The organism is Micromonospora sp. RB23 (assembly GCF_053585025.1).
In genome coordinates this window covers 2,971,922-3,029,592 of sequence record NZ_CM132111.1, presented here as the reverse complement: position 1 = coordinate 3,029,592, position 57,671 = coordinate 2,971,922, and the positions used below count along the sequence as shown (strand labels likewise).

The 57,671-nt window shown below is 70.7% G+C and carries 49 protein-coding genes and 2 riboswitches (2 of these 51 running past the window's edge); of the genes, 17 read left to right on the top strand and 32 right to left on the bottom strand.

Annotated elements, in window-relative coordinates; genetic code table 11:
- A protein-coding gene (locus tag ACTFTM_RS13800) for an LLM class flavin-dependent oxidoreductase (protein WP_449566166.1) crosses the window boundary here: on the bottom strand, positions 1 to 178 show its 5' portion. 1,415 nt of this gene lie to the left of the window's left edge; the window shows 178 of its 1,593 coding nt (coding positions 1–178); the start codon lies at positions 176 to 178; its stop codon lies beyond the left edge, outside the window.
- 113 nt (positions 179 to 291) lie between these two features.
- Here ACTFTM_RS13800 and ACTFTM_RS13795 point away from each other — a divergent pair, with 113 nt between their 5' ends.
- A complete protein-coding gene (locus tag ACTFTM_RS13795; protein ID WP_449566165.1) occupies positions 292 to 816 on the top strand; it encodes a MarR family winged helix-turn-helix transcriptional regulator in 525 nt (174 codons plus the stop codon).
- 72 nt (positions 817 to 888) lie between these two features.
- Here the strand turns inward: ACTFTM_RS13795 and ACTFTM_RS13790 are convergent, their stop codons facing one another.
- From ACTFTM_RS13790 to ACTFTM_RS13780, 3 genes are all read right to left on the bottom strand, one after another.
- Entirely contained in the window at positions 889 to 2,397 is a 1,509-nt protein-coding gene (locus ACTFTM_RS13790; RefSeq protein ID WP_449566164.1) for a phosphoesterase, read from the bottom strand.
- A gap of 171 nt (positions 2,398 to 2,568) precedes the next feature.
- Entirely contained in the window at positions 2,569 to 4,521 is a 1,953-nt protein-coding gene (locus ACTFTM_RS13785; protein WP_449566163.1) for a Xaa-Pro dipeptidyl-peptidase, read from the bottom strand.
- Positions 4,522 to 4,605: 84 nt separating this feature from the next.
- Positions 4,606 to 5,268 (bottom strand): hypothetical protein, encoded by a 663-nt coding sequence (locus ACTFTM_RS13780; protein ID WP_449566162.1) that lies wholly within the window; start codon positions 5,266 to 5,268, stop codon positions 4,606 to 4,608.
- Between the two features lie 384 nt (positions 5,269 to 5,652).
- On the opposite strand from ACTFTM_RS13780, the gene ACTFTM_RS13775 reads away from it, so the two are divergent.
- Positions 5,653 to 6,615 carry a helix-turn-helix transcriptional regulator gene (locus tag ACTFTM_RS13775; RefSeq protein ID WP_449566161.1) on the top strand — a complete coding sequence of 321 codons (963 nt, stop codon included), beginning with the start codon at positions 5,653 to 5,655 and terminating at the stop codon, positions 6,613 to 6,615.
- Positions 6,616 to 6,664: 49 nt separating this feature from the next.
- Positions 6,665 to 7,297, top strand: a complete 633-nt coding sequence (locus tag ACTFTM_RS13770) for a DUF6624 domain-containing protein (RefSeq protein WP_449566160.1) — start codon at positions 6,665 to 6,667, stop codon at positions 7,295 to 7,297.
- An 18-nt stretch (positions 7,298 to 7,315) separates the two neighbouring features.
- Here ACTFTM_RS13770 and ACTFTM_RS13765 read toward each other — a convergent pair whose 3' ends face one another.
- The gene (locus tag ACTFTM_RS13765; protein WP_449566159.1) at positions 7,316 to 7,711 is read right to left on the bottom strand and encodes a winged helix-turn-helix transcriptional regulator; all 396 of its coding nucleotides are present in this window, start codon (positions 7,709 to 7,711) and stop codon (positions 7,316 to 7,318) included.
- An 87-nt stretch (positions 7,712 to 7,798) separates the two neighbouring features.
- Here ACTFTM_RS13765 and ACTFTM_RS13760 point away from each other — a divergent pair, with 87 nt between their 5' ends.
- A complete protein-coding gene (locus ACTFTM_RS13760; protein ID WP_449566158.1) occupies positions 7,799 to 8,656 on the top strand; it encodes an SDR family oxidoreductase in 858 nt (285 codons plus the stop codon).
- A gap of 65 nt (positions 8,657 to 8,721) precedes the next feature.
- On the opposite strand, the gene ACTFTM_RS13755 is transcribed toward ACTFTM_RS13760, so the two are convergent.
- On the bottom strand, positions 8,722 to 9,414 hold the full coding sequence (locus tag ACTFTM_RS13755) for a TetR/AcrR family transcriptional regulator (RefSeq protein WP_449566157.1): 693 nt from the start codon (positions 9,412 to 9,414) through the stop codon (positions 8,722 to 8,724).
- A gap of 158 nt (positions 9,415 to 9,572) precedes the next feature.
- Between ACTFTM_RS13755 and ACTFTM_RS13750 the strand changes: the two genes are divergently transcribed.
- Together ACTFTM_RS13750 and ACTFTM_RS13745 are read left to right on the top strand one after the other, a co-directional pair.
- Positions 9,573 to 10,520 (top strand): ion transporter, encoded by a 948-nt coding sequence (locus tag ACTFTM_RS13750; protein WP_449566156.1) that lies wholly within the window; start codon positions 9,573 to 9,575, stop codon positions 10,518 to 10,520.
- Between the two features lie 35 nt (positions 10,521 to 10,555).
- On the top strand, positions 10,556 to 10,909 hold the full coding sequence (locus ACTFTM_RS13745) for a TraR/DksA family transcriptional regulator (protein WP_449566155.1): 354 nt from the start codon (positions 10,556 to 10,558) through the stop codon (positions 10,907 to 10,909).
- 78 nt (positions 10,910 to 10,987) lie between these two features.
- On the opposite strand, the gene ACTFTM_RS13740 is transcribed toward ACTFTM_RS13745, so the two are convergent.
- Complete coding sequence (locus ACTFTM_RS13740) at positions 10,988 to 11,482, bottom strand: N-acetyltransferase family protein (RefSeq protein WP_449566154.1); 495 nt, start codon at positions 11,480 to 11,482, stop codon at positions 10,988 to 10,990.
- A gap of 423 nt (positions 11,483 to 11,905) precedes the next feature.
- On the opposite strand from ACTFTM_RS13740, the gene ACTFTM_RS13735 reads away from it, so the two are divergent.
- Positions 11,906 to 13,300, top strand: coding sequence for an enolase C-terminal domain-like protein (locus tag ACTFTM_RS13735; protein ID WP_449566153.1), 1,395 nt, complete (start codon positions 11,906 to 11,908; stop codon positions 13,298 to 13,300).
- An 8-nt stretch (positions 13,301 to 13,308) separates the two neighbouring features.
- A complete protein-coding gene (locus ACTFTM_RS13730; RefSeq protein WP_266241432.1) occupies positions 13,309 to 14,004 on the top strand; it encodes a FadR/GntR family transcriptional regulator in 696 nt (231 codons plus the stop codon).
- A gap of 104 nt (positions 14,005 to 14,108) precedes the next feature.
- On the opposite strand, the gene ACTFTM_RS13725 is transcribed toward ACTFTM_RS13730, so the two are convergent.
- Genes ACTFTM_RS13725 through ACTFTM_RS13715 form a run of 3 tightly spaced genes read right to left on the bottom strand, consistent with a single transcriptional unit; the run spans position 14,109 to position 17,021 of the window.
- Positions 14,109 to 14,921, bottom strand: a complete 813-nt coding sequence (locus tag ACTFTM_RS13725; protein WP_449566152.1) for an ATP-binding cassette domain-containing protein — start codon at positions 14,919 to 14,921, stop codon at positions 14,109 to 14,111.
- Positions 14,921 to 15,973: a substrate-binding domain-containing protein gene (locus ACTFTM_RS13720; RefSeq protein WP_449566151.1), complete on the bottom strand. Its 1,053-nt coding sequence runs from the start codon at positions 15,971 to 15,973 to the stop codon at positions 14,921 to 14,923. The genes ACTFTM_RS13725 and ACTFTM_RS13720 overlap by 1 nt, the downstream gene beginning before the upstream one ends.
- Positions 15,974 to 16,013: 40 nt before the next feature.
- Positions 16,014 to 17,021, bottom strand: a complete 1,008-nt coding sequence (locus tag ACTFTM_RS13715; protein ID WP_449566150.1) for an ABC transporter permease — start codon at positions 17,019 to 17,021, stop codon at positions 16,014 to 16,016.
- A 695-nt stretch (positions 17,022 to 17,716) separates the two neighbouring features.
- On the opposite strand from ACTFTM_RS13715, the gene ACTFTM_RS13710 reads away from it, so the two are divergent.
- Positions 17,717 to 19,144: an endo-1,4-beta-xylanase gene (locus ACTFTM_RS13710; RefSeq protein WP_449566149.1), complete on the top strand. Its 1,428-nt coding sequence runs from the start codon at positions 17,717 to 17,719 to the stop codon at positions 19,142 to 19,144.
- Between the two features lie 75 nt (positions 19,145 to 19,219).
- On the opposite strand, the gene ACTFTM_RS13705 is transcribed toward ACTFTM_RS13710, so the two are convergent.
- The 4 genes from ACTFTM_RS13705 to ACTFTM_RS13690 are packed head-to-tail and all read right to left on the bottom strand — an operon-like array spanning position 19,220 to position 23,522.
- Positions 19,220 to 20,374: a serine hydrolase domain-containing protein gene (locus tag ACTFTM_RS13705; RefSeq protein WP_449566148.1), complete on the bottom strand. Its 1,155-nt coding sequence runs from the start codon at positions 20,372 to 20,374 to the stop codon at positions 19,220 to 19,222.
- Between the two features lie 3 nt (positions 20,375 to 20,377).
- Positions 20,378 to 21,202 carry a carbohydrate ABC transporter permease gene (locus ACTFTM_RS13700; protein ID WP_449566147.1) on the bottom strand — a complete coding sequence of 275 codons (825 nt, stop codon included), beginning with the start codon at positions 21,200 to 21,202 and terminating at the stop codon, positions 20,378 to 20,380.
- On the bottom strand, positions 21,199 to 22,170 hold the full coding sequence (locus ACTFTM_RS13695; protein WP_449566146.1) for a carbohydrate ABC transporter permease: 972 nt from the start codon (positions 22,168 to 22,170) through the stop codon (positions 21,199 to 21,201). The genes ACTFTM_RS13700 and ACTFTM_RS13695 overlap by 4 nt, the downstream gene beginning before the upstream one ends.
- Entirely contained in the window at positions 22,167 to 23,522 is a 1,356-nt protein-coding gene (locus ACTFTM_RS13690; protein ID WP_449566145.1) for an ABC transporter substrate-binding protein, read from the bottom strand. The genes ACTFTM_RS13695 and ACTFTM_RS13690 overlap by 4 nt, the downstream gene beginning before the upstream one ends.
- A gap of 361 nt (positions 23,523 to 23,883) precedes the next feature.
- Here ACTFTM_RS13690 and ACTFTM_RS13685 point away from each other — a divergent pair, with 361 nt between their 5' ends.
- Positions 23,884 to 24,909 carry a LacI family DNA-binding transcriptional regulator gene (locus tag ACTFTM_RS13685; RefSeq protein ID WP_449566144.1) on the top strand — a complete coding sequence of 342 codons (1,026 nt, stop codon included), beginning with the start codon at positions 23,884 to 23,886 and terminating at the stop codon, positions 24,907 to 24,909.
- A 42-nt stretch (positions 24,910 to 24,951) separates the two neighbouring features.
- On the top strand, positions 24,952 to 25,911 hold the full coding sequence (locus tag ACTFTM_RS13680; protein ID WP_449566143.1) for a family 43 glycosylhydrolase: 960 nt from the start codon (positions 24,952 to 24,954) through the stop codon (positions 25,909 to 25,911).
- Positions 25,912 to 26,017: 106 nt separating this feature from the next.
- On the opposite strand, the gene ACTFTM_RS13675 is transcribed toward ACTFTM_RS13680, so the two are convergent.
- The 7 genes from ACTFTM_RS13675 to ACTFTM_RS13645 all read right to left on the bottom strand — a co-directional run bounded on the left by ACTFTM_RS13675 (position 26,018) and on the right by ACTFTM_RS13645 (position 36,187).
- Entirely contained in the window at positions 26,018 to 27,697 is a 1,680-nt protein-coding gene (locus tag ACTFTM_RS13675) for a glycoside hydrolase family 27 protein (RefSeq protein ID WP_449566142.1), read from the bottom strand.
- Positions 27,698 to 28,018: 321 nt separating this feature from the next.
- Positions 28,019 to 30,415, bottom strand: coding sequence for a ricin-type beta-trefoil lectin domain protein (locus ACTFTM_RS13670; RefSeq protein ID WP_449566141.1), 2,397 nt, complete (start codon positions 30,413 to 30,415; stop codon positions 28,019 to 28,021).
- A gap of 70 nt (positions 30,416 to 30,485) precedes the next feature.
- A complete protein-coding gene (locus tag ACTFTM_RS13665; RefSeq protein WP_449566140.1) occupies positions 30,486 to 31,337 on the bottom strand; it encodes a sugar phosphate isomerase/epimerase family protein in 852 nt (283 codons plus the stop codon).
- Between the two features lie 6 nt (positions 31,338 to 31,343).
- Positions 31,344 to 32,531, bottom strand: coding sequence for a substrate-binding domain-containing protein (locus ACTFTM_RS13660; protein ID WP_449566139.1), 1,188 nt, complete (start codon positions 32,529 to 32,531; stop codon positions 31,344 to 31,346).
- A gap of 10 nt (positions 32,532 to 32,541) precedes the next feature.
- On the bottom strand, positions 32,542 to 33,519 hold the full coding sequence (locus ACTFTM_RS13655) for an ABC transporter permease (protein WP_449566138.1): 978 nt from the start codon (positions 33,517 to 33,519) through the stop codon (positions 32,542 to 32,544).
- A 2-nt stretch (positions 33,520 to 33,521) separates the two neighbouring features.
- Complete coding sequence (locus tag ACTFTM_RS13650; RefSeq protein ID WP_449566137.1) at positions 33,522 to 34,496, bottom strand: ABC transporter permease; 975 nt, start codon at positions 34,494 to 34,496, stop codon at positions 33,522 to 33,524.
- 182 nt (positions 34,497 to 34,678) lie between these two features.
- Entirely contained in the window at positions 34,679 to 36,187 is a 1,509-nt protein-coding gene (locus ACTFTM_RS13645; protein WP_449566136.1) for a sugar ABC transporter ATP-binding protein, read from the bottom strand.
- Positions 36,188 to 36,711: 524 nt separating this feature from the next.
- Between ACTFTM_RS13645 and ACTFTM_RS13640 the strand changes: the two genes are divergently transcribed.
- Positions 36,712 to 40,266: a ThuA domain-containing protein gene (locus tag ACTFTM_RS13640; protein WP_449566135.1), complete on the top strand. Its 3,555-nt coding sequence runs from the start codon at positions 36,712 to 36,714 to the stop codon at positions 40,264 to 40,266.
- Between the two features lie 72 nt (positions 40,267 to 40,338).
- Here ACTFTM_RS13640 and ACTFTM_RS13635 read toward each other — a convergent pair whose 3' ends face one another.
- The 8 genes from ACTFTM_RS13635 to ACTFTM_RS13600 form a co-directional block, all read right to left on the bottom strand.
- Positions 40,339 to 41,310, bottom strand: coding sequence for an aldo/keto reductase (locus ACTFTM_RS13635; RefSeq protein WP_449566134.1), 972 nt, complete (start codon positions 41,308 to 41,310; stop codon positions 40,339 to 40,341).
- Positions 41,307 to 42,185, bottom strand: a complete 879-nt coding sequence (locus tag ACTFTM_RS13630) for an amidohydrolase family protein (protein WP_449566133.1) — start codon at positions 42,183 to 42,185, stop codon at positions 41,307 to 41,309. The genes ACTFTM_RS13635 and ACTFTM_RS13630 overlap by 4 nt, the downstream gene beginning before the upstream one ends.
- Positions 42,182 to 42,943 carry an SDR family NAD(P)-dependent oxidoreductase gene (locus ACTFTM_RS13625; protein WP_449566132.1) on the bottom strand — a complete coding sequence of 254 codons (762 nt, stop codon included), beginning with the start codon at positions 42,941 to 42,943 and terminating at the stop codon, positions 42,182 to 42,184. The genes ACTFTM_RS13630 and ACTFTM_RS13625 overlap by 4 nt, the downstream gene beginning before the upstream one ends.
- Positions 42,940 to 43,968: a zinc-dependent alcohol dehydrogenase gene (locus ACTFTM_RS13620; RefSeq protein WP_449566131.1), complete on the bottom strand. Its 1,029-nt coding sequence runs from the start codon at positions 43,966 to 43,968 to the stop codon at positions 42,940 to 42,942. The genes ACTFTM_RS13625 and ACTFTM_RS13620 overlap by 4 nt, the downstream gene beginning before the upstream one ends.
- Positions 43,969 to 44,105: 137 nt before the next feature.
- Positions 44,106 to 45,341, bottom strand: a complete 1,236-nt coding sequence (locus tag ACTFTM_RS13615) for a mandelate racemase/muconate lactonizing enzyme family protein (protein ID WP_449566130.1) — start codon at positions 45,339 to 45,341, stop codon at positions 44,106 to 44,108.
- A 1-nt stretch (position 45,342) separates the two neighbouring features.
- Positions 45,343 to 46,128, bottom strand: a complete 786-nt coding sequence (locus ACTFTM_RS13610) for a carbohydrate ABC transporter permease (protein ID WP_449566634.1) — start codon at positions 46,126 to 46,128, stop codon at positions 45,343 to 45,345.
- Positions 46,129 to 46,169: 41 nt separating this feature from the next.
- Positions 46,170 to 47,147, bottom strand: coding sequence for a carbohydrate ABC transporter permease (locus ACTFTM_RS13605; RefSeq protein WP_449566129.1), 978 nt, complete (start codon positions 47,145 to 47,147; stop codon positions 46,170 to 46,172).
- Between the two features lie 4 nt (positions 47,148 to 47,151).
- Positions 47,152 to 48,309 (bottom strand): ABC transporter substrate-binding protein, encoded by a 1,158-nt coding sequence (locus ACTFTM_RS13600; protein ID WP_449566128.1) that lies wholly within the window; start codon positions 48,307 to 48,309, stop codon positions 47,152 to 47,154.
- A gap of 261 nt (positions 48,310 to 48,570) precedes the next feature.
- On the opposite strand from ACTFTM_RS13600, the gene ACTFTM_RS13595 reads away from it, so the two are divergent.
- Both ACTFTM_RS13595 and ACTFTM_RS13590 read left to right on the top strand, forming a co-directional pair.
- Positions 48,571 to 49,341: a FadR/GntR family transcriptional regulator gene (locus ACTFTM_RS13595; protein WP_449566127.1), complete on the top strand. Its 771-nt coding sequence runs from the start codon at positions 48,571 to 48,573 to the stop codon at positions 49,339 to 49,341.
- A gap of 407 nt (positions 49,342 to 49,748) precedes the next feature.
- Positions 49,749 to 51,557, top strand: a complete 1,809-nt coding sequence (locus tag ACTFTM_RS13590; protein WP_449566126.1) for a family 43 glycosylhydrolase — start codon at positions 49,749 to 49,751, stop codon at positions 51,555 to 51,557.
- A 148-nt stretch (positions 51,558 to 51,705) separates the two neighbouring features.
- Here ACTFTM_RS13590 and ACTFTM_RS13585 read toward each other — a convergent pair whose 3' ends face one another.
- Both ACTFTM_RS13585 and ACTFTM_RS13580 read right to left on the bottom strand, forming a co-directional pair.
- A complete protein-coding gene (locus ACTFTM_RS13585; protein WP_449566633.1) occupies positions 51,706 to 52,701 on the bottom strand; it encodes a ribonucleotide-diphosphate reductase subunit beta in 996 nt (331 codons plus the stop codon).
- A gap of 50 nt (positions 52,702 to 52,751) precedes the next feature.
- Positions 52,752 to 55,103 carry a ribonucleoside-diphosphate reductase subunit alpha gene (locus ACTFTM_RS13580; protein WP_449566632.1) on the bottom strand — a complete coding sequence of 784 codons (2,352 nt, stop codon included), beginning with the start codon at positions 55,101 to 55,103 and terminating at the stop codon, positions 52,752 to 52,754.
- 189 nt (positions 55,104 to 55,292) lie between these two features.
- Positions 55,293 to 55,506, bottom strand: a riboswitch (cobalamin riboswitch).
- Positions 55,507 to 55,648: 142 nt separating this feature from the next.
- Positions 55,649 to 55,788: riboswitch (cobalamin riboswitch) on the top strand.
- 35 nt (positions 55,789 to 55,823) lie between these two features.
- Between ACTFTM_RS13580 and ACTFTM_RS13575 the strand changes: the two genes are divergently transcribed.
- The 3 genes from ACTFTM_RS13575 to ACTFTM_RS13565 are packed head-to-tail and all read left to right on the top strand — an operon-like array spanning position 55,824 to position 57,411.
- Positions 55,824 to 56,027: a CbtB domain-containing protein gene (locus tag ACTFTM_RS13575; protein WP_433538459.1), complete on the top strand. Its 204-nt coding sequence runs from the start codon at positions 55,824 to 55,826 to the stop codon at positions 56,025 to 56,027.
- Positions 56,018 to 56,818 carry a CbtA family protein gene (locus tag ACTFTM_RS13570; RefSeq protein WP_449566125.1) on the top strand — a complete coding sequence of 267 codons (801 nt, stop codon included), beginning with the start codon at positions 56,018 to 56,020 and terminating at the stop codon, positions 56,816 to 56,818. The genes ACTFTM_RS13575 and ACTFTM_RS13570 overlap by 10 nt, the downstream gene beginning before the upstream one ends.
- The gene (locus ACTFTM_RS13565; RefSeq protein ID WP_449566124.1) at positions 56,815 to 57,411 is read left to right on the top strand and encodes a histidine phosphatase family protein; all 597 of its coding nucleotides are present in this window, start codon (positions 56,815 to 56,817) and stop codon (positions 57,409 to 57,411) included. Before ACTFTM_RS13570 ends, ACTFTM_RS13565 begins: the two co-directional genes overlap by 4 nt.
- Positions 57,412 to 57,568: 157 nt before the next feature.
- On the opposite strand, the gene ACTFTM_RS13560 is transcribed toward ACTFTM_RS13565, so the two are convergent.
- Positions 57,569 to 57,671, bottom strand: the end of a protein-coding gene (locus ACTFTM_RS13560) for a GH92 family glycosyl hydrolase (protein ID WP_449566123.1). The gene runs 5,522 nt beyond the window's last position; only the last 103 of its 5,625 coding nucleotides appear in the window; its start codon lies beyond the right edge, outside the window; it ends in the stop codon at positions 57,569 to 57,571.

Genomic DNA, 57,671 nt, shown 5'->3' with positions numbered 1-57,671 from the left:
CGAAGGTCAGCAGCGTCCAGGTGTCCAGGAACCGTGGCTGGTACGGGTGGTCCTGGAAGGTGACCAGGTCCAAGCCGACCTGCTCGGCCAGGACGGCCAGCCCGACGGTGCGGTCGGGATCGTCGTTGCCGGGCGTGGTGAACGAGCCGAAGACCAGGTCGTGGCCGTAGTCGCTCATGTGCGAGCCTCCTGTCGTACGCGCCGCGTCGCGCGATGCGTCGTCACCTCAACCTTATGTCAGACAGAACATCTGCTGCCAACAAGGTCTGTGACTTCGGCTATCGTCGGGGTATGACGGGTGCCACCCACCGGCCGGACCGGCCCGATCCGCTCGACGACGATCTGGGCTGGATGCTGGGGATCGTCTTCCGCGGCTACGTCCGGGCGGCCGAGCACGTGCTGACCGATTTTCCCGGCGGCCCGCGCGGTTACCAGGTGCTCACCGCCTCGGTCACCGGTCCGGGCCGCAATCAGGGCGCGATCGCCGAGGAGTTGGGGATCGACCGCACGGTGCTGACGTACCTGATCGACGACCTCGAACGCCCCGGGTTCGTGGCCCGGCGGGCCGACCCGTCCGACCGGCGCAGCCGACTGGTGGACGTCACCGACGCCGGACGGGCGGCCTGGGAGCAGCGCCGCGAGGCGCTACGACGAGTGGAGACGCACCTGCTGGGGTCGCTCGCCCCGCAAGAGTCGGCAACCCTGCGAACTCTGCTGCAACGAGTCGCCTGCTCAACCCAGGCACTAGACCCCCTCCGCGACCTCTGCGAGGCGGTGACCGACCTCCACCCCACCCCACCCGCCGACCGGCGTTGATCAAGAGGTTCGCGTCACCGGAGGCCGGAATCCTGACGCGAACCTCTTGATCAACAGGGCCGGTTGGCGGGATCAGCGGACGTGCACGAACACCGGGTTCGAGTAGAACCAGAGGTCGTCCCACGGGCTCTCCAGCCCGTCCGCGAGGGGCTCGGCCTCGTCGGTGCTGGTGCCGCGCACGCGGGCGTACGTGTCGGCCTCGACGTTGCGCAGGGTGTGCCGGATGACGTAGTCGTGACCCTGGCGACGCCAGTCACGCGGGCCGAACCGGGCCACCACCTTCGTGGTGGGGTTGGTGTCGGCGTCGAGGTTGGCGCTCGGCCCGGTGATCTGCCCGACGATCAGGTCGACGCGGCGGACCTCGGGGCGGTCACCGTTGCCGTTGACGCCGTCCAGCGGGCGGAACCGGATCTCGATCTCGACATCGGTGCGGCTGCGTCGGTTGACCGTGATGGTCTCGCCGACCTCGGCCGTTTTGCCCTGCGACGTGGCGGTCACGTCCAGGGTGCGGATCAGGTCGCCGGTGGTCACCCAGATCCGGCCGTTACGCAGGCCGTCCATGATGTCGCCGTAGTCCTGGCGGGCGTACACGTAGGTCTTGCTGTACTCCCCCGGCCAGAAGTCCGAGCCGCCGCGCGTCCAGTGCACGTGCGAGTCGGACGTCGCGGTGATCCACCAGCGCCGGCCCTCGCCGAGGAGCGAGTCCCAGAGCCCACCGACCCGCGCGGTCATCTGGTCGAAGCCGCCGTAGGTGGGGTGGTTGCCGTACCCGCCGCGCTTGCCGCCGTTGAGCGGACCGGCCTGGTGTCCGGGCGCGCCCTCGAAGCCGATGTAGACGTCGGGCGCGGCGTTGTTGCCGTTGCGGAACTCGCGCGGGGTGTCCTGGCCGTAGACGCCGAGGCCGGTCGCCGATCGGGACGCGTGGTGGGCGATCACCAGCGGCTTGTGCGGCATCCCCCGGGCGACCTTGAGGAACTCCACCATCTTGGCCTCGGTGTCGCGGGCCGGGTCGGTGGGGAACGCGTCGTACTTGGCGAAGCGGCTCTCCAGCTCGAAGAGCTGCTTCGCCTCGTCGTCGTGGCGCGGGATCATCAGCGTGTGGTGGTCCAGCGAGGGCGCGTCGAACTCCATGCCCCAGAACTGGAGCACCTCGGGGACGAGCTTGCGGGAGCGCAGCAGGTCGGGGTACGCCTGCTCGATGTTGACCTTCGAGTGGGTCGGTCCACCGTGGTCGGTGCACATCGCCCAGGTCAGGCCGAAGTTCTTGGCCATGATGGCGTTGGTGACGATCGGGTAGACCGCGTCCGCGCCCTTGTGGAAGACGATCGGCGACTTCGTGGTGTCGAACTCGCCGCTGTACTCGGAGTGGACGTGGTGGTCACCCGCGCGCCACGACCGGTTCTTGACGCCGCCCCGGTCACCCGTGTCGTCGCCGGGCCGGCGCTCCTCGTCGGCCCACGCCGCGCCGCTGCCCACCAGCGGGCTCGCGGCGGCCAGCGTCGCGCCGACGCCCGCGTACTTGACCAGCTTGCGCCGCGACAACTGCGCGCGCTCGACCTCTTCGGCTTGCTTGTCTCTCACGTCAGAGCCTCTCCTCGATCAAGCGAATGCTCTTTCGATCAAGGAGCCTCGGAGAGGTCGGTGAACGCCCGCCCTACAGCGGGCGGGTACCCGGTGAACTCCCTGGCCGCGCCCGTTGAAAGGCGCGGCGGACGCGGCGGCGGGTGACGGCACGACAGCGAAGCGGCAGGATCAGGGCCGCTGCCGCTGCCGCTGCACCCGCGCCGACCCGGCGGTCGACGGCGTGGCGGGTGCCGTGACCACCGTCGGCGCGACGTCGACGGCGGGCAACACGGCCCGACCGGCGACCGGAAGGACCAGTTCGCTGCGCCCGAGGTCGACGCGGACGGTCGCGTCCCGGTCGTCGGCCATCGTGAACTCCGGGTCGCTCTGACCGAGCACCAGGCCGAGGACGTGCCCGGCCGGCACCACCGCGTCGTACGCGTTCAGCGGCACGGTCACCGTGTACCACCGGTCCGGCCGCAGCGGCGTGGTGAACCGCAGCGAGCGGTGGTGCGCGGCGTCGAGCCAGCCCCGGGCCAGCACCGCGTGGTCGGAGACCTCGCTGATCTCCTCGGTGTCGTGGTAGCAGGCGTCGTCGGCCTGCGTGGACGCGCCCCAGCAGGACTCGGTGTCCAACGTCCGCACCGCCCCGAACCAGCTCCGCTCGGCGGTGCCGTAGTCGACGAGGCGGGCGCTCAGCTCGGTGGTCGGCCGGTCCACCCGGACGCGCAGTCGCACCGACGCGCTCCCGGAGATCCGCAGCGCGGCGTCCAACGGGCCGGAGAGGAAGACCAGCCGGCCGGCGGTCGCGCTGCTCGGCTCGGCGACCACCTCGTCCTCGGTCAGCGACTCGTCGACGTACGCCCGCTCCTGGCCCGGCCGTGCGCCACGGCCGCCGAGGGTGCCGCTCACACCGTCGCCGAGCCCGAGGGGAACCCGCACGTCCCGCGCGCCGGGCGCCGGCCAGTCGCGCTGCGTCGTCCACCTGCCGGGGGCGGTCTCCAGGTCGACCCGTGGTTCGTCCATCACCCCGTTCGGCAACCCCTGCAACCAGTAGTCGAACCAGCGGTGCAGGGTCGCCACCCACTCGGCGCGTCGCACGTCGAACGGATCCTGGTGGCCGGCCTGGGAGAGCCACAGCTTGCGGGGTACGCCACGCTCCGCCAACTCCTGCCACCAGCGGGCGAACTGGTTCGTGGTGACGTTCAGATCGTTGAGACCGTGCGCCACGAAGACGCTGGCCCGTACCCGGTCGGCTGACGGTCGGTAGTCGCGCTGCGCCCAGAACCCGTTGTAGTCGCCGGTCTGCTCGGCGCTGTCCGCCCGCAACCGGGCGAGCATGGTCGCGCAGGCCTGCTCGGGCCGGCTGCTGACGTCCGAGTGGAGCCAGCCGGGATAGTCGGTCGACACCAGCGTCCCCTGGTAGCGCATGTAGTCGTACCAGCTTGAGATGGCCGAGACCGGCACGATGGTGGCCAGGCCCGGCACGCCCGTGGCGGCGACCCCGTTGGCGACGGAGCCGTCCCACGACTTGCCGATCATGCCGACCCGGCCGGTGCTCCAGCCGGCGTCGACCGGCCGCCCGTCGGCCGTGTACGCGCGCGCCCGGCCGTTGAGCCAGTCCACCACCGCCCTGGCGCTGCCCACCTCCACCGGACCGCCGACGTCCCCGCAGCCGGTCGAGCGCGCGGTGCCGGCGAGGTCCACGGCGGCGAAGGCGTACCCGCGCGGGACGAAGTAGTTGTCGTAGAACAGGGGCACCTTGGCGATCACGCCGGACGCGTCGTACGCCTTGAGCTCGCCCTCGTTGCCCCGGCCGCAACAGAGGTAGTAGGGCGACGCCTCCATGATGACCGGTACGCGGACCCCCGCGACGGCGGCCTCCCGCGGCCGGACGACGTCCACCGCGACCCGGTCGCGTACGCCGTCGCCGTCACTGTCGGTCCGGGTCTCGACCCAGACGCTCTCCCGGATCGCCCCGGCGTAGGAGTAGGCGGGCACCGTACCGGCGCCGACGACGTGGGGTGGGGTCGGACGGTGGCGGTCGGTCGGGTCGGCGGTGGCGGGAGCGGCGGTGAGCGCCGCGAACAGCAGGCCGGTCAGGGCGGCGGCGCTCCGTGCGCGGGTTCGGGCGATCGGCATCGGTGTCCTCCCCGGTACGACGCGTTGCCGATATTCCATCGCATCGATGCCTCTGTGCCCAGCGCCCACGGCGACGTGTCGTCGTCAGATTCGTGCGCGGGGTAGCCAGCCCAGGAATCGATGTCGTGCGCTGGGCAGGGGCAGCGTCGGCAGGTCCTGGGCGGCGGCGACGAGGCACGAGCCGAGGTAGACGGCGAGGGAGGCGCGCGCGCCGCCGAACTCTGCGAGCAGTTGGCTCTGCTTGGTCGCGCAGGGCCACTCCCGGCCGCACCCGGTACAGGTCCAGCTCGGCGGGCTGGGCAGGTGCTCGGGTAGCTTGGCGCGCCGGTAGCGGCCCACGACGCTGTTGTCCGCGCGGACGTCGCGGCGCCGGGGTTCGGGGCCCTTGTTGCGGTGCGCGGGCGGCCGGGCGGACGGCAGGTAGCGCCGGACGGTGCCCAGGAGCGCCCCGACGCGCACCAGGGCGTCCGGCCCGACGTGGTGGGCCAGCAACGCCGTGAGCAGGTAGTGCCCCAGCAGGTCGAACGAGTCGCGGTTGAGCCGCAGGTCGCGGCACAGGTCGACGAACTCGGGCGTGGTCAGCGGGACGCGGTCGTCGAGCGCGCGGCGCAGCACCTCCCGCAGCGCGACGCCGAGGCCCATCAGCGCGTCACCCTCGCCCAGTCCCAGGCTGTCCTCGTCCGCCACCCGCGCCAACGCCTCGGCCACCGCCAGTCGTACGACGCGGTCCGGATCGATACTGTCCAACGACTCACCCCCGCCTGTCGGCCGGATCTCCGGCTGTGGTCCGGACGCCGGGGACGCCCGGGAGATCATGAACAAGATTTCGCTGCCGCCAGCGGGAGGACTAGGACAGCCGGCGCAGGATCGCCGCACGCGATAGCCGGAAAGCGAAGCCGACTCGGCAATATCGCGGATTGACGGCGATGCGTGACCGGCTACCGTATGGTGGAATTCCCATGAATGGATATCTGATCTAGCGGGATTCTTCGCACGGCACTCCGGACGCCACCACCGCCGAACCCGGTCGGCATCGCGCAGCGATAACCAGCGCGTACGCCCAGCCACGTCCCGACACACCGCCGGCACTGGTCTCCACCCGGTGGTCTCTTCCCCGGACGGAGTCAGCGGATGACGTCACCAGTGCAGACCCGAGGATTCGACAGTCACGACCCCGAGGCCATCCACCGCTTCCTGGCCAGCACCTACACCCCTGACCTGCGCATCCGCGCCGGCGAGACGGGCTACCACCTCGTCCACCGGCGCGTCGACGCCGGGCCGTTCGCCCTCGCCACGACCGGCCAGAGCGCCCATCTCGACATCGAGGTGGACGACATCGACGGGCTGGTCGTCTGTCGTACCCGCAGCGCCCGGATCAACCGCACCTGCCAGGGGCTGGCCCACCGCATGGGACCCGGTGACGTGTTCCTCACCAACCGACCGGGTGAGCCGTTCGCCCTGCGCTGGGAGCCGGGTGAGGTGGAGCTCTGCGTCCTGGACCTCGGGGTGCTCACCCAGGTGGCGACCGCCGCTCCGGCCCGGCGGCCCGGCCCGATCCGGTTCACCGACCTGGGCCCCGTCGACGCGGCCCTCGCCCGGCAGTGGCGGCTGACCACCAGGTACGTGAACGACGTCGTCCTGAACAACCCGATCACCAGCGCCCAGCCGCTGGTGATCGGCAACGCCGCCCGCATGCTCGCCGCGGCGGCGCTCGCGATCTTCCCCAACACGGCGTTCACCGACGACACCGCTGGAGACCGCCACGACGCCACCACCGCGACCGTGCGTCGCGCCGTCGCCTTCATGGAGGAGAACGCCGACCGGGACATCAGCGCCGCCGACATCGCCAACGCCGCCGCGGTGTCCCTGCGCGCGGTGCAGCTCGCGTTCCGCCGGCACCTCGGCACCACTCCGATGGCGTACCTGCGCCGGATCCGACTCGACCGGGCGCACCACGACCTGATCCGGGCCGATCCGCGACGGGAGACCGTCTCGGCCATCGCCAGCCGCTGGGGGTTCGTCAGCCACAGCAGGTTCACCGCCCGGTACCACGCCAGCTACGGGGTGCCGCCCCGCGCGACGCTCCACGCCTGACGTGGCGGATGCCTTGTGACACGTCGTCGGACCGACGACAATCGATGCCGTGCCGCTCCGGGCGAGGATGGCCCCACCGGTGGCGGGTCTGCCGCTGGCGGGCCTGCTGCTCCTCGCCGCGTGCACCGCCCCGCCCGGGCCCGCCGGCGACCCGACCGGCGACACCCCGCCGGCGTCCGTCTCCCCCGCCGCCTTCGACAAGGCGCTGCACGACGAGTTGATCGCGATGCTGGAGCGCGACCAGGCCGACCGCGAGGGCACCCCACAAACCGAGTCCGACCAGGCGCGCACCACCCGCCTGAAGGAGATCATCCGTGCCCATGGCTGGCCGACCTTCGCTCTCGTGGGCGAGGACGGCGGCAACGCCGCCTGGGCCATCGTCCAGCACTCCGACCTGGACCCCGCCTTCCAACAGGAGGCGGTGGACCTGCTGCGCGCGGCCGTCGCCGCCCGCCAGGCGTCGCCGGGCAACCTCGCCTACCTCGAGGACCGGGTGGCGGTGGGCAAGGGCGAGCCCCAGGTGTACGGGACACAGATCCGCTGCGGGCCGGACGGTCCCGTCCCCGCGACCCCGATCAGGGACGAGCCGGGCGTCGAACGCCGCCGCGCCGGGGCCGGCCTGCCCACACTCGCGAGCTACCTCGCCGAGATGACGACGATCTGCGCCCAGGACACGAACTAGGCGGAGCCCGTCGGGCGCTCAGGGCCGCTCGCGCTCGCGGGCTGCCCGTACCTCGGGCACCGAGGCTTCCAGCAGGTCGGCGAGGCCGCGGAGCTGCTCGGCGACGCGGGCGCCGAGTGGGGTGAGCGTGTATTCGACGCGCGGCGGGATCGCGGTGAGCACCTCGCGGGTGAGCATCCCGTCGCGTTCCAGGGTCTGCAGGGTCTGCGAGAGCATCCGTTCGCTGACCCCCTCGATGCGCCGCCGGAGGGCGTTGAACCGGTAGCTGCCCTCGCCGAGCGCGAGCAGAGCGAGCGAGGCCCACTTCGACGTGACGTCCTCGAAGGCGGCACGGGAGGTGCAGCTGCGCGCGAAGACATCGCTCACGAATTCCTGGGTAGGCCCCGCCGGGTCCCGGGCCGGCACGTCGTTCACGTCACCAGCCTACCCGATACTTACTCAACGACTTGTGCTGTAGATTCGTAAGTGCTTACGAGTAGTCACCGCTTATCGGAGGTCCCCATGCCCACCTATGCCGTCACCGGCGCCACCGGCCGCCTCGGCCGTCTGGTGATCGAGCACCTGCTCGACGCCGGTGTGCCCGCCGCCGAGATCGCCGCCGTCGTCCGCAGCCCGCAGAAGGCCGCCGACCTGGCCGCGCGCGGCGTCGAGATCCGGCAGGCCGACTACGACGACCCCTCGACGCTGCCCGGCGCCGTGGCCGGCGTACGCCGCCTGCTGCTCATCTCCGGGGACACCCCCGGGCAACGGGTCCCCCAGCACACCGCCGTCATCGACGCCGCCCGGCTCGCCGGGGTCGAGCGCCTGGTCTACACCAGCATCCTGAAGGCCGACACGACCACGAACCCGCTCGCTCCCGAACACAAGGCCACCGAGGAGGTGCTGGCCGCGTCGGGCCTGCCGTACACGGTGCTGCGCAACGGCTGGTACACCGAGAACTACACCGACCAGCTTCCGCAGTACCTGGCGAGCGGCACCATCCTCGGCGCGACCGGCGGCAGCAAGGTCTCCGCCGCGCCCCGGACCGACTACGCGGCCGCCGCGGCGGCGGCGCTGACCCGGAACGAGGACGGCAACGCCGTCTACGAGTTGGGCGGCACCGCGTTCACCTTCGACGAGCTGGCCGACGCCGTCACCGAGGTCACCGGCACCACCGTCGTGCACCGCGACATGTCGGCCGCCGAACTGGCCTCCGCACTCCAGAACGTCGGGCTCGACGCCGGCACCGCCGGATTCGTGGCCGCTCTCGACCACTCGATCGCCATCGGCGAACTGGCCACCGACAGCGACGACCTCAGCCGGTTGATCGGTCGGCCCACGACGGGACTGCGCGACGCCGTCCGCGCCGCGCGCGCCTGACCGATCGCGGTCCGGCTTCGTCGCGTCGGCGGGCGACGGGGGCACGCCCTCCGTCGCCCGCCCGGTCAACCGGCGGACGACGGCGTCAGCAGGCCGGTCAGCAGGCTGCGCAGCGCCCGCTCGAAGAGGTCCGTCGGTGGCGTCGGCGGCCCGACCCGACCGAGGGCCGCGACGAGATGGGGGTACGCCCCGAGATCGACGCCCGCGAAGCTCGGTGACCCGGCCGCGGCCTCGCTGCGGGCGAACAGGCTCACCACACCGGTCAGCACGGCGATCGCCTCGAATTTCGCGGTGACGGCGCAGCGCACGGGTTCCAAGATCCGGATGCAGTTGTCGAACCAGGCCAGGCTCTCGGGGCCGACGCCCGACGGCCGTTGGATCACGTCCACCAGCCACGGGTGGGCGCGGAACAGGGCCAACTGCTGGCGGGCCACCAGCAGCATCTCGTCCGGCCAGTCGTCCTGCTCCGGCGGGTACGGCCGCAACTCCCCCACCACGCGGTCGGTCATGAGATCGAGCAGGTCGTCGCGGGACGACAAATACCGGTAGAGCGAACCGGCGCCGGTGCCGAGCGCGCCCGCGACGGCGCGCATCGACACCGCGGCGAGCCCTTCGGCGTCGGCCAGGGCGATCGCCGCCGCGACGATCGCCTCCCGGCTGTGCGTCGGCGCGGGGCCACGGGTTCCCCGTTCGGGTCGGGCCCAGATCGGCTGCCGGCTGGCCGCGCGGTCGCCGGACCTCCCCGCTGCGTCGGTCACCCCGTCACTCTAGAAGAGGTCACAGGGCTGGCCGCTCAGGCGCCGCGTGGCCGGCGCTCCTTACGCACTAGGGTGGTCGCCATGCTTCCGCGCCGCCACGACGACCGGATGTGGGCCCGCGCGGCGACCTCGGCACACACCGACCGATCGGCCGCCCGGTGAGCGGAACGTCCGCTCCCGCCCAGCGGGACGACCGGTCACGCCCCGACGGTCGCCCACCCACCGTGGCCGAGGCCTGCGCACGGCTCGCCCGCTCGCGGCCCTTCGAGGTCGGCATCGTCGTCGTCATCCTCGCCAACGGGATCGTGCTCGGTCTGGAGACGTACGAGGGGCTGTTCCCGGCGCCCGGCGCGCTGCACGGGCTGGAGCTGTTCTTCCGCGCCGTCTTCACCATCGAGATCGGCATCCGGTTGGCCGCGTACGGCCGGCGTCCACAGGACTTCTTCCGGCATGGTTGGAACGTCTTCGACTTCGTCGTGATCGCCGCCATCTTCGTTCCGGGCCTGCACGGCGACGCCGCGCTGCTGCGCGTGGTGCGGGTCGCCCGGATGGTCCGGCTGGTGCGGTTCTCGCCGGGCCTGCGGACCATCGTCGCCGCGTTGTGGCGCAGCCTGCCGGGCGTCACCGGCTTCCTCGCGTTGGCCGTGGTGACGCTCTACGTGTACGGGATGGCCGGCTGGCTGATCTTCGGCGACCGGTATCCCGACGAGTACGGGGACATCGGCCGGTCGTTGCTGACGCTGTTCGTGCTGCTGTCGCTGGAGACGCTGCCGGACCTGATCGAGCAGGGTCTGGCCATCTCGCCGTGGACGCTGCTCTACTACGTCAGCTACGTGGTGATCACCGTCAACCTGCTGCTCAACATCCTCATCGCGGTCATCGTGAACTCCATGGAGGAGGCCCGTCGGCTGGAGATGACCGAGCGCCTGGCCCCCGGCTACGACGAGGACGGTGACGGCATACCCGACGAGGTGGACCGCATCGCGCTCACCCAGCGACTGGACGACCTGCGCGCGGTCATCGGCGAGTTGGAGCGGGAGTTGAGGATCGACCGGGAGGAGCCGCACGGCCGGCCGCACCGCGTCCAGGCCCGCTCCGAACGGTGACCCGCGCCCGTCCGCACGCGTAGCGTGGAACCGCCATGGACACCGATCCCGCCGCGGTCCGCGCGGACCTTCTCCGGCGACGCGACGAGACCACCGTCGAGATCGCCGCGCTGGAGGGCGACCTGCGGAGCCTGTTCGAGGCGTCCCGGTCGTCGAACGCCGACGACGAACACGACCCCGAGGGCAGCACGATCGCCTTCGAACGCGCACAACTCAGCGCCGTCCTGGACGCGGCCCGTCGACGCCGCGCCGAACTGGACGAGGCCCTGATCCGGGTCGCCGCGGGCAGTTACGGCACCTGTGAACGGTGCTCCGGCCCCATCCCGGCCGAACGGCTCGCCGCCCGCCCGTCGGCGCGTACCTGCGTCGCCTGCGCCAGCCGGCGGTGACGGTGGTGGCGGCCGCGGACCCGGTTGCCGGCGGACGTCGCGGGGTCGGCCGCGGCCGGCCGCGTCGACGGCTCCCGGTCAGTCGACGGTGGGGCTGCGGCGTTCCAACAGCACGACGTCACGCCAGCGGTCGTGGTGGCGGCCGATCCGCTCGCGTACGCCGATGGCACGGAACCCGGCCCGGCGGTGCAGGGCCAGGCTGGCGGTGTTCTCGGGGAAGATGCCGGACTGGATCGTCCAGATGCCGGCGTCCTCGGTCGAGGTGATCAGCGCGTCGAGCAGCAGCCGGCCGACCCCGCGCCCCTGAGCCGCCGGGTCGACGTAGACGGAGTGCTCGACGACGCCGGCGTAGACCGGGCGGCGCGACGTGGGCGTGGCGGCGACCCAGCCGAGGACGAGGCCGTCGGCGACCGCCACGAACCGGTGCGCGGCGAGCCGGCTGGCGTCGAACTCCGCCCAGGTCGGCGCGGTGACCTCGAAGCTGGCGTCCCCGCCGTCGAGGCCGAGCTGGTAGATCGCCAGGACGCGGTCGGCGTCGCCGGGACTCATCGGTCGCAGGGTCGTCTCGGCCACGGGTCGGGCTCCGATCTGGTACGTCGCGCACGTCCCTCGACGGTGTCGTGGGTCTGTCCTATCAGACAGTTGTACCGTGCGGGGGCACCGGCTTCCCGCCGTGCTCACCGGCGTCCCGCACGTGCTGCGCCCGCCCACCGAAAGATGTGATGTATCGATTCGATGGTGGCGGCCCGTCACGTCGGCTCGACCAGCCGGAAATTCGAACGTCGAACCTTCCCCGCAACTCGCAGGTTCCCTTACCGCAACCGGACCGCAGCGGCGTGAGCCGTCGTGAGCCACCACCGCCGTCCACCACGGAGTGGACAATGAAACGTTGGATGTCTATGCGTACGGACCCATTGGCGTCGTTGACGCATCCAAACCGCCCTCCGTATACTCCGAATGATCATCTGATCTTTAGCCGAGCCGGGCGAGGAGCGCATGCCGCAGATCACTGGCGTCACCGTCGAGGACGTCCGCTTTCCCACCTCGCTGACCGCTGACGGGTCCGACGCCATGAACAAGGACGGCGACTACTCGGCGGCCTACGTCATCCTGCACACCGACGGCGTCGACGGCGCCGGCGTGCCGCTGGCCGGTCACGGCCTCACCTTCACCATCGGTCGGGGCAACGACATCGTCGTGGCGGCGGCGGCCCACCAGGCCCACCGCCTGGTGGGCCTGGACGTCGCCACGATGGCGGCCGACATGGGCGCGGTCTACCGCATGCTCACGTCCGACACCCAACTGCGCTGGCTCGGCCCGGAGAAGGGCGTCGTCCACCTGTCCCTTGCGGCCGTGCTGAACGCCGCCTGGGACCTGGTGGCGCGACTGGCCGACAAGCCGCTGTGGCGGCTGCTCACCGACATGTCCCCCGAGCAACTCGTGGACATCGCGGACCTGCGCTACCTGTCCGACGCGCTGACCCGGGACGAGGCGCTGGCCATCCTGCGGGCCCAGCAGAGCACCAAGGCCGACCGCCTGGCCGAGCTGGGGCGTACCGGTTACCCGGCCTACACCACCTCGGCGGGCTGGCTCGGGTACGGCGACGACAAGCTGCGCCGGCTGTGCCAGGAGGCCGTCGACTCCGGCTACGGCTACGTCAAGCTCAAGGTGGGCGCCGATCTCGACGACGACATCCGCCGGTGCACCATCGCCCGCGAGATCCTCGGTCCGGACCGCAACCTGATGCTCGACGCCAACCAGGTGTGGGACGTCGACCAGGCCATCGAGTGGGTCAACGCGCTGGCCCGTTTCGCGCCACTGTGGATCGAAGAGCCGACGAGTCCGGACGACATCCTCGGCCACGCGGCCGTACGCCGCGCGGTTGCTCCGGTCGGCGTCGCCACCGGCGAGCACTGCCACAACCGGGTGATGTTCAAGCAGTTGTTCCAGGCCGAGGCCATCGACTTCTGCCAGTTGGACACCGGCCGGCTGGCCAGCATCAACGAGATCGTCGCGGTGCTGCTGCTCGCGGCGAAGTTCGGCGTTCCGGTGTGCCCGCACGCCGGCGGCGTCGGGCTCTGCGAGATGGTCCAGCACGTGTCGGTGCTCGACTACGTCGCGGTCTCGGGGGATCTCACCGGCCGCGTCACCGAGTTCGTCGACCACCTGCACGAGCACTTCACCGATCCGTGTGTCATCCGGGACACCGGGTGGGGCAGCGGGTACGTCCTGCCCGACACGCCCGGCTACTCCACCCGCATGCACCCCGAGTCGATCGAACGGTACCGGTTCCCGGACGGTCGCTACTGGGCCTCGACCGAGACGGCTACCGTGTCATCTCCGGAGCCGTACGTGATCGCGGGTGGAGCGGCCACCCCCGCCGGCCGCTAGGAGGTGTCATGTCCCGCACCGACGAGGTGGTGAACGGCATCAAACGGATGATCCTGGAAGGGACGTTCAAACCCGGGGACCGCCTGCCCATCGAGAAGGACCTCGCCGAGTCCCTCGGCGTCTCGCGGGGATCGCTGCGCGAGGGGATGTCGGCGCTGTCGATCCTCGGCATCGTCAACATCCGCCAGGGCGACGGCACGTACGTCACGAACCTCGACGCGCCACAACTGCTGGCGCCGATGGGCTTCGTGGTCGACTTCCAGGGGCAGGGCGACGGGCGGCACATCCACACCGTCCGCCGCCTGCTCGAGTGCGAGGCCGCCAGGTTGGCCGCGACCAGGATCACCGACGAGGCCCTGGCCCAGGCCGGTGAACTGCTCGACGAGGCGGCCCGGATCGCCGGCCGCTCGCCGCAGGACCACGAGCGCATCATGGAAATCGACATCGCGTTCCACCGGATCATCGCCGCGCACGCCGACAACCCGGTGCTCATCGGCCTGATCGAGGCGTTCGCGGGGCGCACCCTTCGCGGGCGGCTCTGGCGGAGCCTGCACGAGGAGGGCGCGGACCGGCGTACCCACGACGAGCACGTGGCGATCCTGAAGGCCCTCCGGGCGCGCGACCCGGAGCGGGCCCGCACCCGGATGGCCAACCACCTCATCGGTGTGGAGGAATCGCTCCAGGGCCTGCCCGACGAGGGCTGAGGGCGTCCGCACGCTGATCGCCCGCCCGTGACCGCTCGTCGGTCGGACCGTTGCCGGTCCGCCGCGCGTGGTCACGGGCGGGCGACCCCCGTCACCGCCAGGCCCTAGTCCCGCTCCGCGCTCATGCTTCCGGTCATCGCCGCGACCAGATCGTCGGTGGTGACCTCGTCGGCGCGCAGCCGAGCCGCCCGCCTGCCGAGGCGCAGCACCTCCACCCGGTCGGCGATCTCGAGCACCTGCGGCATGTTGTGGCTCACCAGCACCACCGACATGCCCGCCTCGCGGGCCCGACGGACCACGTCGAGCACCCGCTCGGTCTGCACGACGCCGAGCGCGGCGGTGGGCTCGTCGAGGATGACCACGTTCGTCGCCCAGATGATCGCCCGGGCCACGGCGACGCACTGCCGCTGCCCGCCGGACAGCATGGCGATCGGCGTGGTGACCCGGGGGATCCGTACGCCCAGCTCGTCGAGGGCCGCTGCGGCGCCCTGCCGCATGGCCCGCTTGTCCAGCAGCCCCAGCCGGCCGAGCAGCCCGGTACGCAGGATCTCCCGACCGAGGTAGAGGTTGGCGGCGACGCTGAGGTCGTCGGCGACCGCGAGATCCTGGTAGACGGTCTCCACCCCCGCGCGCCGGGCGTCCACCGGAGTCGCGAAGTGGACCGGGCGGCCACCGACCCGGATCTCACCCTCGTCGGGCGGGTGCACACCGGACAGCGTCTTGACCAGCGTGCTCTTGCCTGCGCCGTTGTCGCCGATGAGCGCGACGACCTCGCCCCGGTGGACGGTGAAGTCGGCGCCGCGCAGCGCCTCGACGTGGCCGAACCGCTTCACGATCCCGCGGGCTTCGAGAACCGGCGACTCCTCGGGAGACCGCTGCTGGTCGCTGTCGGCCGTCGGCGCGGAGGTCGTCGCCATCACTGCACCGGAGGGTTGGCGCAGCTCGGCTCGAGGACCGCCTTGATCTCCGTCGAGTCGATGTTCTTCTTGGTGACGAAGGTGACGCCGGTGTCCGCCGACGCCAGCGGCGCCTTGTCCCGCAGGTGCTTGACCATCTTGTCGACGCCGAAGTAGCCCATCTTGAAGGGGTTCTGCACGACCAACGCCGAGATCTGGCCGTTGCGCAGCCCGGCGATCTCGTCGGGGGCGGCGTCCCAGCCGATGATGACCACCTTGCCGGACTTGCCCGCCGCCTGGATGGCCTGCGCCGCGCCGAGCACGCTCGGCTCGTTGGCCGCGAAGATGCCGGCCAGGTTCGGGTTCGCGGTGAGGATGTTCTCCGTGACCCGCCGTGCCTCGTTGACGTCACTGCGGCTCGGCTGCTGACCGACCAGCTTGAGGTTGGGGAACTGCTTCAGACCCTCCTTGAAGCCGTCGACCCGTTCGGTGTTGGTCTGCGAGCCGGGCTGGAACTCCACAAGCGCCACGTCGTGGTTGCCGGGGCCCAGCTCGGTGGCGAGCAGCTTCGCCGCCTCGACGGCCGATGCCTTGTTGTCGGTGGCGAAGAGCGGCACGCTCGACGGCTGCGGGCTGGTGCCCGAGTCGATCATCGCGACCGGGATGTTCGCGCCGATCGCCTGGTCGGTCGCCGGCGCCAACGCGCGCGAGTCGGTGGCCGCGTAGACGATCCCGTCGACCTTCTTGGTGACGAAGTTCTGGATCAGGTTGACCTGACCCTCGACGTCGGTTTCGGTGGTCACCCCGTCCCACTGGACGGTGACGTTGCCGGCGCGCTGCGCGGCGCACTCGGCGCCCGCCTTCACGGTGTTCCAGTAGTCGGCGCCGACGGCCTTGGGCACGACGGCGAGTTTCAGCGGCCCGGACGCGTCCTTCGTCGCGCCGTCGCCTCCGTCGCGGACCTCGACTCCGCCGCAGGCGCTGAGCAGAGCGGTCGCCGCGGCGGCGGCGAGGATGGCCTGCGCGCGCAGGAGGCGACCTCGTGGACGTCGGCTGGTGGTGGTGTGTGCCATGGTGTTCGTCCTTCCTCTGGTGGGCTCAGGGAACGGCAGGTCAGCCCCGTGACTCCAGCCGCCGACGGCGGTACTGGTCGAAGTAGACGGCAGCCCAGATGATCAGGCCGACGATCACCTGCTGGTAGTGGATGCTGATGTCGAGCAGGACGGCGCCGTTGCGGACCAGGGCGATGAGGAAGGCGCCGATGATGGTCCCGACGATCCGGCCCTGCCCGCCGAACAGGCTGGCGCCGCCGATGACCGCGGCGGCGATGACGTCGAGTTCCAGGGAGATGCCGTAGTTCGGCTGGCCGGAGTTGACCCGGGAGGCGGCGATCATGCCGCCGAGACCGACCAGGACGCCCGCCAGGACGTACACGTAGGTCAGGTGACGGCCCACCGCGATGCCGGAACGGCGGGCCGCCTCCAGGTTGGAGCCCATCGCGTAGGTGTACTGCCCGAACCGGGTCTGCGAGAGCAGGAAGGCGACCCCTACGGCGACCACGGCGGTGATCACGACGGCGAACGGTATGCCGATGATCTCCCCGTTGCCGAGGAGCTGGAACGACTTGGGCAGCCCGTAGACGCCGACCGCGCCGGTGATGATGAAGACCAGTCCTCGGCCGACCGACATCGTGCCCAGCGTCGCGATGAACGGGGGTATCCGGGCGACGGTGACCAGCAGGCCGTTCAGCAGTCCCGCCAGGGCGCCGACGCCGATCGCGACCGCCGTCGCCGCGAGGAGCGGAAAACCCAGATCCCGTACGACCATCGCGCCCGCCACACCGGCGAGCGCGGCGACCGAGCCGACCGACAGGTCGATGCCCTTGGTGATGATGACCATCGTCTGCGCGGCGGCGATGATGGCGATCACCGCGGTCTGCGCGCCGATATTGAACAGGTTGTCCGCGGTCAGGAAGTAGGGACTGGCGAAGCTCAGCGCGATGAACAGGACGATGAGCGCGGTCGCGGCGGTGAACTCGGACAGCGCGTGGGAGATGCGCTCGCGCAGCCAGTCGTTGAGCGCCCCGCCCCGGGCCTGTCCGGTCGCCTCGGCGGCACTCATCGCCCGGCCCGGCTCTCGTCCACTGTGTTCTCTTGTCGGCGCGCGCCCCCGCCGGCGATCGACGCTGTCCTTCGCAACCGGACCTCCCCAGGAAGTCACGCACGGGGTAACACCCGCAGCGCTTGCACGATAGATCAGATGTTTCCTGTGATCAGGCGTTACCTTGCCATGGTCACACTCGTGTTGCCAAGGTCTTACCGCCATGTTGTGGCATCGTTATGCGCGTCTCGGGAACGATACGTCGGACCAAAAACGTGTTGCCTGCGACCGGGTGCTGGCGAGCGTCGCGTCCGGACGCGCTGTTAGCGGTAACGTCCGACCTGGACGGCACGGACGTCGTCATCGAAGAGGCTCGCTGCCCGGTCGCCACTCGCCTTGAGCATGTTATCGATAACATGCTATGTTCCGCCAAGGAGTCGAGGGCACGTCCCTCCGTTCGGAATCATCGGCACCTCGAAGGGCATCGGGTCCCCTGACCCGGTCGACGGCCGCTGACCTGTCCGAGCCACACCTGTCCGGCGTACGCCGTGTCTCCGCGTCCGCGCACGCGGTCGCCCCTTCGTGACGTCCGCCCCGCAGGCATCGCCGATGTCGACCCGCCGGACCGTCCCGGGCACCGCCGAATCCCGCCCCGTAGGGATCCCCGGGCAGCCCGACCTCGACTCCGCCGCCACCATTTGTCGAAAGGCAGGACCATGGACAAGATCCCCGACGAACGCGCACCGCGACCCCCGCTCCGGGGCCGTCGGGTGCTGGTGCCGCTCGCGGCCACCCTCGCGGCGATCGCCGCGACGGTGGCGGTGACCTCGGCCGCCAACGCCGGCACCACGCTGGGTGCCTCGGCGGCCGAGAAGGGCCGCTACTACGGCGCCGCGGTACCCGCCTTCAAGCTGTCCGACAGCCAGTTCGCTGGCATCGTGAACCGGGAGTTCAACCAGCTCACTCCCGAGAACGAGATGAAGTGGGACGCCACCGAGCCCCAGCAGGGCCGGTTCAACTACAGCGGCGGGGACCAGATCGTCGCCCACGCCCAGTCGCACGGCATGATCGTCCGCGGCCACACCCTGCTGTGGTACCAGCAGCAGCCGGGTTGGGCGCAGAGCATGTCCGGCACCGCGCTGCGCAACGCCGCCATCAACCACGTCACCCAGGTCGCCACCCACTACCGCGGCAAGATCTACGCCTGGGACGTGGTGAACGAGGCGTTCGCCGACGGCGGCAGCGGCGGCCGACGCGACTCGAACCTGCAACGCACCGGCAACGACTGGATCGAGGCCGCGTTCCGCGCCGCCCGCGCCGCCGACCCGGGCGCCAAGCTCTGCTACAACGACTACAACACCGACGGCGTCAACGCGAAGTCCACCGGCATCTACAACATGGTCCGCGACTTCAAGTCCCGCGGCGTGCCGATCGACTGCGTCGGCTTCCAGTCCCACCTCGGCACCACGGTGCCGGGTGACTACCAGGCCAACCTGCAGCGCTTCGCCGACCTCGGCGTCGACGTCCAGATCACCGAGCTGGACATCGCCCAGGGCTCCAACCAGGCCAACGCCTACGCCCAGGTGACCCGGGCCTGCATGGCCATCCCCCGCTGCACCGGCATCACGGTGTGGGGCGTACGGGACAGCGACTCGTGGCGCAGTAACGACAACCCGCTGCTGTTCGACCGTTCGGGCAACAAGAAGGCGGCGTACACCTCCGTCCTGAACGCCCTCAACGCGGGCACCGGCACCCCGACCACGCCGCCGCCCACCACCCCGCCGCCCACCACTCCTCCGCCGACCACCCCTCCGCCCACGACGCCGCCGCCGACCACCCCTCCGCCCACCGGTAGCGGTTGCACCGCCTCGGTGTCGCTGAACTCCTGGAACGGTGGCTTCGTCGCCACGGTCAAGGTCAACGCTGGCTCGACGGCCGTACGGGGCTGGTCGGTCCGGATCACGCTGCCCTCGGGCGCCGCCGTGACCAACACGTGGAGCGCGCAGGCCAGCGGCTCCTCGGGTGCGGTGGACTTCCGCAACGTCGAGTACAACGGCCAGATCGGCGCGGGCGGCAGCACCGAGTTCGGTTTCCAGGGCACCGGCGCTGGTCCGTCCGCCACTCCGACCTGCACCGCGAGCTGACCCGTCCCCTCTCAGCTCACCCCCTGGGCACCCCCGGGGCGTCGCGGACGACCGCGCGCCCCGGGGGTGCCCGCCTCAGGCGTCGAGGCAGGAGCGGACGGCGGCGGTGAGCCGGTTGGCACGCTCGTCGCCCGCGCCGTACATCTGGTTGACCACGTAGCCGAACCCCACCTCGTGGTACGCGTCGGCGAAGGCGAGATTGCCGCCGGCGCCGTCGTGTCCGAAGCTGCGCTCCCCCAGCAGCGGCCGGGCCGGCTCGGAGTGCAGCAGGAAGCCGGTGCCCCAGCGCTGGCCGGTGTCGGGCGGGCCGTGCCGTTGCTGGCCCCGCGAACGGACGACGACCGCGTCGTCGACCGACGCGCCGGTCAGCAGGGGCCCGCCGCCCACGTCGGACACGCAGGCCGCGTAGAGGCGCGCGAGGCCCTCGGCGGTGCTCACCGCGCCCGCGCCCGGGATGCCGGCCGCCTGGATGGCCGGATCGTTGAAGCTGACCAGACCGTCGGCGTCGGCGGGGAAGGCGAACGCCCCGCCCATGGTGATCCCCCGCTCGGCGACCGGATCGACGAAGGGGTCGGCGTCCGGCGGCGGAGCCAGGTCCCAGGCGACGCTGTCGCGCTCGACGGCGGGTAGCCCGAGCCAGGTGCGCAGTCCCAGCGGACGGGCGACGGTGTCGCGGAAGTACGCGCCGGGGAGCTGGCCGGTGACGCGGTGGATGACCTCGCCGACGAGCCATCCGTAGGTCATCGAGTGGTAGCTGTGCGCCGTACCCGGCTGCCACAGTGGGGTCTGCGCCTCGATGGCCGCGATGACCGGGTCCCACGCGAGCACCTCGTCGAGGGTCAGCGGCCGGTCCAGCGCCGGCAGGCCGGCCTGGTGCGTGAGCAGCCACCGCACGGGGATGTCGGCCTTGCCGTGCTGGCCGAACTCCGGCCAGTAACGCGTCACGGGCGCGTCGAGGTCGAGGCGTCCCTCCTGCGCGAGCAGGTACGCGCAGATCGCCAGGATCCCCTTGGTGCAGGAGAAGACGACGACCGGCGTGTGCGCCGCCCAGGGCCGTCCGGTGCGGGCGTCGGCGAGCCCGCCGTACAGGTCGACGACCTTGCGGCCCCGTACGTAGAGGGTGACCGCGGCGCCGACCTCGCCGCGGGAGGTGAAGTTGTCGCGGAACGCGTCGGCGACGCGCCCGTAGCGCTCGTCGACGTCGCCGTGGACCTGCGGCTGCGTGGCCACTGCCTATCCCTTCAGTGAGCCCTGGATCAGGGCCTTGATGAACTGTCGCTGGAAGATCAGGAACACGATGAGGGTAGGTGTGAGGATCAGCAGCGAACCAGCGCACAGCAGCACGAGGTCGGTGCCCCACTGGCCCTGGAACGCGCCGAGCGCTCCGGCCATCGTGCGTTTGGTGGCGTCGTCGACGAGGACGATCGCGAGCAGGAACTGGTTCCATGTCCAGAGGAACATCAGGATCGTCAGCGAGGCGATGGCCGGGCGGGCCAGCGGCACCTGGACCCGCCAGAACATCTGCCAGGTGCTGCTGCCGTCCACCCGGGCGGCCTCGGACAGCTCGACCGGCACGTTGGTGAAGTGGGCGCGCATCCAGAACACCGCGAACGGCATGTATAGGCCGATCAGCGGCAGGATGATGGCCCACCGGGTGTTGAGCAGGCCGAGGTCCTGCATCTGGTAGTAGAGCGGGGTGACGACGGCCTCGAAGGGCAGCGTGAGGCCGAGCAGCAGCAGCCCGAAGACGAGCCGGCCGCCGGGCACCCGCAACTGGCCCAGCCCGAAACCGGCCATGGTGGCGATGAGCACGGACACCGGTACGACGCCGGCCACGATGAGCAGGCTGGAGCGCAGCAGGGCACCCATGTTGGCGGCGGTGAACGCGTCGGCGAAGTTCCCCCACTGCGGGTCCGACGGCCAGGCCAGGCCGTCGGGCACGGTGCCGCGCGGTTGCAGGGCGGCCGAGAGCATGCTGACGAACGGCAGCAGGGTGACGAGGATCAGGGCGATCAGGAAGATGCGACCGGTCAGCTGCTCACGTCGGCTCAGGTTCACGGCTTCTCCCCCCGGGTCAGTCGCTGGATCGGCAGCACGAACGCCAGCACCAGGAGCATCAGGACGACGGCGAGCGCCGACGCCAATCCCACCTGACGCTGCGAGAAGGCGAGCCGGTAGATCTCCAGACCGGGGACGGTGGTCTGCAGTCCCGGTCCGCCGCTGGTGGAGATGTAGACGATGTCGAAACTGGCCAGCGCGGCGATGATCGTCACCGTGAGGCAGACCCCGATCTCCTGGCGGAGGCTGGGCAGGGTCACCGCGAGGAATTCGCGGACCGGCCCCGCGCCGTCCAGGCGGGCGGCCTCGTAGAGCGCCGGGTCGATCTTGCTCATGCCGGTCACCAGCAGGATCGTGCAGAGGCCGAGCAGGACCCACGCTCCGATCACCCCGACGGCGGGCAGCGCCGTGTCGAAGTCGCCCAGCCACGCGCGGGCCAGGCCGCCCAGCCCGACGGCGCGCAGCACCTGGTTGACAAGCCCGTTGGTGGAGAGCAGCCAACTCCAGGCGATGCCGGCCGCCACCAGGGGAATGACCTGGGGCAGGAACAGGATCGTCCGGACCACGGTGCCGAACGCGCCGGTGGTGATCCGCCGGACCAGGCTCGCCACCAGCAGCCCGAGCGCGACCGGGATGAGGCTGAAGAAGACGATCAGAATGATCGCGTTGGAGATGATCTTCAGTAGGTCGCTGTCGGTGAAGACCGTGACGTAGTTGTCCAGGCCCGCCCAGCGGGCGACCCCGATCCCGTTCCAGTCATAGAGCGAGTACTGGACGGTCAGGGCGAGGGGCCGCAGGACGAAGACCGCGTACATCACGAAGGCGGGCAGGACGTACAACCAGCCGGTTCCGGCCGCGCGGGCCCACCGGCCTCGGTGGGCCCGCGTGGACGCGGGACGGGCGGGACGACCCACGGACGACGCCTGGCCGTCCCGCCCGGGAGGTGCGCTGCCGAGGGCAGACGTCATCGGGACAGTTCCTTCTCGTACTCGGCCTGGACCGCCTTGACGTACCCCTCGGGCGTCTGCTGGCCGGCGATCAGCTTCTGCATCTCGGGCGTGATCGCGGCGGCGAAGATGCCGCCGGTCGCGTTCGCGGTGAAGTCGACCGCGCCGTTCTCGGCCCCGAGCTGCTGCGCCGCCTTGAGGGTCTCGGCCAGCACGGTGTTCGGGGCGGCGGCCGGTACCGGAAGGTCGCTCGGGCCGCCCGGGCTGGAGCCGCCCACCGTCACGGCGATCTCCCGCGCCTTGGCGTTGGTGTGGACCCAGTTCAGGAAGAACGCGGCGGCGTCCGGATTCTTGGCCTTGGCGGAGACGCCGAAGGTGTTGGGAGCGGACATCGCGACGTGCTTGGCGCCGGCGGCCTCGCCAGGGAACAGGAAGAAGCCCACGTTGCCGGGCATCGCCTTGTCCAGGTTCGCCGACTCCCAGTCGCCGTTGAACATGAACAGGCCGTTGCCCTTCTGGAACTGCCCGACCATGCCCGCGTAGTCCAGGGCGTTGGCGTCCTTGGTGAAGTAGCCGGCCTGCGCCCACTTCTGAATGGTCTGGGTGGCCTTCAGCGCGGCCGGCGTGTCGAAGGTGGCCCCCGGCTTCTGGAAGATCCAGTCGGCGACCTGGGCCGGGTCGCCGAACTGGTTCTGCAACGCCTGGTGCGGGAAGTTGATGCCCGCCGTGTTCTTGTTGAACTGCATGATCGGCTGGACCCCGCTGGTCTTCGCCTTCGCCAGCAGCTGCTCGAACTCCGCGACCGTGGCCGGCGGCTGGGTCATGCCGACCTGGGCGGCCAGCTTCTTGTTGTAGAAGACGCCGGTGACGCTGTAGCCGAGCCCCATGCCGTAGAGCGATCCGACGCCCCGCGTCCCGTCGCCGACGCGCAACTGCACGAGCTGCGAGGCGGGGAACTTGTCCCAGCCGTACGCGGTGACATACGGGTCGAGGTTCTTGAGCAGGTCGTCCTTGACGAGGTCGACCATCGTGGGGAGCCGGATGATGTCGGGCGCGTTGTCCGAGGCCATCACGCGCGGCGCGTTCTCCACGATGACCGTGAACTGGTCCTCGCGGATGGTGAACGTGACGTTCGGGTGCTGCTTGGAGAACTCGTCGGCCAGGGCCTTGGCCAGCGGGAAGCCGGTCTCCGCGTACATCTCAAGGGTGACCGGCTCGGTGCCCAGGTCCGTCTTGACGGCGGCGTCGGGCCCGGCGGTCGACGACCGGTCGGCTCCGGGCGCGCTGCACGCCGTGGCGGCGAGCCCGAGCACCAGCAGCGGCGCGAGGACCAGCGCGCCGCGTCGCGGGATTGTCGTCAGCGTTTGTGCCATGTCATGACTCCTATGTTCCTCCGCGCGTCCCACGACCCACGGCCGCGCGACGGCTCCACCGGGACCTTCGCGACGGGCGGGCGACCACGACACGTACGCCGTGACCACCTCGCGCCGCCGCGCTCGCGTACCGACTCAGCCCGGCGACCGGCGGCGTCTGCCGACGCGCCAAAAGCGGCCGCTAAACTGATTTAGCAGAGCATGCGCGTGACACGGAGGGCTGTCAAGGACAACCTGGCAACGGTCCGGAAACATCGGGTTCACACCCGCGCCCGACCCGACCGGGGCCGGACCCCGGGCGCCGACGCATCATGATGGGCAGGAGCGGAGCCCGTGGCGCCGCGCCTGATTCGGAGGACTGATGGGCCGCAACAGAGCAACCCTGGCCGACGTCGCGCGGCGGGCCGGGCTGTCCAAGACCGCCGCGTCGATGGTGCTCAACGGCAGGGAGGGCACGCGACTCTCGGCCGAGGCACACCAGCGCGTGTTCGCGGCCGCCGAGGAGTTGGGTTACCGGCCCAACCTCGCGGCGCGCAGCCTGCGTACCCGCAAGACCGCGACCATCGCGTTCGTCTCCGACATCGTCGCCACCACCCGCTTCGCCGGCGGCCTCATCCGCGGCGCTCTCGACGCCGCCCGCGAACGCGACCACGTGCTGCTCATCACCGAGACGCAGGGCGACGCCACCTTCGAGCAGTACGCCATCGAGGCCATGCTCGACCGGCAGGTCGACGGGGTGATCTACGCGGCCATGGCCACCCGGCGGCTCACGGTGCCTCCGGCCATCCTCGGCGGCCCGGTGGTGCTGCTCAACGCCACCAGCTCCGACAGCCTGCCCTGCGTGCTTCCCGACGACGACCGGGCCGGCCGCGCCGTCGCCACCGCCCTGCTCGAGTACGGTCACCGCGACGCCATCGCGCTTATCGGCCGCAACCGCCTCAAGGAGGGCGATCCCGAGATCTCCCTCGCCGCCCGGGCCCGCCTGCGCGGCATCCAGCGGGCGCTGGGCGACGCGGGCGTCACCCTCCTCGCGGAGTCCTTCTGCACCGAGTGGCTGCCCGAGCACGGCTACGCCGCCACGCGCGCTCTGCTGAACCGTCCCCAGCGACCCAGCGCGATCATCTGCATGAACGACCGGCTGGCGTTCGGCGCCTACCAGGCGCTCGGCGAGGCGGGCCTGAACGTCCCGGACGACATCTCGGTGATCTCGTTCGACGACGACCCGATCGCCGCCTGGCTACGCCCCAGCCTGGCGACCACCGCGCTACCGCACGAGCAGATGGGGCGGCGCGCGGTCGAACTGCTCCTGGACGGCGGCCCCGCCGAACCGTCGCTCGTCGCGATGCCGCTGCGCCGACGCCGGTCGATCGCACCGCCGGCGCACTGACCCGGGCGGGCGCTAAACCGGTTTAGTGCTAGGTTCGCGGGCATGCTTCAGCTCGCCGACCACTGGGTGTGGGACAGCTGGTACGCCCGCGACGACGACGGCCTCTGGCACGCGTTCTTCCTGCGCGCCTCCCGCGCCCTGCACGATCCGCACCGCCGGCACCGCCGCGCCAGCATCGGTCACGCCGTCTCGACCGACCTGCGCGCCTGGCGTCTGGTCGCCGACGCCGTGGTCCCCGCCGACGAGCCGGCCTGGGACGACCTGGCGACCTGGACGGGGTGCACGGTGCGCGGCCCGGACGGGCGGTGGTACCTCTACTACACGGGTGTCTCCCGGGCCGAGGACGGGCTCGTCCAACGGATCGGCCTGGCCGTCTCCGACGACCTGACCACCTGGCACCGACACGGCGACGAGCCGGTCGTACGGGCCGACCCGACGTGGTACGAGCTGCTCGACAGCGACCTGTGGTACGAGCAGGCGTGGCGTGACCCCTGGGTGTTCCCCGACCCGGACGGCGACGGCTGGCACATGCTCGTCACGGCGCGAGCCGCCACGGGAACGGCGGACGCGCGCGGCGTCGTCGGCCACGCCACCTCGCCCGACCTGCTCACCTGGACCGTCCGGCCGCCGCTGTCGACGCCCGCCGGGTTCGGCCACCTGGAGGTGCCGCAGGTCGCGGTCGTCGACGGGCAGCCCCTGCTGCTGTTCAGCGCCGACGCGACCGCCGGCGCCCGGCGCGACGACCACCGCATCTGGGCGGCGACCGGGCCGAGCGTACGCGGGCCGTGGGACATCGCCGGCGCCCGACCGGTCACCCACCCGCACCTGTACGCGCCACGGCTCGTCCCGGAACCGGCCGGTGGTTGGTCGCTCATCGGCTTCCTCGACCACGTCGACGGGGTGTTCGTGGGCGCGCTCAGCGACCCCGTGCCGGTGCGCTACCACCCGTCGACCGGGCTGACCCTGCATCCGACGGAGACCGACGCGGACGCGGCCAACTGACCGCCGGTACACGCCCGTGCCCGGCTCGACGGGCCGGACGACGACAGGTCCGGTCCGGGGCCGTGCCGCCCCGGACCGGACCTGTCGAGCTGTCAGCGCGGTGTGGCTAGCGCCGGGTCCAGCGTTGGTTGGAGGCACCGGTGCAGGTCCAGAGGAGCACCGTGGTGCCGTTGGCGGTCGCGTTGTTGTTGACGTCGAGACAGAGGCCCGACGACGCCCCGCTGATCGTGCCGTTCGAGTTGAACGTCCACCGTTGGTTGGCGCCGCCGTTGCAGTCCCAGATCTGGGCCTTGCTGCCGGCGGTGGCGTTGGTGGGCGCGTCCAGGCACTTGCCGAGCGCCTGGAGGGTCTGCCCGTTGGCCGTCCACCGCTGGTTGGCGGCCCCGTTGCAGTCCCAGATCACCGGCTGGGTGCCGTTGGTGGTGTTGCTCTGCGGGACGTCCAGGCAGCGGCCGGAGGCAACGCTCGCCAGCGCGAAGGAGGTGGTCGGCGGCGGCGTGGTGGTCGGCGGCGGCGTGGTCGGCGGCGGCGTGCTGGTGTCGCCGCCACTGACCCGGTACACCACCGTCCCGTGCGCCGGAACGCTGGCGGAGATGCTGCCGGTGCTCGTGCTGGTGGTGTTGTTCCAGGCGTCCAGCAGGGTGAAGGAGCTGCCGGACTTGCCGACGGCGGCGGCCGTGGTGGAGATCGTCGTGGCCGACCCGCCCTGGTTGAACAGGGCGACGGCGACGTCACCGTTGGCCAGCCGCTTGGCGAGCACGCGGCGGGTGCCGTCGAACGACACCTGGCTCGCCTGCAACCCGAGGGCGTCCTGGTTGATGGCGATCAAGTTGGCGTTCTTGAGGATCGTCTGCGTGGCCGCGTTCATGTTGCGGACGTCGTTGCCGGCGATCAACGGCGACGCCATGATGGCCCACATCGCGAAGTGGCTGCGCATCTCGGTGTCGTTCATGCCGCCCCGGCCGACCTCCATCATGTCCGGGTCGTTGAATCCACCGGGTCGGGCGTACGAGGCCAGCGGCACCGTCACGTTGATGATGTTCTGGATGCCCATCGGGTAGCCGTTGGTCTGCCCGGTGTCCCACGCGTTGGTGATGTCCTCGGTGGTACGCCACATGTTCGCCACGTCGCCCCAGTTGCGCTGCGGGCCGGTCTTGGCGTGGATGCTGTTGGAGTTGATGCTGTAGACGATCGGCCGGCCGGTCGCGGCCAGCGCGTCCCGCATCTTGGCGAACGTGGTGACCTGGTCGTTGATGCTGCCGTTCGGGGAGCACCAGTCGTACTTGAGGAAGTCGACGCCCCAGGCGGCGAACTGGCGGGCGTCCTGCGCCTCGTGACCCTGGCTGCCGGTCGCGCCGGGGTAGCTGTTGAAGTACTGGGCGCAGGTCTTGTCCACCGGCACCTGGTAGAGGCCGAACTTCAGATTTCGGGCGTGCAGGTAGTCGCCGAGCGCCTTCATCCCGCTGGGAAAGCGGGTCGGGTCGCCCTGGAGGTTGCCGGCGCTGTCGCGGTTCGGGTTGAACCAGCAGTCGTCGACCACGACGTACTGGTAGCCGAGATCGCGCATTCCATTGCTGACCATCGCGTCGGCGGTCTGCCGGATCAGCCCCTCGTTGATGTTGCAACCGAAGGTGTTCCAGCTGTTCCACCCCATCGGGGGTGTCCGGGCGACGCCGTTCTCCAGCGCCTGGGCCCCGGGGGCCCGCAGGCCCACGAGGGCCGCGGCCACGAGGAGCCCGGCCGCCGCGGCCCGCCCCCAGTGGCGGGCTCGGACGATTCGCTTCATACGGGAGCGTCCTTTCGATAGTGCCGTCCACGGGGGACGGCCGCCCGGATGAGGCGGGCACGTCATGAGCACGACCACTGTTAGCGTTAACAGCAGACGCCGGTCATATTACGGAGCCGTTTCGTTGAATTCAACTGGTTCTATGTCTCGACGTCTTGCCGGTGGGCGCCGGCCGGGCCCTGCCTGTCGGTCGACGGGGCGGGCGCCGGCCCCCGTCGGTCTCGGGTGACCGACGGGGACCAACCGCTCCCGACCGGCCGCGTTCTCGCCGTCGCCCGCCGGGAAGCCCCGGCCGACAGTGCGGCCGGGGCGAGCCGTGATTCAGCTGCGCAACTGCCACTGCTGGTTCGTGCCGCCGTTGCACGACCAGAGGATGAGCTTCGTACCGTTCGCCGTTGCGGCGCCGTTCGCGTCCAGGCACAGGCCCGACTGCACGCCGGTGACGGTGCCGTTGGCGTTGACGTTCCACTGCTGGTTGGCCTGGCCGTTGCAGTCCCAGATCACCACCTTGGTGCCGTTGGCGGTGCCCGCGCCGGACGCGTCCAGACACTTGTTGCCGTACACCATCAGCTGCCGGCTGGCGGTCACCGTCCACCGCTGGTTCGCGGCCCCGCTGATGCAGTCCCAGAGCTGGGCCTGCGTGCCGTTGGTCGTGACCGACCCGCCGATCTCGGCGCAGCGGCCCGACTGGACGCCCACGATCTGCACGCTCTGCGGATCGGTGCTGCCGCCGCTCTGGACGCCGGCCGCCGCGATCACGGACTGCGCGCCCGACGGCCAGTTCCCGTTGGAGACCGTCACGTTGCTGTTGACCACGTTGCCCCGGTCGCCGTTCGTCACGTTGGTGCTGCCGTTTGTCGACCAGTTGTTGGTGACGGTGAAGTTGCCCATGTTCTCCGCGTAGTAGTAGTTCGCGGTGGCCCAGGTGCCGGTGGAGGAGAACACGTTGTTGCGGGCGGTGTAGTAGCGCGAGCCCTCGTCGAAGTAGAGCCCGAACCAACCGTTGGTCCGCAGGCAGTAGTTCTGGTTGATGGTCCCGCCCGGGTTCGCCGAGAGCGTGTAGATGCACCCGCCGTCGGTCATCTGCTGCATCACGTCGTGCACGTAGTTGCCGATGACCTGGTTGTTCGACGCGGTCGTCGCCGTGGAGTAGCGCGGCTGGTAGTTGTACAGGCCCCGGTTGGCGTAGTGCTGGCTGCCACCGGCGTCGTTGGCGCCCCAGCCGTAGCCGACCGACAGCCCGGTGTACGGCATGTTGTAGACCTCGTTGTGCGAGACCAGCGAGGTGCTGACGTAGGTGGTCAGGATCGACACCACGCCCCGGTACTCCACGCCCAGGTCGTGCACCCGGTTGTTGCTGATGGTGACGTTCCGGTTGACCATCCGCTGGTCGCCGGGGTGGTGGGCGTCGGCGCGCACACCGCCGACCACGATGCCGCCGGCCGAGTTGCGGGCGATCTCGGAGCGGGTGACCGTGATGTTGCTGGCGCCCAGGCCGACACCGCTCGCGTGGGCGTTGGCGTCGTTGCCGATGCCGATGGCCGTCTGACCGAGGTTGACGAACTGGGAATCGCTGAAGGCGATGGTGTTGGCCGCCGACACCTGCACGGCCGCGGGCATCTGGGCCCAGCTCGGCCGGGTGGCCTCGAACAGCGGGCAGCCCTCCTGGCAGGAGGTCAACGCGTCGGACGGGCGCGCCCAGCTGCCGACGATGTGCGCGCCGGTCTGCTGGTCGGCGAAGCCGTTGCTGCTGCTCGGGCCGAGCCAACTCGTACCGGTGAAGGTGATGCCGCTGAACGAGATGTGGTGCGCGGGCGCGTCGTACGTGCCACCCACGTTGACCAGGGACTGGAGCTGCGGCAATTCCACGCTCACGCTGTTCATGTTCTGTCCGGAGAGCGGGATGTAGTTCAGCTGCCCGCTGCCCGGGTTGAGGTACCACTCCCCCGGCGAATCCAGGAACTCGTACGCGTTGGCCAGGTAGAACGGGCCGGCCCGGTGCGGGCGGGACAGCGTGTCGAAGCCGAACGTGTTGTTGTTCCAGGCCGGCTGCTGCATCGTCAGGAAGTTCCCGCTGATGCTCTGCACGGGCGAGTACCGGTCGGTGAACGAGCCGACGCTCTCCACCTCGACCCGGTTCTGGTTACCGACGTTGTTCAGGTAGCTCAGTGCGCTGTTGCTGAACCGCATGCCGCTGGTGGTGAAGGTGAAGTCGGCGCGGTTGACGGCGGTACGCGCCCGGGTGGCGATGGCGCCGTTGACGTAGAGCTGCCGGCTGTCCAGCCCGGCGGGGACGCTGGCCCGCCAGATGTTCTTCGTGGAGTCGACGAGCGACCACCCGGTGACCGCCCGCGCTCCGCTGATCGTCGGACGGGCCGAGGCGGCCGCCCGCCAGATCACCTGGTAGCCGCCTGTGCCGGAGTCGGCGGCGGTCAGCCGCAGCGGCGAGGTGAGCCGGTACACGCCGTCGGCGAGTTCCACGACGATGTCGCCGGACATGGAGCTGTTGAGCGTCCGTACCGCCGCCTGGGCGCCGGCCAGGGAGCACGGCTGGCTGGCGGAGCAGGTGCTGCCGCTGCCGGACGGGGACGCGTAGAGGGTGGTGGTCGCCGCGGCGGCCGGTGTGGCCGAGGCGGTGACGGCGACCAGTGCGGTCAGTGCCGCCGTGGCGGCGCCGGCGAGGAGCCTGCGCGCCATGGTGATGGATGGGACGGACACGGGACGGTCTCCTCGAGTGGTGGGGAGTGGTGGTGGTTAGCGCTAACAACGTGGGCCTGCCGACGCCCGGTCAGGCGACGACCTTCCGGAGGTTGCGCAGGCCGTCGACGGCGAGGCGGTCCTGGGAGGGGGCCAGGGGCCGCCAGATCGACGCCGCGGTGGCGATGGTCTCGTTCTCGGCCGTGAACGACTCGATGCAGACCGCGCCCCGGTAGCCGGTGCCCCGCAGGACGGAGAAGAAGCGGGGCCAGTCGAAGTGGTCCGCGCCGGGCGCGCCCCGGTCGGTGCCGCTGACCTGGACGTGCTTGATGTGCGGGCCGGCGAGCGCGAGGGCGGCGTAGGGGTCGGCCTCCTCGATGTTCATGTGATACGTATCGATCATGATGCCGACGCTCGCGGGTAGGCCGTCGATCGCCTCGATCGTCTGCTCGATGGTGTTGACCACGCTCGTCTCGTAGCGGTTCAACGCCTCGACACCGATGCTCACGCCGCACTCGCCGGCTGAGTCGGCGACCGGCGCGAGCGCCTGCCGAAAGTCGGCGTAGCAGGCCGCGCGGGCCGCCGCCGACATCCGCCAGGTACGCCCGACGGCCGCGTACACCGGCCCGCCGACGCAGGGCGCGCCGACCGTCGCCGCGCTCGCCACACACCCCATGAGGTACGCGACGGTCGACTCGACGACGGCCGGCGTGGCGTCCACCAGGTCCCTCCCGGGCGGGGTGACCGCGCAGACCCCGGCCGCGGCGAGGCCGTGCTCGGCCAGCAGGTCCCGCGTGCGGACGGGATCCCAGTCGCCGGGCTGCTCGATCGGCAGTTCGACCGCGTCGAATCCGAACGAGGCGATCCGCGGGATCAGCCGGGCGAGGGCCTCGTCGTCGACCGGCGAGGCCCACACCCAGGGGTTGACGCCAATGGCGTACACCGCAACCTACTTCCAGCGCTGGGGGTAGCCGGGCAGGTCGCGGCAGCCGCACATCGCGTAGTGCAGGGGCGGCATGCTCGCGTCGAGGTACTGGTCCAGGTTGTCCTGGGTGATCGTGGGCTGCGGCAGCTTCCACGGGTTGGAGACCTGGGTGCCGTCGAGGATGCTCAGCGCCGCGATGATCGGCGTCCGCCACTGGTACGTCGGGTAGGTCGGCGCGATGGCGGTGAGCTGCTTGTCCTTCCAGAGCTTCAGGAAGTCGAGCTGGTCCTCGCCGTTCATCGGCGGTACGGGCTTGCCGGCGTCCTGGAACGCCTCGACCGCCGCCACGGCGACCGCTCCGGCGTCCATCCAGACCCCGTCGATCGTGCCGTACCGCTGGATGTAGTCGTTCACGATCTTCTTGGTCTTGGCGGGGTCGCCGTCGGTGAACTCCACGCCGACGACGTCGACCTTCGCCTTGTCCAGCGCGATCTTCGCGGCTGACCAGCGGGTCTCCAGCACGTCGACGCCGGGCAGGATACGCAGTGCCAGCAGCTTGCCGCCGGGCTTCATCTTCTGGCTGACGAACTCCGCGCCGACGTGCCCGAAGCCGTAGCCACCCACCGGGTTGATGAACGTCACGGGGCAGGTGGTGTTGACGCCCCGGTCGAAGACGACCACCGGCAGGCCGGCCTTGCAGGCGGCCTCGACGGCCGGGGTGAGCGTGGCGGTGGTGTTCGGCGACACGATGAGCGCGTCGCAGCTCTTGCCGAGCAGATCGTTGATGTCGGCGATCTGCTTCTGGTCCTTGCCCTCGGCGTCGACGTGCACGAACTCGCTGATGCGGGAACGCTGCGCCTCCACCTCGGCCTGCATGGTCTTGAACCCGACCTGCCGCCACGGGTTGTTCAGCGCCGCGTTCGAGAAGCAGATCTTGTGCGGACCGGCCTTCTTGAACTTCGCGGTGTCCACCATCTTCGGGTTGAGCACCTGCTCCCACGGCTTGTCGGCCGGGCCCGTCGGGGCGGCGTCGAGCAACGCCAACTCGTTGTCGTAGTCGGCCTGCACGAAGAACTTGGACTGCTCGCCGGTGCCCGACCCGGGTGCGGCGGACGCGCTGCCGGACGGGGACGCGGTCGGCTCGTCCGTGGCGCACCCGGCGGCCACCGCCAGCACGCCCACCGCGGCCAGGGCGATCATGGATCTTCTCATCGAATCACCTTTATCTTGAGGAGGAGGAACGCGAAGCCGAGACCGCCACCGCGAGCAGGATGATCACGCCCTGGACGGTCGATCTGAGGGCACCGGACACGCCGGTGAAGTTCATCAACGCGAAGAGCGTCTCGAGGGTCAGCGCGCCGAGCATCGCCCCGACGACCGAGCCCCGACCGCCGCCGAGGGCGACCCCGCCGAGCACGACGGCGGTGATCGCGGCGAACTCCAGGCCGACGCCGGCCTGGAACGACACACCGCTGTACCCGCCGAGCAGGATCGCCGCGACCGCCGCCGCGACACCGCTGAGCACGAACGCGATGGTCTTGGTGAGACCGACGCGTACGCCGCTCAACTCGGCGGTGCGCGGATTGTCCCCGACGGCGACGAGCGTGCGGCCGAAGTCCGAGCGCGTCAGCACCACGGCGATCACGGCGACGACCACCAGCACGAGCAGCGCGTACGGTATGCGGCCGAGCAGCGGCACGTCCTCGATGGCCCGCCGACCGAACCGGCGGAACTCCTCCGAGAGGCCGCCCTTCGGTGCGCCGTCGGACCACAGGTAGACGGCGCCGACGAGGATCAGGAACATGCCGAGGGTGGTGATGAAGGACGGCACCCGCAGCACCGTGGTGACCAGACCGTTGACCAGCCCGACGAACGCGCCGCCGACGAGCAGCAACGCGACCACCGGCCAGGTGCGCGACGGGTCGCTGTCGATGAGGCGGGCGGCGACGACGACCTGCGCCGTGACCAGGGAGCCCACCGAGAGGTCGAACTCCCCGCTGACGATCACGAAGTACTGACCGGCGGCGAGCAGGATGATCGGCGCGGAGCGGCCCAGGAACGACATCAGCGACCCGGGGGCGAGGAAGTCGGGTTGGACGAACGCGATGATGATCAGCAGCACCGCCAGGAGCGCGGCGATGGGCGCGATTCCGTCGGGGCGGATCCGGAGGGTGAGCGGACGACGCTCGGCGACCCGCATGGTCAGGACTCCGCCTTTCGCATGGCCCGTCGGGCGTAGACGGCGACCGCGGCGATGATGATCACGCCACGGATCACCTGCTTGAAGAACGCGTCGACCTCGAGCTGGTTGAAGACCGCGTCGATGCTGGCGAGCAGCAGCACGCCGCCGATCGTTCCGAGGACGCCCCCGCGCCCGCCCGCGAGGGCCGTGCCGCCGAGGACCACCGCGGCGATCGACTCCAGGTCGTAGAGCCCTTCGGTGCCCACCCGCGGGGCGCCGGAGCCGAGCCGGCTGACCAGGTAGACGCCGGCCAACCCGGCACAGAGGGAGCACAGCACGTGGGCCGTGACGAGGACCCGGTCGTTGCGGACGCCGGAGAGGCGGGCCACCTCCGGATCGCCGCCGACGGCGACCAGGTGGTGGCCGAACCGGGTACGCGAGAGCGCAAACCAGGCCGCCGCGGTCACGGCGAGCAGGAGCAGGAAGGACACCGGCACCGGACCGACCCGCTGGTAGCCGAGGGTCCGGACGAGAGCGGGGGCGCTCTCGCCGGCCGGACCGTCGTAGCCGTTGTCGAGGTAGCCCTTGAGCAGCAGCCCGACGCCGAGGGTCGCGATGAACGCGTTGATGCGCAGTTTGGTGACGAGCAGCCCGTTGAGCAGCCCGACGGCGGCGCTGACCGCGAGCGCGAGGCCGATCGCCGGGAGCAGCGCGCCGTCGCTGCCGTTCATCGCCTCGGCCGCCACCAGGGTGCTGAGGCTGATCACGTACGCCACGGAGAGGTCGAGCGAGCCGCCGAGGATGACCAGGGTCTGCCCGACGGCGACGAGCCCGAGGCCGGCGGCGACGTGCAGCAGGCTCACCGTCGTCGACTGGTTGAAGAGCTGACCGCCGTCGAGCATGACGATGAGCCAGCCGACCACGAGGGTGAGGACAAGCGCCACGTACACGCCCGGCACGGCGCGACGTGCCGGACGCAGCGACAGGGCGGTCATGCTGAGCCACCTTCCGTTCGCGACTGCGGGGCTCGCAAACCCGGCTCACTCCTCGCGCTCACGCGGGGCCACCTTCCGTTCGCGACTGCGGGGCTCGCAAACCCGGCTCACTCCTCGCGCTCACGCGGGGCCACCTTCCGTTCGCGACTGCGGGGCTCGCAAACCCGGCTCACTCCTCGCGCTCACGAGACAGCCTCGCGGACGGTGCCGACGGCCAGGGCCACGACGTCCTCCTCGGTCGCGCCGGCGGGCAGCTCGCCCGCGATCCGGCCGTCGCGCAGGACGACGATCCGGTCGCTCATTCCGAGCAGCTCGGGAAGCTCCGAAGAGATCATCAGGACCGCCGCACCGTCGCTGGCGAGACGGCGGACCAGGTCGTGGATGGCGGACTTCGCGCCCACGTCGATGCCCCGGGTCGGCTCGTCGAAGATCAGGATGCGGGGGCTCAGCGCGAGCCAACGGGCCAGCACCACCTTCTGCTGGTTGCCGCCGGAGAGGAAACGGATCTCCTGATCGTCACCGGCGGCGCGCACCTCCACGGCGGCGAGCAGCTCGCGTACCCGTGCGGTGCGGGCGGTGCGGCCGGAGCGCGCCGCGAGGACGCGGCTGGCCAGCAGCGCGTTGTCGAGCACCGACTGCCGCGCCAGGATGCCTTCGCCCTTGCGGTCCTCGGTGACGTAGGCGATGCCGGCCCGCATCGCGGCCCGCGGTGAGCGCAGCCGCACCGGCTCGCCGTCCAACTGGACGTCGCCGGTCGTGAACGGCGCCACGCCGAAGAGCGCGCGGGCGAGCGCGGATCGTCCGGAACCCTGTAGGCCGCCGACGCCGAGCACCTCGCCGGCGCGCAACTCGAGGTCCACTCCACGCAGCTTGCGGTTCCCCCCGCCGCGGACGGTGAGCCGTACCGGCCCGCGGTCGTCGGGGCCGGCCCGGTCCGGGTAGTAGCTGGACAGCTCGCGGCCAACCATGTGCCGGACCAGTTCGTCGGCGGTCGTCCGCTCGGTGTCCACGGTGGTCACCCGGCGACCGTCCTTGAGGACCGTGATCCGGCTGGACAGGTCGAAGACCTCGGTGAGTCGGTGCGAGACGTACAGCAGACCGATCCCGCGTTCCTGGAGCCGGCGTACCAGCCCGTAGAGCAGTTCGACCTCCTGGTCCGCCAGCGCCGCGGTCGGCTCGTCCATGATGAGCAGTCGTGCGTCCAGGGCGAGCGCCTTGGCGATCTCGACGACCTGCTGCTGGGCGACGCCGAGGCGCCCGACCCGGGCGTCGGCCGCCAGGGCGGTCTCCCCGATCGAGGTGAGGAGTTCGCGGGTGCGGTCGAGCATCGCGCGGCGGTCGACCAGCCCGCGCCGGACCGGTTCGTGGCCCAGGTAGACGTTCTCCGCGACGGTGCGCTCGGGGAGCAGGTTGAACTCCTGGTGGATGATGCCGACGCCGGCGCGCTGCGCGTCGCGGGGGCCGTGGAACGCGCGGGGTTGACCGGCGAACTCGATGGTGCCCTCGTCCGGGGCGTACCCGCCCGAGACGATCTTCATGAGCGTCGACTTGCCCGCGCCGTTCTCGCCCACGACGGCGTGCACCTCACCGGGGGCGACGTCGAGGTCGACATCACTGAGGACGCGTACGCCGAGGAAGGACTTACCGATGCCCCGCAGGGCCAGCAGCGGTGCCGGTGGTGGATCTGACATCCCGATAGCCCTTACAGATAGTAGTCAAAGACGGGGTCGGCACAACGGCCGGTAGGCCGTCCGACGCCCTGAGCGACGCACTTTTGCAGGCTGCTGCAGAACTTGCGTTTTTATGGTGCAAACATTCCCTTGACATCGAGGAAACATCACACGTATGAAGATAGATGTTTGGATGCGGGTCCGCAATCCTCGATCTGCGGTGACTGCCAGGCCCGGCACTCGATCGGCGCGAGTGTCGTCTCGGACGAGTCAGGCCCGACCACCCCTACCGGGGGGTAACATCAGACGCTCGGCGTTGCATTGACAGCCTTCGATAGATAGCTCATCCTGACCTCGCAGACCACGGACGAGATCACAGCCCACATCACGCTGTGTGACATCCAGCGGGGCTGAATGCCGTTTCGGCGGACGGCACGACGACCGCGACCAGCACACTCGTGACCCCCGCGCGCCCAGGCACGACCTGACGCGCTGTCGGTCCGTGCTCGCAATCGCCAGTTGCCCGCCCAGACCTAGGAGACGGCATGCGTCGCCCCACAATGATCATCGGATTGATCGTCGGCCTGTTGGTGGCCCTCGGCCTGGCCCCGCCAGCATCCGCCGCACCGGCGTTCCGCGCCCTGTTGTTCACCAAGACCGCCGGCTACCGGCACGACTCGATCCCCGCCGGCATCTCGATGTTCCAGCAGCAGGCCGCCGCGAACAACTTCGAGCTGGTGGCGACCGAGGACTCGAGTGTCTTCACGCCCGCGAACCTCGCCACCTTCGACGTCGTCATCATGTTCCAGACCTCCGGCATGGTCTGGACCTCGGCCTCCCAGCGCCAGGCCATCGAGGGCTACCTCGCCAGCGGCAAGGGCATCGTCGGCGTGCACAACGCCACCGACATGGGTATCGAGTCCGAGTACCCGTGGTGGGACCAGATGATGAACGGGGGCGCCCACATGCCCGAGCACTCCCCCGGAGTGCTCGCCGGCACCGCCATCGTCGCCGACAAGCAGCACCCGTCGACGGTCGGCCTGCCGGACCGTTGGAGCCGCAGCGAGGAGTGGTACAACTTCGACTCCAACCCGCGCGGCAACGTGCACGTCCTGGTGACCGCCGACGAGCGGACGTACAACCCGGGCTCACGGGCGATGGGCCCGGACCACCCGATTTCGTGGTGCCGCAACACCGGCGGCGGACGGGTGTGGGCCACCGCGATGGGCCACGCCAGCGAGTCGTACAGCGAGACGAACTTCCGCAACCACGTCATCGGCGGCGTCAAGTGGGCCGCCGGCAACGTGCCCGGGGACTGTGGCGGCACCGTCTGGGGCAACTTCGAGAAGCGCACCCTGGACGACAACACCGCCGACCCGATGGCGCTGGCCGTACTGCCCGACGGGCGGGTGCTCTACGTCCAGCGCGGCGGCCAGGTGAAGATCTTCAAGCCGAGCACCAACAGCACCGTCACCGCCGCCACGCTGAGCGTCTACACCGGCGGCGAGGACGGCCTCACCGGCGTCGCGATAGACCCGTCGTTCGCCAGCAACGGGTACGTCTACCTGTACCACTCACCGGCCAGCAGCTCGACCGACGTCAACCGGGTGTCCCGCTACACGCTCTCCGGTGACACGCTCAACCTCTCCACCGAGGCCCGGATCATCGACATCCCCGCCTATCGGGACCGGACCTTCGCGGAGCCCGGGCACACCGGCGGCTACATCGAGTTCGGTCCGGACGGCAACCTGTACATCGGTACGGGCGACGACACGCCGCCCAACCTCGACCCCAACTGGCAGGGCTACGCCCCGCTGGACTGGCGCTCGGGCAAGTCCAACCTGGACGCCGCCCGCTCCGCCGGCAACACCAACGACCTACGCGGCAAGCTGCTGCGCATCAAGCCCTCGGCCACCGGCGGGTACACCATCCCGACGGGCAACCTCTACCCCCAGGGCACCGCGCAGACCAAGCCCGAGGTGTACGCCATGGGCTTCCGCAACCCGTTCCGCTTCTCGATCGACCCCGCCACCGGCTGGGTCTACCTGGCCGACTACGGCCCGGACCGCAACCCACCGACCACCAACCGTGGCCCGGAGGGTCTCGTCGAGCTGAACGTGATCAAGTCCGCGGGTAACTACGGCTGGCCGTTCTGCCACGGCAACAACCAGCCGTACGCGCCGTTCAACCCGGACACGGGTGTGGTCGGGGCGAAGTTCAACTGCAGCGCGCCGGTCAACAACTCGCCGAACAACACCGGCCTGGTCAACCTCAAGCCGGTCGTCTCGCCGAACATCTGGTACGGCTACCCGGCCTCGACGACCTTCCCCGAGCTGGGCTCCGGCGGATCGGCCCCGATGGGCGGCCCGGTGTACCGGTACAACGCGAACAACCCGTCGGCGACGAAGTTCCCGCCGTACTACGACGGCGTGCACTTCTTCTACGAGTGGGCCCGCAACTACGTCAAGGAGGTCCACTTCGACTCCTCGACGGCGGTCACCCGGACGAACCCGTTCCTGCCCGGCGGCAACTTCAACAAGCCGATGGACATGGAGTTCGGCCCGGACGGCTCGCTGTACCTGCTGGAGTGGGGCTCGAACTTCGGCGGCGGCAACAACGACTCCGGGCTGTACCGGATCGACTACATCCAGGGCGGCCGGTCACCGATCGCGAAGGCCGTCGGCACGCCGACCAGCGGCAGCGCCCCGCTGACCGTCCAGTTCAGCAGCGCCGGCACGACCGACCCGGACCCCGGCAACACCCTCAGCTACCAGTGGACCTTCGGTGACGGTGGTACCTCCACGGCAGCCAACCCGACACACACCTACACGACCAACGGCGACTACACCGCGCAGCTGAAGGTCACCGACAACACCGGCAAGACCGGCTTCGCCAACGTACAGATCACCGTCGGCAACACCGCGCCGGTGGTCACCATCAACGTGCCCCCGAACGGAGGCATGCTGAACTTCGGCGACAAGGTCTCGTACACGGTCAGTGTCTCCGACCCCGGCGGCGCGGCCATCGACTGCACCAAGGTGTTCGTCAACCCGGCGCTCGGCCACGACGACCACGCCCACGAGACCACCGAGTACCCGGGCTGTTCGGGGACCATCTCCACCGACCTGCTCGGTGGGCACCCCGAGGGCGCGAACCTGTACTACGTGCTCAACGCCCGCTACACCGACAACGGTGGCTCGGGTGGCGGCTCGCCGCTGACCGGCTACGCGCAGGCGATCCTGCAACCGAAGCACAAGCAGGCCGAGTACTTCAGCAGCCAGTCCGGCGTCCGGGTCGTCGACCAGAGCGCCGCGGAGAGCGGTAAGCGCGTCGGCGACATCTCCAACAACGACTGGGTGGCGTTCAACCCGATGAGCCTGTCGGGCATCAGCACGGTCAGCTACCGGCTGTCGTCGCCCAGCGGTGGGGGTTCCATCGAGCTGCGGGCCGACTCGCCGACCGGCACACTGCTGGCGACGACGTCGGTGCCCAGCACCGGCGGCTGGGACAACTACCAGTCCACGGCGGCGACGAGCGTCGCGGCCCTGTCCGGGACGCACACGCTCTACATGGTGTTCAAGGGCAGCTCGTCCAACTGGTTCGACCTCGACGCGTTCACCTTCGGCGGCAACGGCGTGGGAGTGCCCGGCAGCGACCCCGGTACCGGCGTGGCCGGGAAGACCTGGACGCTGACGGCCCAGCACAGTGGCAAGCTGATGGACGTCAGCGGTGTCTCCACCGCCGACGGTGCCCAGGTCGTGCAGTGGGCGGCCACCGGGGGCAACAACCAGAAGTGGCAGGCGGTGGACGCCGGCGGCGGCGCCGTCTACCTCAAGGCGGTGCACAGCGGTAAGTGCCTCGACGTCGTCGGGGGCTCGACCGCGCAGGGCGCGTTCCTGCAACACACCACCTGCAACAACTCCAACCAACAGAAGTTCACCGTGACGTCGACCGGCACGACCGGGATCTACACGGTCAAGAGCGCGCTGAGCGGGCTCTGCCTGGACGTCAACGGCGCCTCGACCGCCGACGGGGCCCGACTGCTGCAGTGGGGCTGCCACAGCGCCGCCAACCAGCAGTGGCGGTTCACCCAGGTGTAGCGCACAACGAAGCGCCGGCCACCCGCTCCTGACGACGGGTGGCCGGCGCTTCGGCTTGTCGGCGCGGTACCGTCAGCGCAGCAGTCCGGCGTCGCGCAGCGCCGCCCAGAGCTGCTCCGGGACGGCCGCGTCGAAGCGGCGCAGCGTCTCGGTCACCTGCGGCTCGTCGCGCAGGCCGACCACCGTCGAGACCACGACCGGGTGCCGGCGGACGAACGCCAGCGCCGCCTGGGGCAGCGTGACGCCGTACTCCTGACAGACCGCCGCGATCCGCCGGGCCCGCTCGATCACCTCGGGCGGCGCCTGCTGGTAGTTGTAGGTCGCGTCGGCGGGTGGCTGGTCGCGGGCCAGCAGACCCGAGTTGTAGACCCCCGCGATCACCACGCCGACCCCCGCGGCCTGCGCGGCCGGCAGCAGGTCGTCGAGCGCGCCCTGTTCGAGGAGGGTGTACCGACCGGCGCACATGACCACGTCGATGTCGGTCTCCCGCACGAACCGGGCCAGCATCGCCGACTGGTTCATGCCGGCCCCGATCGCGCCGACGACCCCCTGGTCGCGCAGCTCGACCAGGGCGGGCACCGCCTCGGACGCCGCCTGCTCCCAGTGCTCGTCCGGGTCGTGCAGATAGACGACGTCGACGCGGTCCAGGCCGGTGCGCTCCAGGCTGGCCTCCAACGACCGGAGCACGCCATCGCGGCTGAAATCCCAGACCCGCCGGTGGTCGGCCGGCACGTCGAATCCCTCCGGGTCGCGGTCCCGCGCCCTCTCCGGCGACGGTACGAGCAGCCGCCCGACCTTCGTCGACACCACGTACCCGTCGCGGGGCCGGGACCGCAGCGCCGCCCCCAGCCGCCGCTCGGACAGGCCGAGACCGTAGTGCGGCGCGGTGTCGAAATACCGGATTCCGGCATCCCAGGCGGCGTCGACGGCCGCGGCGAACTCGTCGTCCGACGTCGCCCGGTACAGGTTGCCACCCTGCGCCGCGCCGAAGCCCAGCGTGGTCAGGCGTACCTCCGGCCGCCGGGGCAGCTCCCGGCCCGTCACGGCTCCCCCAACCCGTACGCGCGGACGGCGGTCTCCCGCCAGATCGACGCCTGCTCCCCGTCGCCCAGTGGTTCCAGCAGGTCGGCGAGGACGCCGACCCACCGGGTGTAGGAGCTGGCGAGCAGGCACACCGGCCAGTCGGAGCCGAACATGAGCCGGTGCGGTCCGAACGCGTCGAGCGCGTGGTCGACGGCCGGGCGCAGGTCGTCCGCCGACCAGGAGGGGCCGTCCACCTCGGTGACCAGGCCGGAGAGCTTCGCGGTGACGTTCGGCTCGGCGGCGAGCGCCCGCAGGTTGGCGGGCCAGTCCCCCAGGTCTCCCCTGCCGAGCGACGGCTTGGCGAGGTGGTCCAGGACGAACGTCACCTCGGGCAGGTCCCGGACGAGCCGGGTGGCCGCCGGCAGTTGGTGGTCGCGGACCAGCAGGTCGTAGGCGAGACCGGCGGCGCCGACAGCGGCGATGCCCCGCCGGACGTCGCGCCGGTCGAGGTACGCCGGGTCGGGCTCGGACTGGACCAGGTGGCGGATGGCGACCAGCCGCTCCCCTCCACGGGCGGCGCGCAGCCGGTCCAGTCGCTCGTCGATGTCCTCGACGGTGAGGTTGACCCAGCCGACGACGCCACCGATGAGAGGATCGTCGGCCGCGATGCCCAGCAGGTGTTCCGTCTCCGCGACGGAGGCGATGGACTGCACGACGACGGTCTCGGTGACCCCGGCGGCCCGCGCCGCCGGGGCGAGATCCGCGGGGGTGAAGTCGTTGTCGATCGCCGCCATCGTGTCCGGGTCGATCCACGGTTGCGGGTGCCGGGCACGGACCCAGAGGTGGTGGTGCGCGTCGACGATGCCGGGACGCCCGGTGGACGTGGGCGCGGTCATCGGCCCATCCATCCGCCGTCGACGGGCAGGACGGCGCCGTGCACGTAGTCCGACGCGGCGGCGGCCAGGAACACGGTGGCGCCGGCCAGGTCGTCGGCCCGTCCCCACCGGCCGGCCGGTATCCGGCCCAGGATGGCGTCGTTGCGCACGGGGTCGTCGCGGAGCGCCTGGGTGTTGTCGGTGGCGATGTACCCGGGCGCGATGGCGTTGACGTTCACCCCGTGGCCGGCCCACTCGTTGGAGAGGGCCTTGGTCAGCCCGGCGAGGCCCGACTTGGCCGCGGTGTAGCTCGCGACGTTGATGCCGCCCTGGAAGCTCAGCAGGGAGGCGGTGAAAATGACCTTGCCCCGGCCCCGGTCGACCATCCGCCGGCCGATCTCCCGGGTCAGCACGAACTGGCTGGACAGGTTCACCTGCACCACCCGGTCCCACATCTCGTCGGGGTGCTCCACCGCCGGCGCCCGGGCGATCGTGCCGCCGTTGTTCACCAGGATGTCCACCGGCGCCACCGCCTCGGCCTCCTCGGCCAGCCGGTACACCGCGGCCCGGTCACCCAGGTCCGTCCGGATGCCGGTGAACCGGCGACCGGCCGCCTCGACACGCCGCTGGACCTCACTGCCCTCCGGCTCCAACTGCGCCGACACCCCGATGACATCCGCGCCGGCCGACGCCAGGGCCTCGGCCATCGCGAGACCGATCCCCCGCCGGGCACCGGTCACCAGGGCGGTACGCCCGGTCAGGTCGAACAGGACGCTCATCGCTCCTCCTCCCGCCAGTCGAGCAGCACCTTCATGACACCTCCGCCGGACTCCAGAGCCGTGAACGCGTCCGTGACGCCGGCCACCGGGAGGACCCGGGAGATCAACTCCTGGGCCGGGATGACACCCGCCGCCACCAGACGGATCGCCTCGACGACGTCCTCGCGCCGGTACAGGCGCGCGCCCAGCAACTCCAGCTCCCGCCAGAAGAAGCGGTGCAGGTTCACCGGACGTGGCTGCGGGTGGATCGCCACCATCACCAGCCGACCCCGGGTGGTCAGCACGTCCACCGCCGTGCCGACGCCGGCGGCGGAACCGGACACCTCGAACGCGACGTCCGCGCCCGCGCCGCCGGTCCGGTCGTTGACCAGCGCCACGACGTCGGTCGGCCCCGGGTCCACGGCCTCGATGCCGATACCCGACGCGACCCCACGCCGGAACCCGTCCGGTTCGACGAGCAGGACCTGGGCCCCACGCTCGCGGGCGACGGCCGCGATGAGGACGCCCACCGGACCCCCGCCGACGACGACAACGTGCTCACCGGACGCCACCTCGGCCCGGCCGACGTCGTGCACCGCAACGGCGACCGGCTCGACGAGCGCCGCCCGGTCCAACGGCAGGTCGTCGGGGAGCGGCAGCACCAGATCGGCCGGCACCGTCCAGGACGACTGCATGGCGCCGGGCGAGTCGATGCCGAGGAAGTCCATCGCGTGACAGATGTGCGAGTGGCCACGACGGCACGCCGGGCACCGCCCGCAGGCGCGGGTCGGCATCACGGTGACGGGCTGCCCGACCCGCAGGTCGGTCACGCCGTCGCCGACCGCGGCGACGTGCCCGGACATCTCGTGCCCCAGGACCGCCGACGCGCCCACCCGGGCGTCCATGTCGCCGTGGAAGATGTGCAGGTCCGTGCCGCAGATCCCGGTGTACGCCACCGCGATCCGTACCTGGCCGGGCCCTGGCGGTTCCGGTGCGCGGTCCTCGATACCGAGGTCGCGTGCTCCCTTGTAGACAACTGCCTTCACTGCTGCTCCGTCTCGACGTGGTGGGTACGTACGGTGCGTGGGACAGGGCGGCCGGACTCGCGGGCGCGGTGTCGCCGCCACGGACACGTTAATCATCCGACCAATTGCGGTCCAGTGCGGTGACGGCCCGTACCGGCTCAGTGCCGCAGCGGCGCCACGTCGTTCGGGGACGTGACGGCGTCGACGAGCAGGGCCTCGACCCCGGCCGGCACGGCGGCGACGGGCTGCTCGGCCACCGACAGCAGACGCTTGCCCGCCCGCTCCGGGCGGACGTTCGGGCTGTCGGCGGTCGGGGTGCCCGGGCGGTGTCCGGCGGCCGCGATCGCCGCCTCGTCCACCCGGACGCCGAGGCCGGGTGCCTCGCCCAGGACGAACGCGCCGTCCTCGACGTGCAGGTCGAGGCCGATGCCCGCCGGTGGCCGGAGATCCTGCAACTCGCTGACCAGGTGGTTGGGCACCGAGGTCGCGGCGTGCAGGAGCCCCACCGGGATGTTGCCGATGGGGCTGACCGGCAGGTCGTGCGCGTGCGCCAGGGCCGCCACCCGCAGGAAGTGGGTGACCCCCCAGACGGCGGCCGTCTGCACGATGTCGACCGCGCCGGCCGCGATCAGCGGACGGTACTGCTCCAGCCCGGTGAGGTTCTCGCCGGTGGCGATCGAGGCCCGCACGCCCCGACCCACGGCGGCCAGACCCTCGGCGTCCCAGCGGCGGACCGGCTCCTCGATCCAGATCAGATCGAGGGTACGTTCCAACTCGGCCACGTGCCGGACGGCCTGCTTGCGGGACCACGCCTCGTTGACGTCGAGCATCAGACCCGGCCGTCGACCGTGCCCCGCCTCGGCCAGCACCTCCCGGACCAGGCCGAGCCGTTGCCGGTCCCGGTCGATGTCGAGGCCGCCCTTGAGCTTGGCGGCCCGCAGGCCGTACCCGGCGTAGACCTCGTACTCGGCGACCAGCTCGTCGTCGGTCAGCCCGATGTCGAGACCCGACGCGTACGCCGGAACGCGCCGGTCCCGCCCGCCGAGCAGCCGCCAGAGCGGCTCGCCGGCCATCTTCGCCTTGATGTCCCACAGCGCGGTGTCCAGCGCGCCGATCGTCCCGAACACCAGGCCCGCGTGGCCGGCCTTGAACGTCTGCCGCAGCATCCGGTCGTACAGCGTGGACACCGCGCGGGGATCCTCCCCTTCGATAGCCGGGAAGATCTTGTCGATCTCCACGTGCGGCCCCAGACCGATGCCGTCGATCCCCTCGTCGGTCTCGACGATCGTGATCGGCAGCGTGGTGACGCCGTCGGGGAACACGCCGTTGGCGTCGCCGACGGGTCGGCCCCACTCCTGAACCGTCGTCAGGGTTCGATACCCGGTGATGCGCATGTCAGCCTTTCGTGGAACCAGCGGCGACGCCGTCGGCGATCTGGCGCTGAAGGAACAGGTAGACCGCCAGGACCGGGATCGCCGCGATGAGCACCCCGGAGGCGAAGGTGGGAATGTCCTCGGAGTACTGCCCCCGCAGCGAGGTCACCCCGACCATGAGGGTCCGGTGGTCGGCCGACGGCATCAGCAGCAGCGAGATGAGCACGTCGTTCCAGCAGAACAGCGTGTTGAGGATGCCCACGGACAGCAGCGCCGGAGCGCCCAGCGGCAGCATGATCCGCCGGTAGACGCCGTACACGGTGTTGCCGTCGATCCGGGCCGCGTCGACGATCTCCGTCGGAATGGTGCGGTAGTAGCTGGTCATCAGAAAGACCGTGAAGGGCAGGAACTGCGCGACGTACGCCAGGATCAGCCCCGGGTACGTGTCGACGAGACCACTGTCCGCCATGACCCGGGCCAGCGGCACCATGATCACCTGGAAGGGGATGAAGAGCGCCGCGAGGCAGCCGATGAACAGCGCCGTCGAGCCCCGGAAACGCAGTTGGCTCAGCGCGAAGCCGGCCATCGACCCGAACAGCAGCAGCAGGAACACCGAGCAGCCCACGACGATGACCGAGTTGACGGTGTACCGGCCCATGCCGACGCTGGTCCACGCCGTGGCGATGTTCTCGAAGCGCAGCGAGTCCGCCAGCGTGAAGCGGTCGAGGATGTACTCCCGGCGGGTCTTCATGGCCACGTTCGCCGTGAACAGCAGGGGGTAGATCGTCGCGACCGCGAGCAGCCCCATCGGGATCACGAGCAACCATCTACCGAGTCGGACGCGGGACATCAGTCCTCCCTTCCCGCGCGTCGGAGCAGCTTGAGCTGCACGAGCCCGACCACGAGCATGATGACGAACAGGACGGTGGACGCCGCCGACGCGAGCGCCGGGCGGTTCATCCGACCCTGCTGGATCCAGATGTAGTACTCGGGCAGGTACGTCGAGCCCTCCGGACCACCGCTGGTCATGACGTAGAGCAGGCCGAACATGGAGGTGAGCATCCCGATCATCGTGGTCACGAAGACGAACTGGATGGTGCGGGACAGGCTGGGGATGATCACATGCCAGATCACCTGGGCCAGGGACGCGCCGTCCACCCGCGCGGCGTCCAGCAGGGCGGCGTCCAGGGTCGCGAAGCCCGCGAGGAACACCACCAGAGCCATCCCGAAGGTCGCCCACACGTGGACGCCCACGACCGCGAACATGGCGACGTCGGGATCACCGAGCCAGTCCACCGGCCCGAGGCCGACCGTGGAGAGGACAACGTTGACAGGACCGTCAAACGAGAGCAGCAGGTTGAAGATCGCGCCGACGATGACCGGGGACAGCACCGCCGGGAAGAAGTAGACGCTGCGGTAGAACCGGTGCCCGGGCACGCGCAGGTAGATGAACGTGGCGAGCAGACCCGGGATGGCCACCGCCACCGGCAGGAGCAGGACCAGCAGGCCCACGTTGCGCAGCGCCTGCTGGAACAGCGGGTCGTGCAGCAGCTCCACGTAGTTGTCGAAGCCGACCATCGCCCCGTCACGCTCGCCGTCGCCGGTGAACGAGAAGTTGACGCCCAGCGCCAACGGGTACAGCCGCAGCAGCACGAGGATCAGGACGGCCGGGGCGACCAGCACGAAGGGCGCCAGTTGTTCGGCGCGACGGCCGCCCGCGGCGCGCCGGGAGACGGCGCGGTCGCGCGGCGGCGCGGAGGGCGGCACCCCGCCGGCCCGCCCGGCCGAAGCCGAGCGGACCGACGGGAGCGAGTTGCCGATCGTCACGGGATCAGCCCGCCGTGTCCGAGGCGGCCATCTGCTTCACGACCTCGTCCACGCTGATCGAGCCGCTGAGCAACTGCTGCGAGAGGCGGCCCATCAGATCGAGCGACTTCGAGGAGAGCGCCACGTGCACCGCCGGCTTGCCGGTCTTGAGCGCGCCGACGATCGTGGTGACGGCCGGACCACCCGCGGACACGTCGATGGTGGTGTCCGCGGTGATCGCGCCCGCGTTGGCGTAGAACGCCTTCAGCGCGTCGGTGGAGGTCAACGAACGCACCAGGTCGGCGGCCACCTTCGGGTCCTTGGTCCACTTGGCGACCGCGTAACCGATGCCACCGTCGTACGGCAGGCTGGGGGTCACGCCGCTGGTCACCGTCGGGGCCATCATCACACCCAGCTTCTCGGGCGTGATGAACTCGTTGAAGTCCTTCCAGTGCCCGATGTCCGACATGAGGCCGATCATGTGGGCGGCCTTGCCGGACTGGAAGACGGCGAACGCGTCGTTGAACAGGGCGGTGGAGTTGGCCCCGTCGTTGTTCAGCTTCGCGGCACCGGTCTCCTTCCACAGCTCGAAGAGCCGCTTGACGTTCGGCGAGTTCCAGTCGCGCTTGCCGGCGATCCAGTTGTCGTACTCCTGTGGAGTCAGGACGCCCGAGGCCATGGCCGACAGGAAGAACTGGATGCCGTAGCCCTCCTTGTTGCCGACGGAGAAGCACTTGGCGCCGGTCTGCTTGGTGATGACACCGCAGTTGGCGACGAACTCCTGCCAGGTCGTGGCGGGCTTCGCCGGGTCGAGGCCGGCCTTCTCGTAGAGCGTCTTGTTGTAGTAGATCGGATGACCCTGGAGCGTCACCGGCGCGGCGTAGGTCTTGCCACCCTTGGCGAACGCCTCCCAGCCGGCCAGCCGCTGCCGGTCCTCGCCCACGTACTCGTCCAGCGGCTGGAGCGAGTCCACCCGGTCGCGGATCTGGCCGCCACCGTTGAACAGGATCACGTCCGGTCCCTTGCCCGACTGGATGGCCGCGCCGAGCAACGTGTAGTACTGGTCGAACGGCTGGGCGACGAACTCGACCTCGACGTCCTTGTGCTTCTTGGCGAAGTCGGCCTTGGCCTTCTCCACGTACTGGGCGGAGCTGGCCTCGCCGGACTTCCAGTCCCAGACCACCAGCTTCTTGTCCGAGCCTCCGGACGATGAACCCGAACCTGTCGCGCTTCCACAGCCTGTCAGGGCCAGCCCTGCAACGAGGACCGCGGACCACACTGCTCGTTGCTTCATCGTTGCTCACCTTCATATGGGGAGTGGCCTGGGAACGGCCGTCGATGCAAGATTGACGAGAACGTAACTCGTATGACGTCTGACGTCAACGGTTGCCCGTACACTGGGGCGGACTCGTGGGCCCGCTCCCGCGGCTACGCGGAGGTAAACGTGACGACATCGAACCGGTCGGCCGTCAACGGCGCGGCGACGCCGACCTGGACGCGTCGCCCGACGAATCTGGCACAGGCGATCACGGCCGAGTTGGTGACCCGTATCGTCCAGGGAGCACACCCCTCCGGCACGCCACTGCCCCCCGAGCCGGTGCTCTGCGAGACCTTCTCGGTGAGCCGGACCGTCATCCGGGAAGCGGTGAAGATCCTCCAGGAGAAGGGGCTCGTGCAGGTCCGCCAGGGCAGCGGAACGCTCGTCACCCCGCCCTCGTCATGGGACATGCTCGACGAACTCGTCCTCGCGGCGACCATCGCCGAGGACGACACCCTGGCGATCCTGGACGACCTGGTGGTCACCCGCCGGGTGCTGGAGTCCGACATGGCCAACGTGGCCGCCCGCCTCGCCGACGAGGCGACGATCGACCGGCTACGCGCCCTGGTGGACCGCATGGACGAGCTGGTCGACGACCACGTCACCTACCAGGAGCACGACCGCGCCTTCCACGACACGGTCATGCAGGCGTCCGGGAACCGCATCGCCCGGGGTGTCGTCAGGTCCCTGGAGAGCCAGGTCGTCAACACCGCCCGGTACATGGGCCAGCCCGAGCGGGCCATGTGCGTGGCGTCGAACCAGGGACACCGACGCATCTACGAACGCATCGCCGCCCACGACCCCGAGGGCGCGGCACAGGCGATGTTCACGCACATCACGGAGGCGTGGCTCGTGCGTCGCAGCGGACCGGGAAGCCCGACTCGACTACAGCGCTGACCAGCCTGTCGACCCCTGCGTACGGCCCTGCGCCGACCCGTCCGTGATGCCGTCGCGAAATCCAGGTCCATCCATCGCTTGAGAATGTTAGCGATAACAGACTACCCTCGGGCCGCAGAGGCGAAGGGCACGCTTCACCGCTCCACTCGATCCGCCGAGATCGATGGAGCAGTGCATGACCAACGCCCACTGGTGGGTGACCGGGCCTCCCGCAGGGACGTTGAACACCGCCGTCGACAACGGCGGGCCGACGCGCGCGGGCGCCACGGGTGGACACGCGACCCTCTCCTGCCGTGCTCGCGGCACCGCCGCAGCCCCACCCCGAGCGACCCGCGACGACCCCGCGACACGCCGCCAGCGCACGCGGCGGGCCGCCCCGCCCGTCGTGACCCACCCTGGAGGTACCGATGCGCCCCACACCGCCACCGCGGACCACGAGCCGGCTCCGGCGCGGCCTCGCCTGGCTCGCGAGCCTGCTGCTCGTCTCGACGCTGATGCCGGCCACGGCCGCCCGCGCGGACAACCCCATCGTCCAGCACATCTACACGGCCGACCCGGCGCCGCTGGTCCACAACGGACGGGTCTACCTCTACACCGGCCACGACGAGGACGGCTCCACGTACTTCACCATGAAGGACTGGCGGGTGTGGTCGTCGGCCGACATGGTCAACTGGACCGACCACGGCTCGCCGCTGAGCGTCTCCACCTTCAGCTGGGCGAGCGCCAACGCGTGGGCAGGTCAGGTCGTGGCCCGCAACGGCAAGTTCTACTGGTACGTACCGGTCACCGCCCGGGCCACCAACTCGATGGCCATCGGCGTCGCGGTGGCCGACAGCCCCACCGGGCCGTTCCGGGACGCCATCGGCCGCCCGCTGGTGGGCAACGGCGAGATCGACCCCACCGTCTTCGTCGACGACGACGGCCAGGCGTACCTGTACTGGGGCAACCCGAACCTCTGGTACGTCCGACTGAACGCCGACATGATCTCGTACAGCGGCAGCGCCACCAAGATCCCGCTCACCACCGCCGGGTTCGGCACCCGGTCGGGCAACGCGAGCCGGCCCACCCTCTACGAGGAGGGCCCCTGGGTCTACAAGCGCAACGGCATCTACTACAACGTGTTCGCGGCGGAGTGCTGCTCCGAGTTCATCGGTTACTCGACCGCCACCGGCCCGACCGGCCCGTGGACCTACCGCGGCACGGTCATGCCCCGCCAGGGCGCGAGCTTCACCAACCACCCCGGAGTCATCGACTTCAACGGCGGCTCGTACTTCTTCTACCACAACGGGGCGCTACCCGGAGGTGGCGGTTACACCCGCTCGGTCGCCGTGGAGAAGTTCACCTACAACACCAACGGCACGATCCCGACGATCAACATGACCACGACGGGCGCGCCGCAGATCGGCACGCTGAACCCGTACGTGCGGCAGGAGGCCGAGACCATCGCCTGGGGCTCCGGCATCGAGACCGAGGCCGCCAGCGAGGGCGGAATGAACGTCGGATGGATCGAGAACGGGGACTACATCAAGGTCAAGGGCGTCGGCTTCGGTACGGGCGCCGCGTCCTTCTCCGCGCGGGTCGCCTCGGCGACGTCCGGCGGCACCATCGAGCTGCGTCTCGGCGGTCCCACCGGCACCCGGGTGGGCAGCTGCGCGGTCCCCGGCACCGGCGGATGGCAGACCTGGCAGACCGTCTCCTGCCCGGTCTCCGGCGCCACCGGCACCCAGGACCTGTACCTGCGGTTCACCGGCGGCAGCGGCACCCTGTTCAACCTGAACTGGTGGCAGTTCCAGGCCAACGGCACCACGCCGACGCCGACCCCGACGCCGAGCCCGACCGCGGACCCGACGCCCACGCCCATCCCGACGCCCACGACCACTCCCACGCCGACGCCGACGAGCCCGGCCGGGACGTCCTGCGCGGTCACCAACACCGTGGTGAACACCTGGCAGGGCGGTTTCGAGGGACGGCTGACGGTCGCCAACTCCGGATCGTCGGCGCTCAACGGCTGGCGGGTCACCTGGACGCTCGCCAGCGGTCAGACCGTGTCCCAGGTCTGGAACGGCACCCTCACCCAGTCGGGTAGCCAGGTGAGCGTCGCGAACGCCAGCTACAACGGCCAGCTCGCGCCGGGAACCTCGACCACCGCGGGCTACCTCAGCTCCATCACCTCGACCAGCCCGCCCGCTACCACTCCCACCTGCGCCCCCGCCTGACCTCCGTCCCCACCCCCAAGAACACCCCCACCCCATCCCCACCCCGTCCGCCGCCGACGTCGATCATGAAGTTAATGCCCCCGACACGCCGATAGGGGCGCAACGACTTCATGATCGACGGGGCGGGACCGGGGGTGGGGTGGGGGTTCTAGAAGTCGTCGTCGAAGGCGACCGCGCCGGTCACCCCGACCTGGTACGCCGACACCCGCCGCTCGAAGAAGTTGGACAGCTCCTGCACGTCCTGCAACTCCATGAACGCGAACGGGTTGGCCGAGCCGTAGTGTGGCGCGATCCCGAGCTGGACGAGACGGCGGTCGGCGACGTGCTGGAGATACTGGCGCATGTCCGCCAGGGTGAGACCGGGCACGCCCTGACCCACCAGGTCCTCGGCGAACTGGACCTCGCACTCCACCGCCTCGGTGAGCATCCGGCGCACCTGGTCGGCCAGGTCGTCGTCGAACAGGTCGGGCTCCTCGGCCCGGACGGTGTCGACGACGTCGAACGCGAACGCCATGTGCATGGACTCGTCGCGGAACACCCAGTTGGTGCCGGACGCCAGACCGTGCAGCAGGCCCCGCGAGCGCAGGAAGTACACGTACGCGAACGCGCCGTAGAAGAACAACCCCTCGATGCAGGCGGCGAAGCAGATCAGGTTGAGCAGGAACGTCCGCCGGTCCGCGCGGGTACGCAACTCCCGCAGATCGTGCAGCGAATCGATCCACCGGAAGCAGAACTCGGCCTTGCGACGGATCGAGGGGATGTTCTCGATGGCGGCGAAGGCCTCGAACCGTTCGGTCTCGTCGGGCACGTACGTGTCGAGCAGGTTCAGGTAGAACTGGACGTGCACGGCCTCCTCGAACAGTTGCCGGGACAGGTAGAGCCGACCTTCGGGGCTGTTGACGTGCTGGTACAGGTTGAGCACGAGGTTGTTCGCGACGATCGTGTCGCCGGTGGCGAAGAACGCCACGAGGCGGCTGACCAGGTGCCGCTCGGCCGGCGACAGCCGGTCCAGGTCCGCCAGGTCGGCGTGCAGGTCCACCTCCTCGACCGTCCACGTGTTGCGGATGGCGTCGCGGAACCGGTCGAAGAAGTGCGGGTAACGCATCGGACGGAGCGTCAGGTCCATCCCGGGGTCGAGCAGCATGTGCGTGGTCCTCGCGTCGGTGGTGCTGTCGGTAGTGGTCTCGGCGACGGTCACTGGCACGCCTCGCAGGACTCCGGGTTCTCCAGCGAGCAGGCCAGCGCCTCCGCGTCGACAGCGACGGCAGCGACGGCAGCGACGGCAGCGACGGGCGTCACCGCGCTGACGGTGGCCTGCTGGATGCGGGTGGCCGGCCGGGACCGCAGGTAGTAGGTGGTCTTCAGCCCGGACTTCCAGGCGTACAGGTACATCGAGGAGAGCTTGCCGATGGTGGGCGAGGCCAGGAACAGGTTCAACGACTGGGACTGGTCGATGAACGGCGCGCGGGCGGCGGCCAGGTCGATCAGCGCACGCTGCGGAAGCTCCCACGCGGTGCGGAACAGCTCCCGCACGTCGGCCGGCAGCTCCGCGACCGACTGCACCGACCCCTCGGCCCGCTTGATCGCCGAACGGATCCGCTCGGTCCACAGGCCCCGGGCCTTCAACTCGCGTACGAGAGCGGTGTTGACCTGGAGGAACTCCCCCGACAGCGTCTCACGCTTGAACAGGTTGGACACCTGCGGCTCGACGCACTCGTAGCAGCCGGCGATCGAGGCGATCGTCGCGGTGGGCGCGACCGCCACCAGCAGCGAGTTACGCAGCCCGTACTCCCGCACCTGCTGGCGCAGCGCGGTCCAGCGCGCGGTCTGCGTACCCTCGATGCCCCACAGGTCGGGTTGCAGCTCCCCCCGCGCGGCCCGGGTCTGCGCGAACGCCGGGTGTGCGCCGAACCGGCGCGCCAGGTCGGCGGAGGTCTCCAGCGCGGTCAGGTACAGCTCCTCGCTGATCCGCGTGGACAGCTCCCGCGCGGCCGGCGCGTCGAACGGCAGCCGCAGCGCGAAGAACACGTCCTGCAACCCCATCAGCCCGAGCCCGACCGGCCGCCAACGGGGGTTGCTCGCCGCCGCCTGCGGGGTCGGGTAGTAGTTGATGTCGATGACCCGGTCGAGGAACGTCACCGCCGTCCGGACCGTCGCGCGCAGCCGTTCCCAGTCGATGCCGTCCCCGGTCAGGTGGGCGGCGACGTTCACCGAGCCGAGGTTGCACACGGCGGTCTCGTCGTCGCTGGACACCTCGATGATCTCGGTGCAGAGGTTGGAGAGGTGCACCACGTTGCCCGGCTCGGCCGTCTGGTTGCACAGCCGGTTGGCCGCGTCCTTGAAGGTCATCCAGCCGTTGCCGGTCTGGGCCAGGGTCCGCATCATCTTCCCGTACAGCTCGCGGGCCGGCAGCTGCCGCACGTAGCGGCCCTGCGCCTCGGCGGCCCGGTACGCGGCGTCGAACCGCTCGCCCCACAGGTCCGGCAGCTCGGGCACCTCGTCGGGGTCGAACAGGGACCACATCTCGTCCGCCTCGACCCGGCGCATGAACTCGTCCGGAATCCAGTTGGCGAGGTTGAGGTTGTGCGTACGCCGGGCGTCCTCGCCGGTGTTGTCCCGCAGCTGGAGGAACTCCTCGATGTCCGGGTGCCACGGCTCTAGGTACACGCAGGCCGCGCCCTTGCGCCGGCCGCCCTGGTTGACCGCCGCGACGCTCGCGTCCAGCGTGCGCAGCCACGGCACGATGCCGTTGGACTGCCCGTTCGTGCCGCGGATCAGCGCGCCCCGGGACCGGACCCGGGAGTACGCGATGCCGATGCCACCGGCGAACTTGGACAGACTGGCGACCTGCGCGTAGCGCGCGTAGATCGAGTCCAGCTCGTCGCGCGGCGAGTCCACGAGGTAGCACGAGGACATCTGCGTGTGCCGCGTGCCGGAGTTGAACAGGGTCGGCGAGCTGGGCAGATAGGCGAGGCTGGACATCAGCCGGTAGAAGTCGACCGCCTCGTCCGGCGTACGGGACAGGCCGCAGGCCACCCGCAGCAGCCAGTACTGCGGGGTTTCCAGCACGAGGCGGCTCGTCGGGTGGCGCAGCAGATACCTGTCGTAGACGGTGCGCAGGCCGAAGTACTCGAACCGACGGTCGCCGTCGGTGTCGACGGCGTCGTCGAGCACGCGGGAGTGCGCGGCGACGAACGCGGCGGTGTCGTCACCGATCAGGCCCTCGGCGTGACCGGTCCGGATCGCCGCGCTGAACGAGTCGATGCCCTGCCGGCGCACCTCCCGGTCCACATGGGTGGCCAGTAGCCGGGCGGCGAGGCGCGAGTACTGCGGCTCCGCCCCGATCATCTCGGCCGCGGTCTGGATGGTCAGCGCGGCCAGCTCGGCCGTCGTCGCGCCGTCGTACAGGCCGCTGATCGTGCGGGTCGCCACCCGAAGCGGGTCGACGTCGGGCAGGTCGTCGGCCCACCGCTCGACCGCCCGGACGAGCCTGTGCACGTCCACGGCCTCGACGCCGCCGTCGCCCGTACGCACCCGCACGGCGATCGGGCGGGGGGCCGCACCGCTGACCGGGACCACCTCGGTGACTGTCACCACTTGCTCCTCGCGAGTTCGGAGACCTCCAGGGGCCCTCGGACACGACGAGACCGACACCGTCGGACCCACCGCCCGCACGGCGTGGGTCGACTGGCGTCGGCCGTCCCACGCGGCCTCGGACCACCGCGCGCCCGGGTTCGGGTACGCGGCGCGCTGGCAGGTCTTCGGACTCGCGGGCACACCCGGGCATGCCCGGTCACCTACTGGCCGTCGCTTCCCAGGCCGGTGGCCCAGTGCCGATGACGGCGGTCGTTCCCACTCACCGCTGCGGGGCAGTCCCGGATTTCCACCGGGTTCCCTCTTGCCTCGACCACTCGTGGTGAGCGGCCGAACCAGCTGCGGTCGACACCATATATAGGGGCGAGCGCGTTTGTCACACCCCACATGTCGGGCTCGGGCGTGTCGCGGCCCGCGGTGACGGCCCTCGTCGATCGGCGGTGGACCGAACGGCGGGCGGTGCCGCACCGGCAGTCGTCATCGGCTTGACCGACCGAATCGGCACCGATACGGTCGACCCACTATCTGCGGCGACGCGAGGGAAGCCGGTGAGAATCCGGCGCGGTCGCGCCACTGTGAGCGGCCCCCAGCCTGGGGGTCGCGAGCCAGGACGCTCGGTCGTCCGCAGCCTTGCGATGGGGACGCGTCATCCCCGAGGAGGTTCGTCTACGCATGTCCAGCTCCACGTCCAGCCAGCCGCTGGCGCACCCCGCTGTCCCGACCCGTCTTCTGTGGACGGTGCTGGCAACCGTCGCCGCGCTCGCCCTGCTGACCTACCTCGTCGCCTTCGACCAGGGGGCGGTCTCGCGCAGCGGGATGTACCTGCACGAATTGATGCACGACGGCCGGCACCTGCTGGGCGTCCCGTGCCACTGAGCGGCGCCGGCGCCGCACCCACGTTCGTCACGGTCCTGCTGCGCGGGCTGCTCGCCGGCCTGGTCGCCGGCCTGCTCGCCGGGACGTTCGCCTACGTCGTCGGCGAACCGCACGTCGAGGCCGCCATCGCCATCGAGGAGGCGGCCACGCAGGCCGAGCCCGCCACGGACGGGCACCAGCACGACGAGGCCACCGCCGACGGGCACCAGCACGACGAGGACGCCCTGGTCAGCCGGAACGGCCAACGCGGCGGCCTGTTCCTGGCCACCGGCCTGTTCGGGGCCGCGATGGGCGGGCTGCTGGCCAGCGCGTACGTCCTGCTGGGTCGTCGGCGGCGGACCGTCGACGACGGGAGGTCCGGGCTGCTGCTCGCCGGTGGCGCGCTGCTCGGCGCGGTGATCGTGCCGTTCCTCAAGTACCCGCCGAATCCCCCGGCCGTCGGCGATCCGTCCACCATCGACCAGCGCACCGTCACCTACCTGCTGATGGTGGTGCTCGGCCTGGCCGCGGTCTGGTCCGGTTCGCTGGGCTACCGGTCGGTGGGCGAGCAGGCGCCGGTGTGGCTGCGGGCCAGCGCCGCGGTCGGCGGTTTTCTGCTGGTCACCGTCGTGTCGTACGTGGTGCTGCCATCGTTCCAGGAGGTCCCCGGTGACTTCCCGGCGACGCTGCTGTGGAGCTTCCGGCTCGCCTCGCTCGGCACCCAGACGGTGCTGTGGACCGGGATCGGCCTGCTCTTCGCCGCCCTGATGCACCGCCAGCGCGTGGTCGCCGACGCACGACTGGCCGGGTGAGCGTCACCCGCCTGCGGCTCGTTGCCCACGGTCACACCGCTGGCCTGCGACAGGCCCGGTTCGGCGGCAACGACAGCCTGGACGAGGGCGGCCGACGCGCCGCCCTCGTCCGGTCCCCCGCTGACGCCGGCCGACGGGCAGGCGACACCGTGGCGTGCCTGTCCAGCCCCGCTGCGGCGGCCGTCGAGACCGCCGAGGTCCTCGGCCTCGCGCCCACCGTCGAGGCGGCCCTGGCCGACTGCGACTACGGCGACTGGACCGGCCGGCCCCTCGCGGAGATCGCGGCGGAGCGGCCCGACGCGCTGCGCGAGTGGCTGTCCACGCCGGACGCCGCGCCGCACGGCGGTGAATCGGTCGTCGCGGTGCGTCAGCGCGTCGGTCGGTGGCTGGACGCGCAGCGCGGGGACGGCCGACGCGTCACGGCCGTCACCCACCCGCTCGTGATCCGGGTCGCGCTCGTGCACGCCCTGGGTCTGCCGTTGGCGACGTACCGGCAGTTCGACGTCGCGCCGTTGGCGGTCGTCCGGCTCACCGGCCACGGCGCGCACTGGCAGCTCCGTCTGGACGCGTCGCCGGCATGGGCGAAGGGGTGACGAGGGTCCACCCCGGCCCCTGTCGAGCTGCCCCAGATCCGGGGCAGCGAGGTCGGGCGGTCGCGCGACCCGCGTCCCGGGGCCGACATCGGGTGGACCCGGAACGGGTGTCGGGCGGGCCGTGGAGCACGGCCCGCCCGACTGGTGAACTCCCGGCCTACCTCGTGCCGGTGACCGTGAACGGTCGGGACACCGTCGCCTTCGAGCGGGACCCGGACAACGTCACGCTGGTGACTCCGGGCTCCATCGAATCCGGGACG

Coding starts and splice junctions, on each gene's coding strand:
- ACTFTM_RS13685 (WP_449566144.1), top strand. CDS start 23,884: ATGGGCCGCAACAGAGCAACCCTGGCCGACGTCGCGCGGCGGGCCGGG.
- ACTFTM_RS13675 (WP_449566142.1), bottom strand. CDS start 27,697: ATGAAGCGAATCGTCCGAGCCCGCCACTGGGGGCGGGCCGCGGCGGCC.
- ACTFTM_RS13590 (WP_449566126.1), top strand. CDS start 49,749: ATGCGCCCCACACCGCCACCGCGGACCACGAGCCGGCTCCGGCGCGGC.
- ACTFTM_RS13660 (WP_449566139.1), bottom strand. CDS start 32,531: ATGAGAAGATCCATGATCGCCCTGGCCGCGGTGGGCGTGCTGGCGGTG.
- ACTFTM_RS13720 (WP_449566151.1), bottom strand. CDS start 15,973: ATGGCACACACCACCACCAGCCGACGTCCACGAGGTCGCCTCCTGCGC.
- ACTFTM_RS13625 (WP_449566132.1), bottom strand. CDS start 42,943: ATGAGCGTCCTGTTCGACCTGACCGGGCGTACCGCCCTGGTGACCGGT.
- ACTFTM_RS13715 (WP_449566150.1), bottom strand. CDS start 17,021: ATGAGTGCCGCCGAGGCGACCGGACAGGCCCGGGGCGGGGCGCTCAAC.
- ACTFTM_RS13735 (WP_449566153.1), top strand. CDS start 11,906: ATGCCGCAGATCACTGGCGTCACCGTCGAGGACGTCCGCTTTCCCACC.
- ACTFTM_RS13630 (WP_449566133.1), bottom strand. CDS start 42,185: ATGACCGCGCCCACGTCCACCGGGCGTCCCGGCATCGTCGACGCGCAC.
- ACTFTM_RS13615 (WP_449566130.1), bottom strand. CDS start 45,341: ATGCGCATCACCGGGTATCGAACCCTGACGACGGTTCAGGAGTGGGGC.
- ACTFTM_RS13760 (WP_449566158.1), top strand. CDS start 7,799: ATGCCCACCTATGCCGTCACCGGCGCCACCGGCCGCCTCGGCCGTCTG.
- ACTFTM_RS13690 (WP_449566145.1), bottom strand. CDS start 23,522: ATGGCACAAACGCTGACGACAATCCCGCGACGCGGCGCGCTGGTCCTC.
- ACTFTM_RS13650 (WP_449566137.1), bottom strand. CDS start 34,496: ATGACCGCCCTGTCGCTGCGTCCGGCACGTCGCGCCGTGCCGGGCGTG.
- ACTFTM_RS13710 (WP_449566149.1), top strand. CDS start 17,717: ATGGACAAGATCCCCGACGAACGCGCACCGCGACCCCCGCTCCGGGGC.
- ACTFTM_RS13745 (WP_449566155.1), top strand. CDS start 10,556: ATGGACACCGATCCCGCCGCGGTCCGCGCGGACCTTCTCCGGCGACGC.
- ACTFTM_RS13655 (WP_449566138.1), bottom strand. CDS start 33,519: ATGCGGGTCGCCGAGCGTCGTCCGCTCACCCTCCGGATCCGCCCCGAC.
- ACTFTM_RS13575 (WP_433538459.1), top strand. CDS start 55,824: ATGTCCAGCTCCACGTCCAGCCAGCCGCTGGCGCACCCCGCTGTCCCG.
- ACTFTM_RS13610 (WP_449566634.1), bottom strand. CDS start 46,128: ATGGGGCTGCTCGCGGTCGCGACGATCTACCCCCTGCTGTTCACGGCG.
- ACTFTM_RS13725 (WP_449566152.1), bottom strand. CDS start 14,921: ATGGCGACGACCTCCGCGCCGACGGCCGACAGCGACCAGCAGCGGTCT.
- ACTFTM_RS13680 (WP_449566143.1), top strand. CDS start 24,952: ATGCTTCAGCTCGCCGACCACTGGGTGTGGGACAGCTGGTACGCCCGC.
- ACTFTM_RS13730 (WP_266241432.1), top strand. CDS start 13,309: ATGTCCCGCACCGACGAGGTGGTGAACGGCATCAAACGGATGATCCTG.
- ACTFTM_RS13585 (WP_449566633.1), bottom strand. CDS start 52,701: ATGCTGCTCGACCCCGGGATGGACCTGACGCTCCGTCCGATGCGTTAC.
- ACTFTM_RS13785 (WP_449566163.1), bottom strand. CDS start 4,521: ATGCCGATCGCCCGAACCCGCGCACGGAGCGCCGCCGCCCTGACCGGC.
- ACTFTM_RS13640 (WP_449566135.1), top strand. CDS start 36,712: ATGCGTCGCCCCACAATGATCATCGGATTGATCGTCGGCCTGTTGGTG.
- ACTFTM_RS13645 (WP_449566136.1), bottom strand. CDS start 36,187: ATGTCAGATCCACCACCGGCACCGCTGCTGGCCCTGCGGGGCATCGGT.
- ACTFTM_RS13795 (WP_449566165.1), top strand. CDS start 292: ATGACGGGTGCCACCCACCGGCCGGACCGGCCCGATCCGCTCGACGAC.
- ACTFTM_RS13695 (WP_449566146.1), bottom strand. CDS start 22,170: ATGACGTCTGCCCTCGGCAGCGCACCTCCCGGGCGGGACGGCCAGGCG.
- ACTFTM_RS13775 (WP_449566161.1), top strand. CDS start 5,653: ATGACGTCACCAGTGCAGACCCGAGGATTCGACAGTCACGACCCCGAG.